Source organism: Spirulina subsalsa CS-330, from assembly GCF_028330765.1.
Taxonomy (GTDB): domain Bacteria; phylum Cyanobacteriota; class Cyanobacteriia; order Cyanobacteriales; family Spirulinaceae; genus Spirulina; species Spirulina subsalsa_A.
In genome coordinates this window covers 1-44,816 of record NZ_JAQMTY010000172.1, presented here as the reverse complement: position 1 = coordinate 44,816, position 44,816 = coordinate 1, and the positions used below count along the sequence as shown (strand labels likewise).

General features: G+C 53.3%; 35 protein-coding genes and 1 tRNA gene. 20 read left to right on the top strand and 16 right to left on the bottom strand.

Annotation, left to right across the window (positions count from 1 at the left end; all coding sequences use genetic code 11):
* The first annotated feature begins 107 nt into the window (after positions 1-107).
* Positions 108-308, top strand: coding sequence for a photosystem II assembly protein Psb35 (psb35, locus tag PN477_RS12025; RefSeq protein ID WP_417158799.1), 201 nt, complete (start codon positions 108-110; stop codon positions 306-308).
* An 8-nt stretch (positions 309-316) separates the two neighbouring features.
* On the opposite strand, the gene PN477_RS12020 is transcribed toward psb35, so the two are convergent.
* The 5 genes from PN477_RS12020 to PN477_RS12000 form a co-directional block, all read right to left on the bottom strand.
* Positions 317-805: a HugZ family pyridoxamine 5'-phosphate oxidase gene (locus tag PN477_RS12020; protein ID WP_272121294.1), complete on the bottom strand. Its 489-nt coding sequence runs from the start codon at positions 803-805 to the stop codon at positions 317-319.
* A gap of 221 nt (positions 806-1,026) precedes the next feature.
* Positions 1,027-1,620 carry a hypothetical protein gene (locus PN477_RS12015; protein ID WP_272121291.1) on the bottom strand — a complete coding sequence of 198 codons (594 nt, stop codon included), beginning with the start codon at positions 1,618-1,620 and terminating at the stop codon, positions 1,027-1,029.
* A 15-nt stretch (positions 1,621-1,635) separates the two neighbouring features.
* Positions 1,636-2,865: a type II secretion system F family protein gene (locus PN477_RS12010; protein WP_272121289.1), complete on the bottom strand. Its 1,230-nt coding sequence runs from the start codon at positions 2,863-2,865 to the stop codon at positions 1,636-1,638.
* Between the two features lie 67 nt (positions 2,866-2,932).
* A complete protein-coding gene (locus tag PN477_RS12005; protein ID WP_272121288.1) occupies positions 2,933-4,009 on the bottom strand; it encodes a type IV pilus twitching motility protein PilT in 1,077 nt (358 codons plus the stop codon).
* Positions 4,010-4,098: 89 nt separating this feature from the next.
* A complete protein-coding gene (locus PN477_RS12000; RefSeq protein WP_272121285.1) occupies positions 4,099-6,084 on the bottom strand; it encodes a GspE/PulE family protein in 1,986 nt (661 codons plus the stop codon).
* A 391-nt stretch (positions 6,085-6,475) separates the two neighbouring features.
* Between PN477_RS12000 and grpE the strand changes: the two genes are divergently transcribed.
* The 6 genes from grpE (at position 6,476) to recA (ending at position 13,164) form a co-directional block, all read left to right on the top strand.
* Positions 6,476-7,234 carry a nucleotide exchange factor GrpE gene (gene grpE, locus PN477_RS11995; RefSeq protein ID WP_272121283.1) on the top strand — a complete coding sequence of 253 codons (759 nt, stop codon included), beginning with the start codon at positions 6,476-6,478 and terminating at the stop codon, positions 7,232-7,234.
* A 173-nt stretch (positions 7,235-7,407) separates the two neighbouring features.
* Positions 7,408-9,420, top strand: a complete 2,013-nt coding sequence (gene dnaK, locus PN477_RS11990; RefSeq protein WP_272147306.1) for a molecular chaperone DnaK — start codon at positions 7,408-7,410, stop codon at positions 9,418-9,420.
* Between the two features lie 75 nt (positions 9,421-9,495).
* Positions 9,496-10,635, top strand: coding sequence for a molecular chaperone DnaJ (gene dnaJ, locus PN477_RS11985; RefSeq protein ID WP_272121101.1), 1,140 nt, complete (start codon positions 9,496-9,498; stop codon positions 10,633-10,635).
* A 12-nt stretch (positions 10,636-10,647) separates the two neighbouring features.
* Positions 10,648-10,911 carry a sulfurtransferase TusA family protein gene (locus PN477_RS11980; RefSeq protein WP_272121098.1) on the top strand — a complete coding sequence of 88 codons (264 nt, stop codon included), beginning with the start codon at positions 10,648-10,650 and terminating at the stop codon, positions 10,909-10,911.
* Entirely contained in the window at positions 10,901-11,968 is a 1,068-nt protein-coding gene (gene rsgA, locus PN477_RS11975; RefSeq protein ID WP_272121095.1) for a small ribosomal subunit biogenesis GTPase RsgA, read from the top strand. The genes PN477_RS11980 and rsgA overlap by 11 nt, the downstream gene beginning before the upstream one ends.
* A 98-nt stretch (positions 11,969-12,066) precedes the next feature.
* A complete protein-coding gene (gene recA / locus PN477_RS11970; RefSeq protein ID WP_272121093.1) occupies positions 12,067-13,164 on the top strand; it encodes a recombinase RecA in 1,098 nt (365 codons plus the stop codon).
* Positions 13,165-13,207: 43 nt separating this feature from the next.
* Here the strand turns inward: recA and PN477_RS11965 are convergent, their stop codons facing one another.
* The gene (locus PN477_RS11965; protein ID WP_272121090.1) at positions 13,208-14,029 is read right to left on the bottom strand and encodes an FHA domain-containing protein; all 822 of its coding nucleotides are present in this window, start codon (positions 14,027-14,029) and stop codon (positions 13,208-13,210) included.
* A 36-nt stretch (positions 14,030-14,065) separates the two neighbouring features.
* Positions 14,066-14,356 (bottom strand): DUF3493 domain-containing protein, encoded by a 291-nt coding sequence (locus PN477_RS11960; protein ID WP_272121088.1) that lies wholly within the window; start codon positions 14,354-14,356, stop codon positions 14,066-14,068.
* A 99-nt stretch (positions 14,357-14,455) separates the two neighbouring features.
* Here PN477_RS11960 and PN477_RS11955 point away from each other — a divergent pair.
* Positions 14,456-14,528 (top strand) — tRNA-Thr (locus PN477_RS11955).
* Between the two features lie 53 nt (positions 14,529-14,581).
* Here the strand turns inward: PN477_RS11955 and PN477_RS11950 are convergent.
* The gene (locus PN477_RS11950) at positions 14,582-18,010 is read right to left on the bottom strand and encodes an adenylate/guanylate cyclase domain-containing protein (protein ID WP_272147305.1); all 3,429 of its coding nucleotides are present in this window, start codon (positions 18,008-18,010) and stop codon (positions 14,582-14,584) included.
* Positions 18,011-18,270: 260 nt separating this feature from the next.
* On the opposite strand from PN477_RS11950, the gene clpS reads away from it, so the two are divergent.
* Together clpS and PN477_RS11940 are read left to right on the top strand one after the other, a co-directional pair.
* Entirely contained in the window at positions 18,271-18,591 is a 321-nt protein-coding gene (clpS, locus tag PN477_RS11945) for an ATP-dependent Clp protease adapter ClpS (protein ID WP_072621800.1), read from the top strand.
* Complete coding sequence (locus tag PN477_RS11940; protein WP_272121085.1) at positions 18,591-18,884, top strand: DUF2103 domain-containing protein; 294 nt, start codon at positions 18,591-18,593, stop codon at positions 18,882-18,884. The genes clpS and PN477_RS11940 overlap by 1 nt, the downstream gene beginning before the upstream one ends.
* A 15-nt stretch (positions 18,885-18,899) precedes the next feature.
* On the opposite strand, the gene PN477_RS11935 is transcribed toward PN477_RS11940, so the two are convergent.
* Positions 18,900-19,661 (bottom strand): TIGR04283 family arsenosugar biosynthesis glycosyltransferase, encoded by a 762-nt coding sequence (locus PN477_RS11935; protein ID WP_272121082.1) that lies wholly within the window; start codon positions 19,659-19,661, stop codon positions 18,900-18,902.
* 12 nt (positions 19,662-19,673) lie between these two features.
* Between PN477_RS11935 and PN477_RS11930 the strand changes: the two genes are divergently transcribed.
* On the top strand, positions 19,674-20,381 hold the full coding sequence (locus tag PN477_RS11930; protein WP_272121080.1) for a bifunctional 4-hydroxy-2-oxoglutarate aldolase/2-dehydro-3-deoxy-phosphogluconate aldolase: 708 nt from the start codon (positions 19,674-19,676) through the stop codon (positions 20,379-20,381).
* Between the two features lie 151 nt (positions 20,382-20,532).
* Complete coding sequence (locus PN477_RS11925) at positions 20,533-21,168, top strand: peroxiredoxin (protein ID WP_272121078.1); 636 nt, start codon at positions 20,533-20,535, stop codon at positions 21,166-21,168.
* A gap of 212 nt (positions 21,169-21,380) precedes the next feature.
* On the opposite strand, the gene PN477_RS11920 is transcribed toward PN477_RS11925, so the two are convergent.
* Complete coding sequence (locus PN477_RS11920; RefSeq protein ID WP_272121076.1) at positions 21,381-22,802, bottom strand: glycosyltransferase family 2 protein; 1,422 nt, start codon at positions 22,800-22,802, stop codon at positions 21,381-21,383.
* Between the two features lie 282 nt (positions 22,803-23,084).
* Between PN477_RS11920 and PN477_RS11915 the strand changes: the two genes are divergently transcribed.
* Positions 23,085-24,302, top strand: a complete 1,218-nt coding sequence (locus PN477_RS11915; protein ID WP_417158798.1) for a bifunctional sterol desaturase/short chain dehydrogenase — start codon at positions 23,085-23,087, stop codon at positions 24,300-24,302.
* A gap of 136 nt (positions 24,303-24,438) precedes the next feature.
* On the opposite strand, the gene PN477_RS11910 is transcribed toward PN477_RS11915, so the two are convergent.
* The gene (locus tag PN477_RS11910) at positions 24,439-25,788 is read right to left on the bottom strand and encodes a DUF4335 domain-containing protein (RefSeq protein ID WP_272121073.1); all 1,350 of its coding nucleotides are present in this window, start codon (positions 25,786-25,788) and stop codon (positions 24,439-24,441) included.
* Positions 25,789-25,811: 23 nt separating this feature from the next.
* Positions 25,812-26,393: a DUF3038 domain-containing protein gene (locus PN477_RS11905; RefSeq protein ID WP_272147304.1), complete on the bottom strand. Its 582-nt coding sequence runs from the start codon at positions 26,391-26,393 to the stop codon at positions 25,812-25,814.
* Positions 26,394-26,805: 412 nt separating this feature from the next.
* On the opposite strand from PN477_RS11905, the gene PN477_RS11900 reads away from it, so the two are divergent.
* The 3 genes from PN477_RS11900 (at position 26,806) to glgA (ending at position 30,590) form a co-directional block, all read left to right on the top strand.
* On the top strand, positions 26,806-28,464 hold the full coding sequence (locus PN477_RS11900; protein WP_272121069.1) for a SpoIIE family protein phosphatase: 1,659 nt from the start codon (positions 26,806-26,808) through the stop codon (positions 28,462-28,464).
* A gap of 3 nt (positions 28,465-28,467) precedes the next feature.
* A complete protein-coding gene (locus PN477_RS11895) occupies positions 28,468-28,884 on the top strand; it encodes an ATP-binding protein (protein WP_072621810.1) in 417 nt (138 codons plus the stop codon).
* A 242-nt stretch (positions 28,885-29,126) separates the two neighbouring features.
* Positions 29,127-30,590: a glycogen synthase GlgA gene (glgA, locus tag PN477_RS11890; RefSeq protein WP_272121067.1), complete on the top strand. Its 1,464-nt coding sequence runs from the start codon at positions 29,127-29,129 to the stop codon at positions 30,588-30,590.
* A gap of 106 nt (positions 30,591-30,696) precedes the next feature.
* On the opposite strand, the gene PN477_RS11885 is transcribed toward glgA, so the two are convergent.
* On the bottom strand, positions 30,697-32,109 hold the full coding sequence (locus tag PN477_RS11885) for a HAMP domain-containing methyl-accepting chemotaxis protein (protein ID WP_272121066.1): 1,413 nt from the start codon (positions 32,107-32,109) through the stop codon (positions 30,697-30,699).
* Positions 32,110-32,641: 532 nt separating this feature from the next.
* Between PN477_RS11885 and mfd the strand changes: the two genes are divergently transcribed.
* Complete coding sequence (mfd, locus tag PN477_RS11880) at positions 32,642-36,124, top strand: transcription-repair coupling factor (protein WP_272121065.1); 3,483 nt, start codon at positions 32,642-32,644, stop codon at positions 36,122-36,124.
* 132 nt (positions 36,125-36,256) lie between these two features.
* Here the strand turns inward: mfd and PN477_RS11875 are convergent, their stop codons facing one another.
* The 3 genes from PN477_RS11875 to PN477_RS11865 form a co-directional block, all read right to left on the bottom strand.
* On the bottom strand, positions 36,257-38,278 hold the full coding sequence (locus PN477_RS11875; protein WP_272147303.1) for a hypothetical protein: 2,022 nt from the start codon (positions 38,276-38,278) through the stop codon (positions 36,257-36,259).
* A gap of 243 nt (positions 38,279-38,521) precedes the next feature.
* Positions 38,522-40,384, bottom strand: coding sequence for an iron uptake porin (locus tag PN477_RS11870; RefSeq protein WP_272121061.1), 1,863 nt, complete (start codon positions 40,382-40,384; stop codon positions 38,522-38,524).
* A 230-nt stretch (positions 40,385-40,614) separates the two neighbouring features.
* Positions 40,615-41,490: an ABC transporter permease gene (locus PN477_RS11865; RefSeq protein ID WP_272121059.1), complete on the bottom strand. Its 876-nt coding sequence runs from the start codon at positions 41,488-41,490 to the stop codon at positions 40,615-40,617.
* Positions 41,491-41,678: 188 nt separating this feature from the next.
* On the opposite strand from PN477_RS11865, the gene PN477_RS11860 reads away from it, so the two are divergent.
* From PN477_RS11860 to mltA, 3 genes are all read left to right on the top strand, one after another.
* Positions 41,679-42,419 (top strand): hypothetical protein, encoded by a 741-nt coding sequence (locus PN477_RS11860; RefSeq protein ID WP_272121057.1) that lies wholly within the window; start codon positions 41,679-41,681, stop codon positions 42,417-42,419.
* A 68-nt stretch (positions 42,420-42,487) separates the two neighbouring features.
* The gene (locus tag PN477_RS11855) at positions 42,488-42,742 is read left to right on the top strand and encodes a hypothetical protein (protein ID WP_072621818.1); all 255 of its coding nucleotides are present in this window, start codon (positions 42,488-42,490) and stop codon (positions 42,740-42,742) included.
* A 477-nt stretch (positions 42,743-43,219) separates the two neighbouring features.
* Entirely contained in the window at positions 43,220-44,392 is a 1,173-nt protein-coding gene (gene mltA / locus PN477_RS11850; protein ID WP_272121055.1) for a murein transglycosylase A, read from the top strand.
* The last annotated feature ends 424 nt before the right edge of the window (positions 44,393-44,816 follow it).

Here is a 44,816-nt window from a genome sequence, read left to right as displayed (position 1 = left end):
GGGGCTTAAGCCCCTTGTTGCCATGAAGTGCGACGGGGAAACGATCGCAGGTTCGACAGGCTTTGTTAAGATACCCTTACGGTTTATCGTCGTTCACAAAGATTATGATGCAAGCAATGTTCGGGGTTACGGTGGTGTTGGGGGAATTGCCCCTCGCCTTTACCGCTGTCTATGTGGTGGGGTTTATCGCAGCGGTGGGGATTGGTTCGATCGCATGGTATAACTCGAAGCGTCCGGCGGGTTGGGAAGGGCGCGATCGCCCTGATTTTGTGCCGAAAGTGAACGAAGAGGACGAAACCGCAGATTAATCCTCCCCTCAACCCCGCAAAGGATAGAGATGTGCTAAATCCTCACCGTTGATCCGATAGGCGGCCCCAAATCCCATCACAAAACGACCGCCCTGGGGCGTGAGGCACACCAGTTGAAAATCCCCTAAACTGCGTAGGGTTTTGACCATTGCGCCAAACCGCGCCTCAAATTGATCAGCGATCGCCTCCCACTCCGCCGCCTCCCGTTCAATCACCGTCACCCTACAGTCATAGGTCAAGCGACGACGGGCAAAAATTTGTTGGCATTGGGCTTCATCTTCAAGCCACATCACACTTGCCCGTTGAGTCGTCAGCATGTTTTGAGTATGAATCGCCAGGCCACTAATCAACACATACACCTGACGAGCGGCATTGATCACAAACGGCGCATAACTGGCATGGGGAACCCCCGCCCCGCTCACCGTGCTGAGTACCAGGCTTTGGAACTGGTGGGGAAAATTAAGATACAGGGTTTGGGGGTCATCCGGGGAGGTCATCGCGACAACAACATTAGAGCAACAGCACAGATCAACGCATCACCCGGCACAGGGCCGGGGCTGGTTGACTGACAAAATTAGCCAGATCCCGGAAAGCCCTCACCCTAGCCCTCTCCCTAGGGGAGAGGGAACTGGAAAAATGGATCGGCTCCCCTCGCCCTCTGGGAGAGGGGTTGGGGGTGAGGGCTATCAACGTTTGTCAGTCAACCAGGGGCCGGGGGTTATTCCTCCAGTTCGAGTTCATTTTCCTGCCAGATCAACCCCGCATCCTCATCCCCCTCGGCATAATCGGGTGCGGTGTGGATGATGTAGGGTAGCGATGCGCCGGCTAACCCCCGCTGAATCCGTTCGGGCGTACCGGAAAAGACCACAAACAGGGGGTAAACCCGCTCTGCCCCTTCACTGATCACATCTTCATAGCGGTGGGGCATCACCCATTCATAGTCTTTATCGAGGTGTATTTGGGTGTTGCGCCACCGCATTAAGAGTTCAGAAAAGTCTTCCTGGGGACGATGGATGAAGACCAAAATTTCCACCCCCATTTTGATTTTCCATTCCGGATCACACATCAAAATGGCCAGGTCACAGTCCAGGATGCGGGCGGTGTTGGGGGTGGATTGGATTGATGATTGATTGGGTTTGGGGTGGCGAATCCGAGCAATGGGCAAGGGCAGGGGAATCACACTGTCGTAGGGTCGCCGCATGCTCGGAATCATTTCGAGGTACGGGCGATGCTGTTTGAGGAGTGCGATCGCTGCATCCCGATTACTATATTCCGCGAGCAGGGTTTCGTAATAATACGATTTCACAGGCATAAAAACTCCATTCAATTAGCCAAGTTCATCAAACACCGCAAACATCGGCAGATACATCGATAAAAGAATCACCCCCACCAAGCCCGCAACCCCCACCATCATGATCGGCTCAATCACACTGGTGAGGGCTTTGACGGACTGTTCGACTTCATCTTCATAAAAGTCAGCGACTTTCATCATCATGGAATCCAATTCCCCGGTTTCTTCACCAATACTGATCATCTGAATCGCCAAGGGGGGAAACACCGCCTCTTCTTCAAGGGCAACGCTAATCATCCCCCCCTGTTGAATTTCGGATTTGGCGCGTTCGATCGCATTGGCCACCACTTGATTCCCCGCCACATCCCGCACAATGTCCATACAGTTCAAAATGGGGACACCGGAACGGGTCAGCGTCCCGAAAATCCGGCAGAAGCGGGCAACGGCGGTTTTGGTGTTCAGGTCACCGACGAGGGGAGCTTTGAGGAAAAAGGCATCAATTTGTAAATGTCCGGCGGGGGTTTTGTAATAGACTTTGTAGGCGGTAGTGATGCCAAAAATAGAGCCGAGAAAGACGGGCCAAAACCACCAGTCGTTCGCGTCTGGGATAAATAAGTTACTCAAGATCAGCATGATCTGGGTGAGCAGCGGTAGGGTTGTGCCGAGGTCTTCAAAAATGCCTGCAAAAATGGGAATCAAAAAGATCGTCATGGCAAAGAAGACAATCACCGCCAATGAGCCCACCGCCATGGGATAGGTCATGGCAGATTTGATTTGGTTGGTGAGGCGCTGCATGTTTTCGAGCAGCACGGCGAGGCGATCGAGGACTTGATCCAGCACCCCCCCAGTCTCCCCGGCATCCACCATGGCGACATAGAGTTGATCAAAGCATTCGGGATATTTCCGCATTGCTTCGCTGATGCTGACCCCGGCTTGCACATCAGCACTGATGCCGGTGAGGGCTTTTTTGAGTTTGGGGTTGGGGCATTGGTCTTGCAGAATGCCTAGCGATCGCACCATTGCCACCCCAGCATTGATCATCACTGCGAATTGCCGTGAGAAGACCGCTTTGTCTTTGACGGTGACGGAGGTTAATTTTTCCGACAGTTCATTGAGGTCAAAGCCCATGCCCGATCGCTCAATTTTGCCAATACTGGAATATTGGTTTTGGAGCATCATCCGAGCTTGTTCGGCTGAGGTCGCTTTGACCTTTTCTTTCAGCTTGTTGCCTTTAGAATCTTGAACTTCAGCAGTGAACTGGGGCATGGCAGTTAATCCAACTCGCAAGAGTGACAAGGGTAAAATCAACGCAAAAGAAGCGATCGGGTGGGGGTTATTTCCCTAAGAGCCGCTGTAATTCATCGGGCTTGCTGCATTTTCCGGCCGCTTCTTCAAATGTAACCTGTTTATCTTTGACAAACTTGGCGAGGGCTTGCTCCATGGTTTGCATCCCCATTTTCATCCCGGTTTGAATCGAGGAATAGATCATTGAGGTTTTGCCGTCACGGATCAAGTTAGCGATCGCCGGTGTCACGATCATAATTTCCTGGGCCATACAGCGTCCATATTCCCCCGGCTTCGGATTCGCCTTTGCCACCAAACATTGACTAAACACCGCCAGCAACGATTGCGACATCTGGGCGCGAATTTGGGGCTGTTGTTCAGGAGGGAACACATCCAAAAGCCGGTCAATCGTCCCCGCCGCCGAGTTGGTGTGCAGCGTTCCCATCACCAAGTGACCCGTTTCTGCTGCTGATACGGCGAGTGCGATCGTCTCTAAATCCCGCATTTCCCCCACCAGGATAATATCGGGATCTTGGCGGAGTGCCCCTTTCAACGCATTGGAGAAACTTTTGGTATCTTCCCCTTTTTGGCGTTGATGAAAGAGGCTTTTGATATTGGGGAATACATATTCAATCGGGTCTTCCACCGTCAGAATATGCTCAGACCGGGTGCGGTTAATCAGGTCAAGCATCGCCGCCATCGTTGTGGTTTTGCCCGATCCCGTTTGGCCCGTGACCAACACCATGCCCCGCGGCCGCTCCGTCATTTCCCGGACAATATCCGGCAGCCCCAACATATCAAAGTTCGGGATCTTAGACGATAGCGCCCGCATACAGGCAGCCCAACAGCCGCGCTCTTTGTACACATTGAGGCGGAATCGAGCGAGTCCTTTCACCCCGTAGGATGAATCTAGCTCCCAGTTTTGTTCAAGCTCTTTGCGTTGCTTGTTGTTGAGCATGCTGAAGATTAACTTCTGGCATTCTTGGGGGGATAGAGGCTCATCTCCCAGGGCAGGTTGGAGATGCCCACTGATTCGGAAATAAAGGGGAGCACCGGCTTGAATATGGACATCAGAGCCGCCCATTTCAACCAGTTGTTCGAGGACATCTTCGATCATTAATTCCATAGTGAATGCTCCTTAGGCAGTCATTAGATTAAGAGTGTGGGGTACTCCTCAAAACGGAGTGTGCCCAGCTTGAAGGATTTTTGTATCCCTTAGTCCGAAAAACGCGGGGTCATGCAGTAGGGACAATCGACCCATTCGGGCTGTAGTTCAGCCGCGCAGGTAACACAGGTTAGACCACTCTTGCGCTTGGCCTTGAGTTCAGCCTCTAACCCGGCATCGGTGAAGGTGACGCGCTCGACTTCTTCGAGGGTGGTGTGACCTTCTCTGACCAGGTTGAGGCTGTAGGCTAGCAGGGTTTTCATCCCTTCTTCCACGGCGACTTCTTTGATGCGATCGGTGGAGGCTCCGGCGTTGATCAGGGATTGGAGGTTTTCGGTCATCTTGAGCACTTCATAGACCCCGACCCGGCCTTTGTAGCCAATGCCGCCACATTTTTCGCAACATTTGTTGGCTTTGCGGTCTTCGATCGCGATCGTATTGGCTTTGTAAATGGTGATTTCGCCATCGGCGGCGGCGGTCATCCCATAGCGGGCCAATTCTTCGCGGCTGGGTTCGTAGGGCACACGGCATTCGCTACAGACGCGCCGCATCAGCCGTTGGGCCAACACACCCAGGAGCGCCCCGGACACCATGAAGGGTTCAACGCCCATTTCATCGAGGCGAGCGATCGCCCCTGCCGCGTCGTTCGTGTGCAGCGTCGTTAACACCAAGTGACCCGTCAGCGCCGCCTCAATCGCCGTTTTCGCCGTTTCCTTATCCCGCGTTTCCCCCACCAGGATCACATCCGGATCTTGCCGCAGGAACGATCGCAAAATCGACGCAAAATCCATCCCCTTTTCACGAATCACCTGCACCTGCGTAATTCCCGGCAAGGAATACTCAATCGGGTCTTCCGCCGTACTGATATTAATCCCCGGATCATTCCGTTCGGCAAGCACCGAGTACAAACTCGTCGATTTTCCAGACCCCGTCGGCCCCGTCACCAAAATCAAGCCAAAGGGACGGCGGGCCATCTCCCGCACCAACTCTAGAGTCTCCTCATCACTAATTAACTTGTCTAACCCCAACTGCGTCGAAGCGTTATCCAAAATCCGCAGCACCACCTTTTCCCCGTAGCGACTGGGCAGCGTACTCACCCGGAAGTCAATTTTGCGACCTTGGTACACCTGACGAATTTTGCCATCCTGGGGCATCCGTTTTTCGGCAATATCCAACTCCGCCATGATTTTGAAACGAGCGGCCACAGCCCCCGCCACCTTTTTTGGAAAGGGCGGGAACGATTGTTGCAACACCCCATCTTTCCGGAACCGGACTCGCAGGGTTTCTTCTTGGGGTTCAACGTGAATATCAGAAACCCCATCTTGGAGGGCTTTAATCAAAATCTTCTTCACCAAGTTGACGATGGGAGCGCCATTGATATCATCTTGGCTGAGATCTTCCTCTAGCTCATCGGGGGCTTCTCCGAGGGCATCGAGGTCACCCACAATATCGGAGACATCCGCGGCCTTGGCCGCGTCCTTCGCTTTGGCGATTTTAACCTGCTCATCGAGGTACTGATCAATGAGGCGTTGGTAGTCCTGTTCGGTGATCACCATCCGCTGAAGGTTGACCCCCCGCAGTACCCGCTTGAGATCATCCTGGGCTTCTAGATCGTCGGGATTGACCATCGCCACAAGGACTGAGGGGGGATCATCTTCACTTTTGCGCAGCGGAACCAGTTTGTGGCGACGACAGATATCATCCGGCACCAGGTTCTCGATCAACTCGGCCATCTGGTTATTTTCGATCGCATTCACTTCCGGATCGATCGAATCTACGCCGTACAGAATCTTAAGCTCAAAGAGTTGCTGCTTCTTGTACTGGCGTTGTAACTCTGGGGTGAGTTGGCGACCGGTAATCGTTTCAAGTACATCTGTGAGGGGTCGCCCGGAACGACGGGTTTCCGTGAGCGCCTGTTTCATCTGTTCGCTTTCGATGTAGCCCGCTTGAATTAATTTATTTCCGAAGGGAGAAAAATCATTACGAACAGTGAGGGCCCGAGAGCGCCGGGAGATTCTCGATGAGGATTGAGTCATAGCCGAGTTCCGCTGCTGGATGAAGAATGTCGAGGGGCGAGGTGAGTAAGGTTTGGATGTTGACGCAAGGATAACTCACCTATCTTGTTTTCCATTAAACCGTAGATATTCCCTGATCGGTAAATTCTTTGCGTGTCAATTCAGCATTGATGTTGGGGTTTTGTCAATGCGAAATTGGCGTATTTTCCAGGCCAGGATGGTTCTGTGGCGCGGGGAAATTCCAAGAAAATCTTGAGGGTCGGTAGAATAGCACAGAGGCCAAACGGTATGATGGTTCAGTGAGATCTGCAAACCTTGCAGCGTTGTGGCTTTGCTACGGTTGTTCAAGGCTGTTGAAACGTGGCAGACTGCCTCTTGAAGTTGATTTTTGTTTAAGTTTACGAGACCTCCTATGACAAACGACCCCAACCAGCCTGATGTGACGCTAGACACCCCTGATGGTGCTGATCCGACGGTTGCAGCGGATCATGCCATAGACGAGTTATCCATGCCTCCGGAGGGGGCTGATGCTGTGGCTGATGAGTTAGAGTCGGCGGCGACAGAACCGAGCGATGATGCTGTGGCAACGGAGCCGGCGTTGTCGAGTGATCAGGTGCAGGCGGTGGAAGCGATGCAGTTTGAACTCGAATCGTTACGCCGTCAGCTTGCCCAACAGGCGCAGCAATTGGAATCCCATAAGACGCAGGCGTTGAGAATTGCGGCGGATTTTGATAATTTCCGGAAGCGCACCCAGAAGGAAAAAGAGGATCTGGAGTATATGGCGAAGCGGACGACCCTGGCGGAGTTGTTGCCGGTGGTGGATAATTTTGAGCGGGCGCGATCGCATATCAAAGCCGTCACCGAAGGGGAAGCCACGATCCATAAGAGCTACCAGAGTGTTTACAAAAATTTGGTGGATATCTTGAAGCGGCTCGGTGTGGCACCGATGCGGCCCGAAGGGCAAGAGTTTGACCCGAATTTCCACGAAGCGATGATGCGACAGCCGACGAATGAATATGCCGAAGGGGCGGTGATGGAGCAACTGGTGCGGGGCTATCTCCTCCATGACCGGGTCTTGCGCCATGCTATGGTCAAGGTTGCGGCTCCCCCGGAACCTGGAATGGTCGAGGCAGAGGCGATCGCCAACGACGGCGACGCAGAACCCGAATAAGTCACCGCCCATCAAGTGGTTCACACCACTCATTCCACCGTCTAGAATCCTCTCCGTGCAAAAAACACTTGCACAGAAGCGGATTCCCATTAAAATCAACATAAAGAATCAAGCCACTGTTGCGGAATGACTTCTTGATTTAGCATCTTGCACACTTCTACTGCCCAAGTGTCATGGGAAAAGTTATTGGTATTGACCTCGGCACAACGAATAGTTGTGTGGCGGTACTCGAAGGCGGTAAGCCCATCGTCATCCAGAGCACAGAGGGAGGGCGAACCACTCCTAGCATGGTCGGCTTTGACAAGTCCGGCGAACGCTTAGTGGGGCAGTTAGCCAAGCGGCAAGCTGTGACCAACGCCGAAAATACGATTTACAGTATTAAGCGGTTTATCGGTCGGCGTTGGGATGACACGTCGGAGGAGCGATCGCGCGTCCCCTACATCTGTGTCCAAGGCCGGGACAGCACCGTAGACGTGGAAATTCGGGGCAAAAGCTACACCCCCCAAGAAATTTCCGCCATGATTCTGCAAAAGCTCAAAGCCGATGCCGAACAATTCCTCGGTGAAACCGTCACCCAAGCCGTGATCACCGTCCCCGCCTACTTCACCGATGCTCAGCGCCAAGCCACCAAAGACTCCGGCACCATCGCCGGCCTTGACGTGATGCGGATCATCAACGAACCCACCGCCGCCGCCCTCGCCTACGGCCTCGACAAACAAGACCAAGACCAACATATCCTCGTCTTTGACCTCGGCGGCGGTACGTTTGATGTGTCCGTCCTCCAACTCGGCGACGGTGTCTTTGAAGTCAAAGCCACCTCCGGCAACAACCACCTCGGTGGTGACGACTTCGACAATGTCATCGTTCAATGGATGGCCAACGAATTTCAAGCCAGCGCAGGCATTAACCTCCGGGGCGACAAAATGGCCCTCCAACGCCTCCGGGAAGCTGCCGAAAAAGCCAAAATCGAGCTATCCACCGTCGGCAACACCTCCATTAACCTCCCCTTCATCACCGCCGATGAAACCGGCCCCAAACACCTCGAATGTGATCTCTCCCGCTCTAAATTTGAAGAACTGGCCAATGAACTGATCAAAGGCACGATCCTGCCCGTCAAGCAAGCCCTCAAAGACTGCGACCTCACCACCAACCACATCGATCGCATCCTCATGGTTGGCGGCTCCACCCGCATTCCCGCCGTCGGCAACGCCATCAAACAATACTTTGGCGGCAAAGAACCCGATCGCTCCGTCAACCCCGACGAAGCCGTCGCCCTCGGTGCAGCCATCCAAGGCGGTGTCCTCGGCGGCGAAGTCGAAGACCTCCTCCTCCTCGATGTCACCCCGCTTTCCTTGGGGATTGAAACCCTTGGCGAAGTCTTCACCAAAATCATCGAGCGCAACACCACCATCCCCACCAGCAAATCCCAAGTCTTCTCCACCGCCATCGATGGCCAAACCTCCGTCGAAATTCACGTTCTCCAAGGGGAACGAGCCATGGCACGGGATAACAAAAGTCTGGGTAAATTTTTGCTCACCGGGATTCTGCCCGCACCCCGTGGCGTGCCCCAAATCGAAGTCACCTTTGAAATCGATGTCAACGGCATCTTGCGCGTTTCCGCCCAAGATAAAGCCACCGGCAAAGAGCAAAGCGTGCGAATCACCAACACCGGCGGCCTCAGTTCTGCCGAAGTGGAACGCATGCGCAGCGAAGCCGAGCAATATGCCGAACAAGACCGACGGCGCATGGAACTCGTCGAACTCCAGAACCAGGCCGACAGCATCACCTACACCCACGAAACAACCCTCAAAGACAACAGCGACCTGATTCGCGAAGACCTCAAACAGCAAGCGGAAGCCAAGCGAGAAGCCCTAGCCCTAGCGTTTAAAGATCCAAAGTCCACCGTTGAAGTGGTGAAAACACGCCTTGAGGAGTTTAAACAAGCGGTGTTAGCTGTGGGGACGGATCTATATAACCGGGCTAATCAAGGCGTGAGTGCTGAATTTGAAACCGTTGATGATGTACCCGCCGAAGCCCCCACAACCGTGGACCCCGTCGAGCCTAGCGAACAACCCACGCAAATCATCGCAGAAGAAGAGGTTGAAGCCAGCGACGACGATGAATTTCGCTTCGAGTTTGATGATGATGATGCCACCTTAGCGGCAGATTATGAACCCGTGGATTAGGGGGCAGTGGGGCCGCTAATTTGTTAAAGTTTTATGTAGCGTTTTTTACTCATTCACCCGACGGATCCGTACCCTATGGCAGGCGATTACTATCAGACTCTTGGGATTTCCCGTGATGCAAATCAAGATGAGATCAAGCGAGCCTATCGTCGGCTAGCTCGAAAATATCATCCGGATGTGAATAAGGAACCCGGAGCCGAAGATAAGTTTAAAGAAGTCAACCGCGCCCATGAAGTGCTGTCCGATCCGGAAGTCCGGGCGCGCTACGATCGCTTCGGAGAAGCCGGGGTCTCATCCGGCGGGGCGGGGGGCTACTCCGATTTTGGCGATATGGGTGGGTTTGCCGATATCTTCGAGACGATTTTCAGTGGCTTCGGTGGGGGCGGCGGTGCAGCGGGGGGAACCCAAGCCCGCCGCCGTGGCCCGGTGCGGGGCGATGATCTGCGCTTAGATCTAAAACTGCAATTCCGAGAAGCAATTTTTGGGGGCGAGAAAGAGATTCGGATTCCCCACCAAGAAAGCTGTAAGACCTGTAATGGTTCTGGGGCCAAGGCGGGTACAGGGGTCAAAACCTGTGGAACCTGTAATGGGACGGGGCAGGTGCGCCGCGCCACTCGTACCCCCTTTGGCAGTTTTGCGCAGGTGTCGGTGTGCCCAAGCTGTAATGGTGAGGGCCATGTGATTGAGGAGAAGTGTGAAACCTGTGGCGGCGCGGGCCGGAAGCAAGAGACGAAGAAACTCAAAATCACGATTCCCCAAGGGGTCGATAATGGCACGCGCCTCCGGGTTGCCCGTGAAGGGGATGCCGGGGTGCGGGGCGGTACGCCGGGCGATCTCTACGTGTATTTGTTTGTCGAGGAGGATGCCGAATTTAAGCGGGATGGGATTAATATCCTGTCGGAGTTACAGGTGAGCTATTTACAGGCGATTCTCGGCTGTCGGATTCCGGTGCAAACGGTGGATGGCGATGTGGAATTAACGATTCCGGCGGGGACGCAGCCGAATACGGTGCTGAAGCTCGACGATCGCGGCGTGCCCCAGTTGGGCAATCCGGTGAGTCGCGGTGATCATTTGATTACGATCAAGATTGCGATTCCCACGAAGGTTTCTGTTGAAGAGCGGGAATTGTTGATGCAGTTGGCGAAGTTGCGCGGTGATGCGACGGAAAAGGAGGGGGGACTTGAAGGGTTCCTCGGCAAGATGTTCCGGGGTTAGGGGGGCGATCGCATGACTCCGAACCCTAACCAACCGTTGGCCGCGCCCTTAGATTTACGTGGTACGCCCTGCCCGCTGAATTTTGTGCGGACGAAACTCCGTCTCGAACAGATGGCCGCGGGTGAAGTCCTTGAAGTGTGGCTCGATCCGGGGGAACCGATTGAACAGGTTCCCGATAGTTTAGTGATGTCAGGCTATACCCTCGAAACCGTCGAAGAGCGTGATGGCTTCTTTGCGGTTCGGGTGTTGCGTGCGGTGGATGCCGATGACCACTGACCCGTCGCTGCGTTGGGCGGGGATGGTCGTGGCGAAGCAGGCCAATTTTTATCAGGTGCGGCTAGAGGGGGCGACCCCCGCCACCCTCCTCTGTACGCGCCGATCGCGCCTCAAAAAATTAGGACAGCGGGTGATGGTGGGCGATCGCGTCCAGATCGAAGACCCCGACTTCACCGATGCCCAGGGAGTGATTTGTGAGATTTTGCCCCGTCGCACTTGCCTCGATCGCCCTCCGATTGCCAATGCGGATCAGATTCTTTTGGTGTTTGCGATCGCCCAACCCGCCCTCGACCCCTGGCAACTGAGCCGCTTCCTGATCCAAGCCGAAGCCACCGGCATCGCAACCCAAATTTGTCTCAACAAATGCGATCTGGTTCCCAGCACCGAGCAGCAGCATTGGCAAGCTCGTCTGCAAGCCTGGGGCTATGATCCCCTCGTGATCAGTGTGGAGCACCAAACCGGGCTCGACCAACTGGCCACCCAACTAGCCGACCGGGTTACCCTCTTTGCGGGGCCGTCGGGGGTGGGAAAATCGAGCCTGATCCGGACTCTGATCCCCGATGTGGACGTGCGAGTGGCGGCGGTGTCGGGCAAACTGCAACGGGGTCGCCACACAACGCGCCATGTGGAACTGTTTGAACTCACCACCGGGGGCCTGTTGGCCGATAGTCCCGGTTTTAACAAACCCGATTTGGTCTGTGAGGCGCAGCAATTGGCGGGCTATTTTCCCGAAATCCGCGATCGCCTGGCCGCCAATCCCTGCCAATTTAACGACTGTATTCACCACAACGAACCGCACTGCGGTGTCCGAGGCGAGTGGGAACGGTACGAGCATTATTTAAAATTTTTAGCAGAAGCGATCGCCGCTGAAACCATTCGCCAACAACAGCCCGACAGCGAAGCCTACGTCAAAGTCAAAATCAAAACCGCCGGCCAACGCACCTATGAACCCCGTCTCGACAGCAAAAAATATCGCCGCACCTCCCGCCGTCACCACCACCAAACCTTAAAAGATTGGGAAACTGAACTGAATCGGGAGGATTTGCCACCCACCTAAGTCCGCTCGTCTGCCTGGTTTGCATACTTTTGTACTAAAGACTACACTAGAACTCAACCCCAACTATTCCTATTGTCAAGACATATCCTGAGGTATCGATGGCCGCCATTACTAAAAATTCCGATAAAGACAAAGCCTTAACCCTAGTCCTCAATCAAATCGAACGTAACTTCGGGAAAGGCGCAATTATGCGCTTGGGGGATGCGACACGGATGCGGGTCGAAACGATCCCCACCGGCGCTTTAACCCTTGATATTGCCCTCGGTGGCGGTTTACCCAAGGGTCGCATCATTGAAATTTACGGCCCCGAAAGCTCAGGGAAAACCACCCTCGCCCTCCACGCCCTCGCCGAAGTGCAAAAAAAAGGTGGCGTTGCTGCCTTTGTCGATGCAGAACATGCCCTTGACCCGGCCTATGCGTCCGCCCTGGGGGTGGATATTGAAAATCTCCTCGTTGCCCAGCCCGATAACGGCGAATCCGCCCTTGAAATTGTTGATCAGTTGGTGCGATCGGCGGCGGTGGATATTGTTGTGATTGATTCCGTGGCGGCCCTCGTGCCCCGCGCTGAGATTGAAGGGGAAATGGGCGATACCCAAGTGGGGCTTCAGGCGCGGTTGATGAGTAAAGCCCTGCGGAAGATTGCCGGGAATATTGGTAAATCGGAATCAACGGTGATTTTTCTCAACCAATTGCGGCAAAAAATCGGGATTAGCTACGGGTCGCCGGAGGTGACCACCGGGGGGAATGCTCTCAAGTTCTATGCGTCGGTGCGGTTGGATATTCGGCGGATTCAAACCCTGAAAAAAGGATCAGAGGGGGAATACGGGATTCGTGCCAAGGTGAAGGTGGCAAAAAATAAGGTCGCGCCGCCGTTTCGGATTGCTGAGTTTGACATTATTTTTGGTTCTGGGATTTCGCGCACGGGCTGTGTGATGGATTTGGCGGAACAGACCAATGTGGTTGTCCGGAAAGGGGCATGGTATAGCTACAAGGGCGAAAATATTGCCCAGGGTCGGGATAATGCGGTGAAGTATCTCGAAGAAAATGAAGCGATCGCCCAAGAGGTGGAATCTCAAGTGCGAGTAGCGCTGCAAACCGGGGTGGAAGTGGCCGTCAAATCCATGAAGGGCAATACCAGCAAGCGAGCGAAAGGCAGCGGCGACCACGCCAGTTTCGCCTCAGGGGAAGAAGAATAAACCCCGTAATCGGGGCGATCGCCGCCTCGGTTTATCGCTCCGATCACGGGTTGCGATCGCCCCCATCGCCCAGACTGTCCCCATCGAGATCCGCCGCTGGGACTCCATGATCGTGAACCCGTCCCACAGTTTGGGATTCAAAAAAGCGATCTAGAATTTTGGATCGCTGCTGGGGATTGAGCGTCTCCGAGGCAGAGAGACCCTGCACCGGTTGAGCCACATGGTTTAACGATTCCGCCAGTTGATGCAGAAAAAAATCAGTGGATTTGCTTTGGGATCGAGAATGTTCATCGGAGGGATGCGATCGCATCTTGTCTCGTTCCACCAGCGGCGGCGAATAGGACAGCGGCAAGGTTTTCGTCAGTGCCCCGGCCAACTCCGGCTGAATCGGTGCTGCTGTAATCGCCTGATCACAGAGAAAAAACGAAAAAACAGTCGTCCCAATCCGAATCAGATCCCCTTCTTTTAAACGGAGGGGAACCTGTACCCGCTCATGGTTCAGGTAAGTGCCGTTGGTGCTTTCCAGGTCATGCAAAAAGAACCCTTGGGTTGCAATATATTGAATCGCCGCATGGTGCCGCGAGAGATGATCATCCGGTACGCAAATGGCATTCGTCTCAGCCCGACCCAGAGTCCAAACCCACTGCGGCTGTTCCAGTTTTTGGGTCGTGGTGTTGAGCACATTAGTGAGCAGATAAACATCCTCAGTATCGATCAGACCCATCAAATAGGGGGTACGGGGAACAGTCCGCCCAGAGTTGAGGGGATAGCTTTCGAGGTGCAGTAATTCATTGAGAAGATCAGGATGATGATCATAGAGGTTTTGAAAAACGTGATACAGGTTGAGGCGATTTTCGAGTTCCATAACATCATTCGGGATGGAGTCTAGGCAGGGACAGCATTACGAACGGGGCGATTGAGACGAAGAGCGGGTTTGTTTTTGCTCGACTTTATTCTCGTAGCGCCAGAGCCACACCATCAGGGCAACAAGGCCACATTGCAGGGCTAGGTTCGGGATTGCCGCCGGTTTGGCTACCCCAGCGGCTAGTTGCGTCACAAAAATAAACGCCCCAATCAAACCAGAAGCACCAAACCCAACATAGATAAATCGCCGTAACCCTCGATAGGGTGCTTTGGCTTCGGCTTGTAAATGGGCATATTTTTCAGGACTGAGCGATCGCGGCTTCGGCATAGGTATTACTCGCACCAATAACAATAAATTTGAGACATCGTATTTAAAGTTTAATCGTTTTTCCAATGCCTCGATTCCTGCTATACTTAAAAACGCCTTGCCGATGTAGCTCAGTTGGTAGAGCACTCGATTCGTAATCGAAAGGCCGTCGGTTCAAATCCGTCCATCGGCTTCTTTTCGCCCGTCGTCACTGGAATCGATCCCAGGGGCGGCGGGTGTTTAGGGTCAGGTCATATTCATATCCCGCTGACCCACAAGCCAGTAGGTGGACATTTCCCCTTTCCCCTTGACTTGCAACGCGCCCCGAAAATCAAAGGTAAATTGATCGTGAAGGCGTTCATACACCGCCTGGGTCACTTGAATTTTACCTGGTTCGCCCAAAGACTCCATCCGTGAGGCCACATTCACCGCATCGCCCCACAGATCATAGATGAATTTCTTAATCCCAATCACCCCCGCCACGACAGAACCGCTGTTAATCCCGATCCGAATTTGGAACGGCTTTCCACTCGTGGCGGTGATTGTTTCGATCACCTTTTGCATGGCAAGGGCCATATTGGCGATCGCCTCAGCATGATCCGATCGGGGCTGGGGTAATCCTCCCACCACCATATAGGCATCCCCAATCGTCTTAATTTTTTCGAGGCCAAATTGCTCCGTTAGTTGGTCAAAGGTTGAAAAAATATGGTTTAGGAACTCCACCAACTCAATCGGTTTCATCTGGGCTGAAAGGGGCGTGAACCCGACAATATCCGCAAAGAGAATCGTCACATTTTCAAACTGTTCGGCGAGGGAACCTGGTTGCTGCTTCAGTTGTTCAGCGATCGCCACCGGCAAAATATTGAGCAGTAGTTTCTCTGCCCGCTCCCGCTCAATCCGGAGGCGTTGCTCGGCTCGCTTCCGTTCGGTGATATCTCGAAAGCCCCAGACCCGCCCCACAATTTCATCCCCCACTTTTTGGGGCCGACTAAACCGCTCCAAAACGCGGCCATCTCGAAACTCTAAAAGCTCAAACGACTCCTCCGCCGGACGATTGTGGAGGTCTTGGATACGCTTCAGAAACGCACCCGGATCAAGCACTTGCCGCGCCAGAGGCATTAAGCGATCGCTCTGATTCGGACTCATCAACACTTCCGAAGTAACATCCCACATCGCCAAGAAATTTTGATTATAAGCAATAATATTGTCAGAATAATCCACCGCAATCACTGCATCCGTAATCGATTCCAACACCGCCTTTTGCAACGCCAAGGACTTTTCTAATGCCTCCTTAGCCGCCTTCCGCTCCGTAATATCGCGAATGATCATCAGCACTTCATTCTCCCCACTCACCACCGTGCGAATTTCCTGCTGAAAGACCTGCTGATCAACGGTAAATGATACTTCATCAATTTGCATCGTTCCCGTTGTCAATGCCGCATTAATGGCCGTCAGAAATGCTTGAGCCGTTTCCGGCGGCAAGATATCAGTGACATGTTTGCCAAGACGATCCATATCCCCATGAATCTGGGGTGTAAAATCCGGAGCCGCCAAATAATCTAAATACACCCCATCCCCACTAAATCGAATCATCAGATCCGGAATGGCGGTTAAAATGGCTCGGTTTTTGTCCTCACTTTCCCGCAGGGCGATTTCTGCTTTTTCCCGTTCTCGGAGTGCTGCTTTTTGCTCCGTGATATTACGAATCATAAACAACACTTCATCATCCCCATAGGGAACAACTCGCACCTCTTCATCTTGTTGTTGCCCATCAATTAAAATCTGTTGTTCATAAACCTGAACGCGCCCGCTTTCTAACGCCTTTTTAATGTGGTATAAATGACGCTCAGCCACCTCCGGCAACAAAAATGTGGTGATATGTTCACCCACGGGATCAAAATCACTGGGCAGGAGATTTTTAACACCGTAACTTTGCATAAAACCGAGGTAAATTCCATTCCGATTAACACGAAACATCAAGTCAGGAATCGCCGTAATGATGGCGCGGTTTTGTAATTCACTTTGGCGGAGGGAGGCTTCGGATTTTTTGTAGTCTGTGATGTCACGCGCAACCCAAACCACGGTATCTAAAGAAATACGCGAAATATTACCTAAACACCAAATGGTTCCCTGGGGTAGATTGATTTGATATTCAAAACTGACCGGCCTTCCTGTTTCTAGAACTGTCCGAATTTGGGTGAGAAAATAATCAGCTTGATCGTCGGGGAAAATATCATGGAGAGTCCGGCCTAGGAGTTTGTCTTTGGTGTGGATGAGCAGGCGAAGATTACCGGACGGAATGCGTTTATAGCATCCGTTGTAGTCAAAAACGAGGACAAGCTCGGTCATGGCTTCAAAGAGGCCGCGCAGTTCGGCTTCTTTGGTGGCGAGGGTGGCGGTGCGTTCGGCGACTCGTTCTTCGAGGTCGCGGTTGCTGCGTTCCAGAACACTGAAGGAGCTTTGGAGTTGCTTGGCCATCATGTTGAAGGCGATCGCTAACTCCCCTAGCTCGTCATTGCGCTCAATCGGGGTGGGCTGCGTCCATTCCCCTTCGGCTAACTGCCGTGCCGATTGACTCAGGCGCAGAATGGGAGACGTGACCCAACGGGCGGTTAGAATTCCCACTCCTGTAGCGATCGCAAGGGCCACCAAACACAAAATCACCGTCGTCTGGTTACTCTGCTGAATTTGCGCCATAAAGTTCTGCTCTGGCACCACCATCACCACCAACCAATCCAAGCCATGCTCATCCCGCAGGGGCAACACATTCACAAAGTGGGGGGTATCGGCAATCTCAAAGCGCAGTTTTTGGGGGCGATCGATATTGCGCCAATTCCCAAACTCCGCCGTCAACGAAGTCGCCGCCCCACGAATCTGGGGAATTTCACTCGTCGTCGCAGGACGCTGCTCCTCTGTGTTGGGGATAAACGGTGATTCCTCTGTAGAGGAGGCGATCAGTTTACCCGCCCGATCCACAATGAACACTTCGCTTTCCTCGCTCATGTCCAAGCCCCGCAAAAACTGACTCAGTTGATCCAACGACAGATCAACCCCCAGCACCCCTGTTAACGTCCCCACCTCATCGTAAATCGGTTGGCTAGCGGTAATGCCAGGGGTTTGGGTGGACACAAAGAGATAAATATCGCTCCACGCTGCTCGGCGGGTCTCACTGGCTTTTAAAAACCAGGGACGCTGACTCGCATCGTAGGTTTTCGTTTCGAGTAATTCTTGACGATTGGCGCGGCTGTCGGTGCTGTAGCGATAATAGTTCCCCTTCTTAAAGTTTTCCGTGAGGCGCAAAAAGGGAAACCCCTGCTCACTGCGGCCGGCGAGGACAATTCCCCCCTCAGGATTGCCCACAAAAATGGCAGTGATATCGTCAAAGGTTTGCAGTTGTTGCCAAAATTGGTATTCCAGACCACGAGTTTCGTTGAGATCAAGCAATCCCAAGCGAATCGATTGGGCATTGGTTTGATTGATCTGATGGGGAACACCTAACGCGGTGATCACTTCTTGTTCAATGCGATTACCTAGCTCATCAATGACTTGATTGGCTAGGTCAGCCACAGCTTTCTGACCATTCCGAAACGAAAGATAACCGACAATTCCCACTGCCGCGAAAAGCTGTAGGACAAAGGGCAAAACCAGAACAACTCGCAGGGGAAGATGCTTCAAGGGATAGGAGCCAACTCGCAATAGCATCCGCAGCATTGACGTTAAAACCTGGTGACACTATCTCTATGTTTACAGGCCTTTGGGAACCTAGTCCGTAAATCTACAAGAATTCATGATCTCTTAGTATGCCGTTCTTGGCTTCCCAGGGCCCGACTTGCCATTCTGTCGTGATTTTAACCAATTCCCATTAGAATAGAGGCCATATATCAGAATCTGACAATTCTTACGCTAATTTTTGGTTGATTTTTCAGAGTAAGCCCATGAGTATCACCACGGCGAGTGCCACTATGACAACGGGGCCTCTACAAGCGCCAGTTCAAGATCGGCAAGTTGTTCGGAAGCCATACCCTAATTTTAAAGTGATTGTCCTCAATGATGATTTCAACACGTTTGAACATGTGGCGAGTTGTCTCTTGAAATATATTCCGGGGATGACCAGTGAGCAGGCGTGGCAGTTGACGGAGCAGGTTCATTTTGAGGGGCAGGCGATCGTGTGGGTTGGCCCCCAGGAACCGGCGGAACTGTACCATCAGCAATTGAGCCGGGCGGGGCTGACGATGGCTCCCCTTGAGGCGGCGTAATGGCGAAACCCGATAAAGGCCGCTTGGTGTGGAATCATTCGACCCATGTGCCGGGGCTGATTCCGGTGTTGGAGCGATTGATTACCCATGAGGGGATTCAAACGGTAACGCCGGGGGTGATTGGGCGGGTGCGGGGTCATTCGCCGCAGTTGAAGTTACGAATTTCGGTGCCGATTCGGGGGGGGTTTAAGGCGATCGCCCGCTACGGCAAAACCGTGCAAGAGGTGTTTATCCTCACGACGCTGGAACAACCGGCCCTCGAAGCGTCGATCCAAACCTGTTTACGGCGTTAGGGTGAGGGATTGAACTCAACGCCAGGAGCGATACCAACGGGCGAGGCGATGGGGATTGATGCCGCAGGTGTAGCCGAGGATCATCAGTTGGTTGATGCCGGTGGTTTTGAGCAGGCCGAGGCGTTGCCAGCGGCGGGCGGAGGTATGGACGGCGGCGGGGGCGATCGCAATTTTGCCCTGTTTACCCATCTGACGCACCCAGACAAAGTCTTCCATAATCGGTAAATCCGGAAATCCTCCCCATTGCTCAAAATCGGATTTCGCGATAAACAGGCCTTGATCACCGTAGGGGAGGGCGAGGTAATGCGATCGCCACTGCACCAACCGCTCCACCCACCGCAAGGCGGGGCGATCATCCGCAATCTGTAATTGAAACGCCCCGACGATTACCCCCGGTTTGGCTAAGGTCATCTCGACCCAATGGGGAAAGTCGGGCGGCAATTGGGTATCGGCATGGAGAAACAGGAAAATGTCCCCGCTGGCTTGGCTGGCTCCGTAGTTCATTTGGGGGGCGCGGCCGGGTTGGGGGGCGGTGAAGACCGTTGCACCGTAGGATTGAGCGAGGGCGACGGTGCGATCGCCACTGCCGCCATCCACGACAATCACCTCTAGATTGGGCATCGCCACTAGGGGCGGCAAGGTTAACGGTAGGGTCGTAGCTTCGTTAAAAACAGGAATAATAATAGAGATCATGGCCTGTTGCGGCTGATCGCAGGCGTTCACGCCGGATGCGTCCGAGGGGGGCGATCCCGCTGATCCACCTGCCGTACACTTCACGAATTTTAGACAATGGGTATTGATTTTGACTCGGTGGGGATTGAGCCGTCAGCGGCGGTGGTGCGGTGGCGCGATCGCCTCCGGGATGAGCGAGCGATCGCGGTGATTCGCGCCCCAGACTATCAAATCGGGATCGCCATGGCCGAAGCGGTGATCGCGGGAGGCGTGGGCATGGTGGAAATTACCTGGCAGAGCGATCGCGCCGCCGAGCTAATTACCCACCTCCGCCAGGCGTTTCCCCACTGTTGCATTGGCACGGGCACGATTCTCACCCCGGAACATCTCCACACCGCCCACTGTGCCGGGGCTGAATTCGTCTTCTGCCCCCACACCGATCCCCGTCTGATTCACCAAGCCCACAGCCTCGACCTGCCGATCATTCCCGGTGCGCTCACCCCGACGGAAATTCTCCAAGCCTGGCAATGGGGGGCGGCCTGCGTCAAGGTGTTTCCGGTGCAGGCGGTGGGCGGCGTGGACTATTTACGCGCCATTCGCACCCCGGTTTGTGAGCCGTTACTGATTCCCACCGGGGGCGTAACCTTGGCGAATCTGACGGATTTTCTCGCGGCTGGGGCGATCGCTGTCGGTCTCGCGGGGGATTTATTTCCCAAAGTGGCCCTCAATGCCCAGGATTGGCCCGCCATTACGAAGCGGGCCCAAAAGCTGCGATCGCTCCTCACACAATGGCAGCATCAAAACGCTGAAAACCTCAGTCCCTAAGCGATCGCGCCACCGTGCCATGGAATCATTCCGTTAAGCATTGTTGCCAATTGTGATAAATCACTAAAAACCGATCGGAATACTGGGGATTTATGGCAAGATAGCAAAATCACAGATTTGTGATTGAAGCTGTTCAGGAGATGATGCTCTAATGACCTTACAACTTGGTGATACCGTACCCGATTTTACTCAGGACTCCTCAGAAGGAGAAATTTCCTTTCATTCCTGGGCTGGCGACAGTTGGGTAGTTCTCTTCTCACACCCCGCCGACTACACCCCCGTTTGCACCACCGAACTCGGTGAAGTCTCGCGTCGCAAAGCAGACTTTGAAGCCCGCAACGTTAAAGTCATCGCCCTCAGCGTCGATGATGCCGAATCTCACAAAGGCTGGATCTGCGACATCAACGAAACGCAGAACACCACCGTTAACTATCCCATCTTGGCCGACGTGGACAAAACAGTGTCCACCCTCTACGGCATGATTCACCCCAATGCCAACGCCTCTTTAACCGTGCGCTCTGTCTTTGTGATTGATCCTCAGAAAAAACTCCGCCTGACGATCACCTATCCCCCGGCCACCGGACGCAATTTTGATGAAATCATCCGCGTTATCGATGCGCTCCAACTCACCGACAACTATCAAGTTGCCACGCCAGTGAACTGGACGGATGGCGATGATTGTGTGGTTGTGCCCACCATCCCCACCGAAGAAGCGAAGCAAAAATTCCCGAAAGGGGTAACAGAAGTGAAGCCCTACCTGCGGATGACCCCTCAGCCCAACAAATAATTCACGGCCTCACACCCTGAATTGATCCGAAAAAAGCAAGGGCTGAAAATCCCTTGCTTTTTTGGGTCTGGGACTGTCTTTGCAGGGTTGGCCTAAGTACAGAGTCAAGACTTAATATTCGGATTGTCTTGAATGTCCAACGCTCAACGTGACGGTGCGTTACGCTTCGCTAGCACCCTACAAACATCCTGATTCTTGGCATTGACGCTGCACTAGGACTGCACCGATAGACTGCTGCCACCGTGGACGGTTTTCACCCACTTCAAGCGTTTGCGACGCACAGCCATGCGGGCGGTGGTGGCGGGCATCACTACGAGCCAATGAAACATATAGGTATAGCCTCGGATTAATTGGGTGATTAATAAACCGAGATTAGCGATCGCCGGCCGCCCTTGAATCCGAGTTAACCCGGTTATCCAACCAATGCCGATAAAGGTAAAGACCAGAGCCGAAAGGGGACTCAACACCGGAGCTTGGTGACGCAAAATCACCATCAACAAGTCCGGAATCGCCGCCGTGGGGAGGAGATATTGCAAGACCACAAAACAGAGGAGATCCCAGGTTTTCAAAACTCCCATCCGGTTTTGAATAATCAACCGCCAATAGTCGAGATAGCGTTGGTAACCCCCTTCGGCCCAGCGACTGCGTTGATGCCAGAGGGCTTTGGCTTGGGTCACGCCTTCTTCGGCGATCGCGGGACTGAGACAAAACCCAATATTCCAGCGATCGAGGTGGAGGCGAATCGTCAGGTCGAGATCATCGGTGATCGTTTCTTCGTTCCAATTGCCACAGCGCACCAGAGCCGAGCGACGCACAAATTGACCATTACCCCGCAGTTCACCAATACCACCGATCGCAATTCGCTGCTGTTGAAAATAGCTATCGAGACACATTTCTAAGTCTTGGCCCTTCGTCCAGAAATTTTCTGGAGCATTGGCGATCGCTTTGCGCACCTGCACCGCCCCGATTTGCTCATCGGCAAACATCGGCATCACATGGCGCAACAAATCCCGCCCCACCAGCGCATCGGCATCAAATACCGCAATCACATCCCGATCAATTTGGGGGATGATTTGGTTTAACGCGCCGGACTTGCCGCCCCCAGCATTGGCAGGACGATGCACCACTTTGAGTTGAGGCAGTTCCTGGGCGAGGCGATCGAGAATTTCCGGGGTGCGATCGGTGCTGGCATCGTCGATGATCCAAACATCGTAGTGAGTGGCGGGATAGTCCATGGCGCACAGTTGACGCGCCAGACGTTCCACCACCGCTTCTTCATTTTTGGCCGCCACTACCAACGCCACCGACGACGCAGTGGCGAGTTGGTCATCGGTCAAGGGATGGGGCTGGGCTGGGGGTTTTGCCAAGGTGAGGCGGAGAATATTCACACCGATGATCCCCGTGAGTGCCACCACGAGCCAAATTCCCCAAGACACCAGATGAAGTGCGATCACACTGCCCCAGATCATCATCAGGGTGACGGCGGCTTTGGTGCGTCGGCCAGCATTACCCCGGAAAAAATCGCTGCGAAAGTCTTCTTCGTCGCCGTCGGGGTCTGACCAATCGGGCAAAATTGCCGCGAGGGGATCGGAATCGTCATTGGAATCAGGGGTTTGCCAAGGGTGTTCTGCCATTGTTTAACGCAATAAAAGGCATGATCCGGCAGGTTGATTGATTCAAACATCAAGGCGGGTAGCCGGTTTTAATGTCTTAATTGTAGCGAGAGTTGTTACAATTTCTAGCGAAATCTTACGAGTGGTGGCGTTTAGTCTCGATTACCCCAAGGCTAAATTGAGGGCAAGTTTGGCGCGTGGAGTCCTGAACAATCACCGACGGGAGAGAGGGCGATCGCACCCTCTCCATGATGAATTTTTAAATACAAAACTATTTTTGATGAGGATTTTAAGACAAATATGATGATCCAAACTTGGGTGTGGACGGGGTGTTTAGGAGTCGGATCAATCCTGTGGGTTGAAATCGTCCGCGATCTTTACCATTGGCTCGCCCACCAATGGCAACCCCTGTATAAACTCCACGGCTGGCATCATCGGGTGTTTCGTCCGGATCTCTCGGTGATCAGCCCTGAGATCTATCGCCAAGCCCATTGGTATAATGATCTGCCGGAATCCTTGGTGATGTTGCTGTTCAGCCTTGCGCCCTGGTGGCTGGCGTGGCAGTGGGCGTTGCCATACCCCTGGCTGGCGGGGGTGGGGTCGCTCTATACGGGGGTGTTTTTGCTGGGGGCGATCGCACGCGGCGCGGGCGTTGCCTATGCCGATGAACTCACCGATCTCACCCATCGCCCTGGCCCCTTTCCCACCCATCCCGCCCCTTGGTTCGTCAATCGCACCTACCATTGGCGGCATCACTTCGACGACCAAAATGCCTATTTTTGCGGCACACTCACCCTCATTGACAAACTCATGGGTACAGCACTCTCCCTCAAAGGCAAACGCATCGCCGTCACTGGCGCATCGGGAACCCTCGGCCGGGCGCTCTTGCTACACCTCAAAGCACGGGGCGCGAAAGTGATCGCCCTCAGTTCCGGCACCACGCCGATCACCCTACCCGGTGAGACGGAACCGTTGCCCCTGGTGACGTGGCAAGTGGGCCAAGAGGATGACCTGAAAGCGCATTTGGAGAAAGTGGATATTTTGCTGCTCAATCATGGGGTGAATGTTCACGGGGCGCGAGATCAAGGGGCGATCGCAACCTCCTACGAAGTGAATGCGTTTTCTAGTTGGCGACTGTTGGAACTCTTTTTAACCACGGTGACGACGAATAAAGCGATCGCCACCAAAGAAGTCTGGCTCAATACCTCTGAAGCGGAGGTCAATCCCGCTTTTAGCCCCCTCTATGAGTTGAGCAAGCGCACCTTGGGCGACCTGATCACCCTGCGGCGCTTGGATTCGCCCTGTGTGATTCGTAAGCTCATTTTGGGGCCGTTTAAAAGTGAGTTGAACCCGGTGGGGGTGATGTCGGCGGATTGGGTGGCGCGGCAAATTGTCGCCTTAGCAGTGCGGGATGTGCGCAATATTATTGTCACGATTAACCCCTTAACCTATCTGCTCTATCCCGTGAAGGAGATGGCGCGATCGCTCTACTTCCGGCTGTTCACACGGTCGTCTGGGTAGCCCGGTTTTGCCCTCATTCCCGGCCCTTCGCCCATGGTGCTACTGTCGCGGCACAGCTAAAATAGTGCTTCATCCTCATTCTTCCCATTGACTCTGTACTCGTGTCGTGGCACACGTTAATCGGTGGGTTACGCCACTAGTTGAGATTTTCAAGAAAGGTCTGCACATCGCCACTTTGATCCAAAATCAGCCGAATTTCTGCGGATTTTACCCCTTGGAGGGGTGACACAAACACTTCTCCGAGGCGGGGCATGGGCGTGCGGTTTAAATATTCAGCCGATGTGGGGCCTAAGGGAATTAAGCGTTGAATTGAGCCGTCCGGGTTGAGGCGCAGACGGTATTCAATGGCTTGGTTGAGGGTGTCGGGCGGTTGCCAGCGGGGTTGAAAATAGGCACGGACTTCGCCGACTTGGGGAATGTCGTTGAAGGGGAGGGAGGATGAGTCGGCATTGGGGGCGGGGTTGGCGCGACTGGTGGTGTTGCGATCGCTGGCGTTGCGATCGCCTTGGGCGGGTGCTGTGGCGATGGAAGGGGTGGGGGTTGCGCCGAGAGGGGGGAGATTAGCCGGCAGTCTTGGGGGCGTACTGGGAACTGGGGGAGGCGGAGACGATGGAGAGCGTTGGGGTTCTGGGGCTGAGGTTTCAGTGGATGATGGGCTGGTGTTGGCTTCAGGCTGTGGGGAAGCAGAGGGGGGGTTAGAATTGCCAGCGCGAGAGGGCGCGATCGCTGACGGTGGCAAGGGGCGAGGGGGGCGATCCACTCCCGTAGGGGGGAGAACGGTGGTGAGGGTGTCTAATTCGCCGGGGAGGGTGGGGGTGGCCAGGGGAGACGGAGCCGGATCGGGCGCGGGGGGCAAGACATCGCGGTCTGAATCTGACGATGCAACTTCGGGGGCGGTGGATTCGGAGGAAATGACCGTGTTTGGGGCTTGGGAGGTGAAGTAGAGGGCGGCGCTGGTGAGGGCGATCGCGCCCACGGCCACCGCTGCGGCAGTTTTTGTCCAGGCAGGCAACAGGGCATCATCCGACGGCAGGATCGGTAACTGTTGGAGTTCCCCTTGGAAGGTTTCCAACACCGTCACCAAGTCCGACAACTGGGTCACATTCAAATCCACCACCGGCTGTGAACTTTTCACCGTTTCGTGACCCACATAAAACTGATGCTGCAAAAGACTATGGGGGGTCAGGGTGAGATCTGCGCCGGGCATTGCGATCGCCTTGTTTTCCAGAGACAGGTGATGGGGCGCACTGGCGAGGAGCGTTTCCTGGACATAGGTTTGCACAACCGTGCAAATCTGTTCGAGTTGGGACGCATTCCCCCAGATTTTGATCGGCTCCGGTTCGGGATTGCGCGGATCATCGAGTTGGAGTTCAAACTGGAGATCCGTCACCACGGGGCGTTTTTGCCAGCGCGAGAGGGGCGATCGCAAGGCAGTGATCACCAACGTACAAGTGGGCAGCGGATAACGGCGAGTGAGCTTCAACATAGTAGTCTGGGCAAAACATCCCCTTAGGATGCGGCTTGGTCAAAGAGGGCGAGCCAAAGGCGGCGATGGCCATTAGCCGTACTGTAAAACAACAGATCAATCAGTAACTTAAACGCTAATTGCATCAGACTGTCCGGCGAGGGTAACACCGCTTCATCCATCCGCTCTTGATAGGTATTACTGAACTGGTCGATATAGTCCCCCAACAGTGCCGCCCGCGTCGGGTCTTTGTGCTGCTGGGTCATTTGTTCAAGCAGGGACACCCCGCGCCGGATGCGGCTATGGTGCAGCGTCGCTAAGTGACAGATGATCAGCACGAGCGATCGCGCCTCCTCCACATCCAGCTTCTTTCGCCCTCCGGAGCTTTTGCGCTGAGGATTGGCCTGGCGCAACCGCCATAGGGCAACGCGATCGCCCACCATCGCCGTCAACCCCAACTCCTCCGCCGCCCGCAGCGTATCCTCTGACCCTGCCCCCGTCAACGCCTCTAGGGCCAACAGCAACAGATCCAAATGGGTCTTCATGTTTTCCAACTCCCTACCCGCCAACTCGCGGCACAGGAGTAAATCAGACGCAGCCGTGGACACCTTAATTTCGGACTTCACAGGCACAAAACGCAGAGCAGAAATGAACGATGGGCAATCCTGAGAAGACCCATTAATTGAAGTCTAAGGGATTGGGGTATGGATTGTTCGCGTGGTATAGTTTCTATTGTCATACTAAGTGATGATCCAATACCGCCCAGATCCGCAAGCCAACACAGTTGTGCAGCTTGATCTGTCCCTACGGACTCCTGAGAGCGGGCAAAAGTTTCTACAGCATCTTCACGCAATACCATCACAAACACTGAGTTTCCATGAATTTGGTTGTTAAGCCCTGGGACTCTTGTCCATTCTTTAACGACAGCGATCAGCATCGAGGTTCCGCACAATTTTACGGTCAACCTAGTTTTGGATTGAATCGTTACCCCCAGCGCTTAGGGAGTGGATCTCCCTGTGATCCTACCGGAGAGAATTCATGAGTCAGGCACGCTCCAAAAAACTAAAGTTGATGGTAGTAGACGATGAACCCGATAATCTAGACCTGCTGTTTAGAACGTTTCGTCGTGACTTTAAAGTCTTTAAAGCGGATGGAGCCGTCAGCGCTTTAGAACTGCTAGATACCGAAGGCGAAATGGCGGTGATCATCTCCGATCAACGGATGCCCGTGATGAATGGCACCGAATTTTTGAGCAAAACCGTCGATCGCTTCCCCGAAACCATCCGCATCTTGCTCACCGGCTACACCGACGTAGAAGACCTCGTCGATGCGATCAACTCCGGCAAGGTGTTCAAATACATCACCAAGCCCTGGAATCCGGAGAACCTGAAGACCGTTGTGCAGCAGGCCTCGGAAACCTATCAAGTCCTCAAGCAGCGCACCAACGAACTTCGCCGTGCTCTCCGCCGCGAAGAAATTCTCAACGTCGTCACCAGCAGCATTCGCGAATCCCTCGATTACCAAAATATGTTGCGGGCGATCACCAAGACCATCGGCGAAAACTTTGTGGCCGCAACGACGATCCTCCGACCGGTTGAGGCTGGGGCTTTGCTCAATGAAACCTATGAATATCCAGAAGGTGCGATCGCCAGTGACCAAGCTCAAGACCTAATCGCCAAAGTCATCGACACCGGCCAGAGCCAAATCCTCGACAACAGCGAGCAAGAATCCGTCGAACTCGCCATCCCCCTCACCGTTCAACAACAAATCCTGGCAGTCATTTATCTTCACCATCGTGATGGCGATCATCTCCCCACCTCCAACGATGTCCAACTCCTTGAATCCGTCGCCGAACAAGCTGCGATCGCCATCTCCCAAGCCCGCCTCTACCAACGCACCCAACAACAAGCCGAAAAAATGCGCGCCGAACTCGAAGTGGCCCGCCAAATTCAGCACAACCTCCTGCGCCAGAGTTGGGGCGACACCGGCAGCGTCACCGTCCAAGCCAGTTGCTACCCCGCCCGCGAAGTCGGCGGCGACTTCTTTGAAGTCTACGTCCACCCCCAAGGCGATGTCTGGCTGGCCGTCGGAGATGTCTCCGGCAAAGGCGTACCCGCCGCCCTCTTCATGGCCAGCGCAATTTCCATCCTGCGTCGCGAACTCGCCCAAGAGATCTCCCCCGAACCCGAAACTGTCCTGCGGAACCTCAACACCACCATGAATGAAGACCTATTCAGCACCAACTGCTTCATCACCATGGTCATCGCCCGCTACCGACCCGGCGAACAATGCCTCGCCTATGCCAACGCTGGTCACATTTACCCCATGATTTGGCCCCATCACCAACTCAAAACTGACCAAAACTCCACTCTTGAGCCTAACTACCTCAAAGCGCGGGGCATCCCTGTTGGTATTCTTCCCCAGTGGAAGGGTACAGTAGGAGAAATCACCCTCAATCCTGGGGATGTTTTTCTGCTGACGAGTGACGGGATCACCGAAGCCACGGTATCCAAAAACCTGACTGATCAGTCCGATGCCACACATCAAGGTCAGATGTTGATGCAAGAAGGACTCTGGTCATTAATCAAACAAAGCTCAAGTGCCTTCAACCTTGATAATCTCTTGCAGTGCTTCCGTGAATACACTATCCAAGTCCAAGAAGACGACCAAACCATGCTCTCGTTGGAGGTTCTGTAACCCATGAAAACAGAACTACACATCCCCAGTGATTTAAAATTTTTGACCGTTGTGGAGCGCTGGCTCCTTGACTGTCTGGAACTCGAACTCGGCGACTCCGTCGAATGGCCCCGCCAGTCTAATCGTCTCCGCCTTGCCCTCGTGGAAGCCTACTCCAATGTCGTGCGCCACGCCCACCGTGAACAATCTCAAATCCCCGTGCTCCTGAGGCTTGAACTGAAAGAGCGCGATATTGCCTTAGAAATTTGGGATCATGGTACCGGGTATGACCTCGACACCTATCTCCCCCCCAGTCCTGAAGATCGTCAAGAAGGGGGATACGGTTGGCTGATTATGAACCGACTCATGGATAAAGTGGAATATCGCCTCCAAGTTAATGGCCAAAACTGCCTGAAGCTTGAAACGAGCTTATCTGCTTAGTTTCCTACCAAGATAAGGCGCATTCAATAGCGCGACCTCAACCCCTTGAATACGACCCCACCCAGAAGACTCCTCTGTCGTGAGCATGAGAGAGACTCCGCTTTAGCGTGGCTAACGCCCCAAGGTAGAGTTGAGCTTGTCGTTCAGCGTTGATCCCCGTTTTTGCCAGATCTTCAAAAAAAGCGTAGAGATGCGACACCGAGGCGTTAACATTTAGCAAACTGGTGTTAACAATTAGCAATATGAAAATCCTCTTCGTTGCTGCAGAAGTTGCTCCCTTAGCGAAGGTTGGGGGAATGGGTGATGTGGTTGGGACTTTACCGAAGATCCTTCGTCAATTAGGACATGATGTACGGATCTTTATGCCGTACTACGGGTTTTTGAATCAGATGCTCGACATCCCCGCTGAGCCTTTGTGGTGGGGTGATGCGATGCTGCAAAAATTCGCGGTCTATGAGACGAAAATGTTGGATGGTGATGTGCCGCTTTACCTGTTTGGGCATCCGGCGTTTGATCCCCATCGGATTTACTACGGGGATGATGAAGAGTGGCGCTTTACCTTCTTTGCCAATGGTGCGGCGGAGTTTGCTTGGAATTATTGGAAGCCTGATGTGGTGCATTGTAATGATTGGCATACCGGGATGATTCCGGTGTGGATGCATGAAACCCCGGATATTAAAACGGTGTTCACGATTCATAACATTGCCTATCAAGGGCCATGGCGCTGGAAGCTGGAGCAGTTTGCTTGGTGTCCGTGGTATATGCAAGGCCATAACACGATGGCGGCGGCGATTCAGTTTGCGGATGTGGTGACGACGGTATCCCCGACCTATGCTCAACAGATCCAAACGCCTGCCTATGGGGAGCAATTAAATGGTCTGATGTCGTTTGTGAGTGGTAAGTTACGGGGGATTCTCAACGGGATTGATTTGGAGAGCTATAATCCGGTCACCGATCGCTATATTGTGGAGAACTTTACCGCCGAGACGTTGGATCTGCGGGTGGAAAATAAAATCGCGCTGCAAGAGGAGCTAGGTCTGGAAATTAATCCGGATCTCTTTTTGGTGGGGATGGTGACGCGCTTGGTGGAGCAGAAGGGGATTGACCTGATTATGCAGGTGATGGATCGCTTTTTGGCCTATTCTGATGCACAGTTTGTGCTGTTGGGGACGGGCGATCGCTACTACGAAACCCAGATGTGGCATCTGGCCTCGCGCTATCCGGGTCGCACCTCGGTACAGATTTTGTATAACGATGGGCTGTCGCGTCGGATCTACGCGGGCAGTGATGTGTTCTTAATGCCGTCTCGCTTTGAACCCTGTGGGATTGCTCAAATGCTGGCGATGCGCTACGGAGCGATCCCGATTGTGCGGCGCACGGGGGGCTTAGTGGATACGGTGAGCCACCATGATCCGATGGGCGAGGCTGGTACTGGCTACTGTTTTGATCGCTACGAACCGCTTGATTTCTTCACCTCAATGGTGCGGGCGTGGGAAGGGTTCCGCTATAAAGAGCAGTGGCGGGCTTTGCAACAGCGAGCGATGCGGCAGGAGTTTAGCTGGGAAAGTTCAGCGCGAGAATACATCAAGATGTACAAAGAGATTTTAGGTCTTGATCCGATGCAACTGTTACCAGAAGAAAAGGTAGCGATGGGGATTATTGCACCCACGCCCACGCCTACGGCTTCTCCGCAATCTCTCGTCTAGTCGGCTGATTTAAAACGGTGCTGATCTCAGACAGGTAGGGGGCGATCGCTCCCTACTTTGCCCTTGGGGGATGAATGAACCTTAACCGATGTTTTGGGGTCAATGGCTAGCCTCCAGAGTGACTAATTTGGATGGAATGGGTCGCATCCTGAGCGGCAATTAAGGCGTTTAAGTCGAGGGCGGCTTGATTGAGTTGGCGCGTGCCAACGCGGGTTTGTCGAATCCCGGCGGCGGTTTCTTGCACCCCTTGATTGAGTTCACTCATAAAGGTTGCCACCTGTTGAGTGGCGATCGCTTGTTGTCCAATGTTGAGGGAAATTTGGCGATTATTAATCACAATTTGATTAATGGATTCCGACACCTTGGCAAAGGTGCTGGCCGTATTCTGCGTCACTTGAATACTCGTGGCTACGGTTTGCGTGCCTGCCTGGGTCGCAATCACGGTGGAGTTTGCCGCCGTCTGAATATCGGACACTAATGCCCGAATATCCTCGGCGGACTGCTTACTTTGATCCGCGAGCTTGCGAATTTCAGTCGCCACCACCGTAAATCCTTTGCCTTGTTCACCGGCGCGTACCGCTTCAACGGCTGCATTCAACGCCAGTAAATTGGTTTGATTGGCAATATCACTCACTAACCTTGAAATATTACTAATTTGATGGGCTTTGTCGTTGAGATTCGTGATCTGAGTGGCGATCGCCACCACTTGATTCTGTAATTCATGCATTTCTTGGAGAATATTCTCCGCTGAATGATTCCCCTGTTCGGCCAAGGTCTGCACTTCTTCTGCGATCGCCGTCGCTTGATCCGCTTGCTGGCGGGACTGCTGAGATGATGTACTCAATTCATCCATCGTGGTGGTGGTCTCATTCACCGAGGCGGCTTGCTGATTGGCCGTCCGTTCTTGCTGTTCAATGGTTGTGGCAATTTCACTCGAAGACGAAACAATCGTTTGAGTGGATTGCAAAATCACATCACTCACTTGATTAATAATCCACCAAGCGAGAGCCAGGGCAATTCCCCCTAATAAAAAAGCACTCAGGATTAGCCCCAGCACCAACTGATTCATGGCTTGTTCCGCCTCCGCTTGATAGTTCTCCGTCATCTGACGAATACTTTGCGCTAGCTCTAGATCGAGTTGGGTTAATTCGTCCGTCAGTTGACGGCTAGATTCGACACGGATCAAGTCAAGGACTTCATTTTGTTGTCCCGCCTGAGTCAGGCGAATCATTTGGTCTGCCATTTGGATATAGTCCGTGGTCAGACGCTCAATCGTCTGAAGACGGCTTAACTGATCTGAATTAAAATATTGACTTTTTTGCAAATTTGTAATGGACTGATTGAATAGATTTTTTGCATCAGAGTATTGATTTAAAAATCGAGGTTCTTGAATCAATAAATACCCCCGTATTGTCTGAATGACTTGAGAGGTTGAGAGCTTTAATTGATCTGATTCTTTTAAGAGTTGATCGGTATCATGGATGATCTCAAAAACATGAAAAACACGCTGCGCACTCATCCACCCAAATCCAGCAGCACCAAATAAAGCAAATACAGGTAGAGCATAGCCCACTAAGATCTTTTGTCGAAAGTTCAAAGATTTCAACATACTAATGATTGTACTCCGTGCATAGATAGCAAAGTTTTGTTAAGAAATACAGGTTTTGTAATTGACACAATCATGCCATTAAAATCAAAAAAATGTTTTGATTACAGTGATCAGGATTCAGGCGATAATCTGATGGCTAAAACCGTGATGTGTTGAAGGAGATCACGTTATGGTTGACTGAAAAATAGGGTGCTCAATGCTGTGTGAGAAAAGAGACATCCAAAGGTTGGGATTCTCCAGACTTGTGAGCGTTAATGTCTCATGAATCAGAATCGTAGACCTTAGATCTGGATCACTGAAATTTTGAATCACTGAAAGTTTTGCATCATCGGTAGACTACAGTCTTCATTTTCCAAATGAATGAATCCGGATTTGTTGAGCACGCTCTCCTTACAGGATTCAGCGTATGATGGGGAAACTGGCTCTATTTTCTCCTCATCCCATGGCGCTTTCTTCTGTTGTGCGGGCGATCGCTCGCTCTCCACTGACACAGGATTTTGTACAAAAATTGCAAAATCAGCAGACCCCCTTGCATCTCAATGGAGCGTCTCGTTTACCTAAAGGGTTGGTCAGTAGCGCGATCGCGCAAACGACGCAACGTAACTTACTCATTGTCTGTCCCACCCTCGAAGAAGCCGGACGCTGGGCGGCACAGTTGGAGGTGATGGGGTGGAAAGCGATTCGGTTTTATCCCACCTCTGAGGCTTCGCCCTATGAGTCCATTGATCCAGAATCGGAGATGGTCTGGGGGCAGCTTGTGGTGCTCAGTGAGCAGGTGTATCCAGAGGATGGGGCGGAATCCTGGGTGATCGTCACCACAGAACGAGCCTTGCAGCCCCATCTTCCCCCGCCGGAGTTATTAAAGTCCCATCTCTGTACTGTGCAGACGGGCATGACCATGACCGCGAAGGCGTTGGATCATCAGTTGGCGCAATTGGGATATCAGCGGGTGGCTCTGGTGGAGAGTGAAGGGCAGTGGAGTCGGCGCGGGGATTTGGTGGATGTGTTCCCGGTTTCGACGGAATTGCCGGTGCGCTTGGAATGGTATGGGGATGAGTTGGAGCGGATTCGGGAGTTTGATCCGGCGACGCAGCGATCGCTCGATAGCATTCCCCGCCTCACCCTCACGCCAACGAGTTTTACGCCCCTGTTGGCGGAAACCCTCCAGGGCAATCCCAATCTGCCGGTGGAGGAGCAAGAAGCGATCGCGAATGGCGACTATCCCCCCGGTTTGCGCCGCTACCTCGGCCTCGCCTATCCCGAACCCGCCAATCTCCTCGACTATTTACCCCCGGAAACCCTGGTGGTGGTGGATGAACCCGACACCTGCGCGGCCCACTGTGCCCGCTGGGTGGAGTATGTGACGGTGCAATGGAATGCCCACCCGCCCCAAGTGCCGCCGCTCCATCGAGATTTCGCCCGGATTAGCACGGCGCTCCAAGCCCGGTTTGCGGCGATCTATTTATCTGAGTTAGTGGTTGATGGGGTGGGGGTGAATCTGGCCAGCCGTGCTTTACCCACGACACCGCACCAGTTTGCGAGCTTGGCGGAATTGCTCCGGGGTCAGCGGGATGCGCCTGGGGGATTAAGTCTGAAGCAATATAATCAATGGCTGGTGTCGGCGCAACCGTCGCGGGCGGTGTCCTTGCTGCAAGAGCATGATTGTGTGGCGCAGTTTATTCCCAATCCCCACGACTATCCGGCGATTGAGCGTTTGCAGACGCAACGGAGTGCGATCGCGCTCAAATATTCCGGACTCGCTGAACTGGAAGGGTTTATTCTCCCCACCTACCGCATTGTGGTGGTCACCGACCGGGAATTCTTCGGCCAACACAGTCTCGCCAGTCCTACCTACATCCGCAAACGGCGGCGGGCGGTCTCGAAGCAAGTAGACCTCAATAAGCTCTCGCCGGGGGATTATGTCGTTCACCGTAGCCATGGGATTGGGAAATTCTTACAACTGGAAACCATCGAAGGGCGCGACTATTTAGCCCTCAAATATGATGATGGGACGTTGCGCGTCCCGGCGGATTCGGTGGATAGCTTGTCGCGGTTTCAGCATTCGGGGAAACGTCCTCCGGAACTGAACAAGATGGCCGGGAAAACCTGGGAACGCACCAAGGCCCGCGTCCGCAAGGCGATTAAAAAAGTGGCGGTGGACTTGCTCGAACTCTACGCCAAGCGGGCCAAGCAAACGGGTTTTGCCTATCCTCCCGATGAACCATGGCAAGGGGAACTTGAGGATTCGTTTCCCTATCAACCGACCCCGGATCAACTGAAGGCGACTCAGGATGTGAAGCGAGATTTAGAGAGCGATCGCCCCATGGATCGCCTCGTTTGTGGCGATGTGGGTTTTGGTAAAACAGAAGTGGCGGTGCGGGCGATTTTTAAAGCGATCGTCTCCGGTCATAAACAAGTGGCATTCCTTGCCCCCACAACGATTCTTACCCAGCAGCATTACCACACCCTCAAAGAACGGTTTGCCCCCTACCCGATTCAAATCGGCCTGCTCAATCGGTTCCGCACCGCTTCCGAAAAACGGGAACTGCTCCAGCGGTTAAACAGTGGTGAATTAGATGTGTTGATCGGAACGCAGCAAATTTTAGGATCAAGCGTCCAATTTCACGATCTGGGCCTATTGGTGATTGACGAAGAACAACGCTTTGGGGTGAATCAAAAGGAAAAAATCAAGTCTTTGAAAACCCAGGTGGATGTTTTAACGCTCACCGCAACACCGATTCCGCGCACCCTCTATATGTCATTGTCGGGGATTCGGGAAATGAGTTTGATCACCACGCCGCCGCCGTCGCGTCGTCCGATTCAAACCCATCTTTCACCCTACAATCCTGATGTGGTGCGCACAGCGATTCGCAATGAATTGGATCGCGGGGGTCAGACCTTTTATGTGGTGCCGAGGGTGGAGGGGATTGAAAGCTTGGCGGCGCAGTTGGTGGAAATGTTGCCCAGTGCGCGAGTGGCGATCGCCCACGGTCAGATGAACGAAAGTGACCTCGAATCCACCATGCTGGCGTTTAACAATGGTGAAGCGGATATCCTCGTTTGCACCACGATTGTCGAATCAGGGCTGGATATTCCCCGCGTCAACACAATCATTATTGAAGATGCCCAACGCTTTGGCCTGTCGCAACTCTATCAACTGCGCGGTCGGGTGGGGCGATCGGGCATTCAAGCCCACGCCTGGTTACTCTACGCAGCGGATCAAGCCCTCTCCGACACTGCCCGTAAACGGTTACGCGCCATTCAAGAATTTACCCAACTCGGTTCCGGCTATCAACTCGCGACGCGGGATATGGAAATTCGGGGCGTGGGGAATATTTTAGGGGCAGAGCAGTCGGGACAAATGGCGGCGCTCGGTTTTGACCTCTATATGTCGATGCTGCAAGAGGCATTGCAAGAAATTCGCGGTCAAGAGATTCCCAAGGTGGAAGATACCCAAATTGATCTAAAACTCACCGCCTTTATTCCCGCCGACTACATTCCCGACCTGGAGCAAAAAATGGCGGCCTATCGAGCGGTATCCTCCGCGAATTCACAGCGGGAACTGGCCCAGATTGAAGAAGCCTGGTATGATCGCTACGGCCCGATCCCGAAACCCGCCCTCCAACTGATCCAAGTGGTGCGCCTCAAGCAGGTCGCCAAATCCCTCGGCTTCTCCCGCATTAAGCCCGATGGCCCACAACATATCGTCCTGGAAACCCCCATGGAAGAACCGGCATGGCGGTTGTTAGATGAGCATTTACCGAAGCATTTGCGATCGCGCTTCGTCTACAGCCCGAAAAAAGTCACCGTCCGCGGCCTAGGCCTTCTCAAACCCGATCAACAACTCAGCAACCTCATTGAATGGCTCAGTAAAATTCAAGGCGGCTTACCCAGCCCCGATGCGATCGGGAGTGGTCGTTCCTGAACGGGGGAGTGCGATCGATCATAACAAAACAAGCATCACCCAGCAAAAAAGGGAACTCCTCAAGAGTTCCCTTTCCTTTAAGTGTTGAACCGCGAGAGAACTGAAGCCAGTTCCCTCACGTTGAATCAGACCTTATTCGGCAACCGGCGCATCATCCACCAAGCTTGCCCCGGTATCATCAGCAGCAGGCTCATCAGCAACCGGCTCTTCAGCGGCAGGCTCATCAGCAGCAGGCTCAGTTGCAGCAGGCTCAGTTGCAGCAGGCTCTTCAGTAGAAGGATTCAGTGAGTCAATTTGCTCATTGATTGCGTTCACTTCTTCATCAGAGAGGCTTTCTAACCCTGTGATTGCGGAAGGCAGTTCACCCTGATCAGCATCAGCCGATTCGTCATCGTCTTCGTCGTCATCATCAGAATCATCGACATCATCAGAATCGTCGTCATCATCGACATCATCGGCATCATCAGAATCAGCATCATCATCGACATCATCGGCATCACTGATTTCAAGCGTGTCGATCAACTCGTATACCGCTTCAGCATCTTCCTCCGACAATTGACGGGTTCCAAACAATCCGGGGAACATCCGGCTGCCGGGCCCCACTTGTTCAAACGCACCCACACCCACATCACCGCGCAGGGCAACAAAAATGCGACGACCACCCCGCTGAACGAACTTCACTTTGACGCGGCCGCTGCGGTTGGAGCGCACCTTCAGATTAAAACTCCGAGCCGCAACCAACTCGAAATTGCTTTCCGACGCACCAGAGAAGATGCTGATGACATTGCTGCTAGAGTTCACAAATTGAACATCATTTAACAGCGCTGCAATCAAAGCTTGCGCCGCACTAGCAGAAACAGAACTGCTGGTGACAAAGCTCTCACTACCATTCTCATCCGTGAAGCGTCCTGTGGTCAGGTTAAAGACTAGCGTCAGATTGCCAAATTTAAACTTATTGACAAACGATGCTTCGCTCACATTTTGAACAGCCGAGAATTGACTGCTACGAGTCGCGGCTCGGTAGCTATCAATTTGGTAATTCGTAAAGCCGGTGCTAATTGCCGTTCCATTACCCACACCTGAAGCAGCCGCTAGAAGCGTTACATCACCACCACCTTCTGTGTTCGCCTTAAAGCCATTTGCACCTTGCTGGAATTCCATCGTAGTATTCCGACCCGACCCTTGCACTGCCACTTGACCCGGTGCAAAGAGCGCAAAGATACCTTCCGTTTGGCCTTCGATTTTGTAGTTTGTGGGAGCAGTATCTGTTAATGTTCCCGTCCCACTGGTCGAGTTCACTTGAACATTACCCAGAGCGATGTCGATGAAGCCAGAATCAGATTCGAGTTTGAACGATGTGTTATTACCATCACCAAACGTAGCAATTTCAAAGGCTTGGTTAGCTTCACCAATGAATTGAATTTCGTTATCCGTCGGATCTAAATCTGAACCCAATTCCGGTGTAACATTGCTCCCTTCAAACTTGAACTTGAGGTTGCGGGGCAAGCTGTAGGGGGTTTGAACGACCGGAGAGGAGGATGAACGGAATTGCACATCGGACGGGAGATTAATCAAACCCGCCGTGAGATTTGCATTCAACGAACCGATGGACATCCCACGACCGTTGCCCACCCCTGGTGTGATCGTCACTTCACTCGAAGATGAAGTAATCGTTTTAGCCGTAGGAATGAAAAGCTGCGGCAAGTTATTCGCAGAAATTAGAGACCCCACAATCGGGTTGCCGATTTGAGTGAAGTTCCCCACGTTATATGCCAGGGCGGTGTCTACTTGGGAGAACGGAATCAACGAACCACCAGCACTAAAGGCAATCCCGGACAGTTTCCCGGTAATCAAACCTGTATCCCCAGCCGTTACCGAATTACTGGTGTCTGCGTCAACGAATCCCCCTGTAGCGGTGGGGATAAACAGCGGATTGGTCAGAACCCCGTTCGGGCTGACAATCTGCATGTTTTGAATCGCCAAGTCGAAGAGGCTGATGTTTCCTGAATCGGGGATGAAGAAGCCAGCTGCACCGGAGACATTACCACCTGTGACACGAACTTGAGCCTCTGCCGCAGGAGCGACAGCAACGGCGGCAAGGCTGCCGAGAAGACCTAAGGACAGAGCGGTTTTGTGGGCAAATTTAGACATCATAATGAAACAAACTCCACGAATGAGTGACGGAAAGAATAGCAAGGAATCAGAGAAATTCGGTGAATTGCCTGAGCTTGAGAGAGAATGCGTAATCTTACGGATAAGGGTGAAATGTCCAAGATGATAACGAAACAGTGTTATTCCAGAAGTACGCGGACATTTTTGCGTTGTTATGACCTCTGACCAGAAAGGGAACCCAAAGGTTCCCCTCATCCAAAGCTTTTTTTGAGATTTCCGGAAAGGCTAGAAGCTAAACGTTGTGCGAACTGCGCCGATCAAAATATCATCATTAGCCCCGTTATGGAATGGGCTAATGAGCCAAATCACACCCGGCGTAATGCTGATATTGTTATTGAGCCGCCAACGATAAAAGGCTTCAAGATGGTACGTTGCTCCTTGCTGACCGCCAGCCGGGCCTAGTAAATTGCCTTCATTGATGAAGCTGGGGATATTACGTCCCGTCTCTAGGTTGCTGTAGGAGATGCGGGGGGGCTGTCCGAAGTAAAGACCGAGTAAATTGCCGTCACCACCGAGATCCGGAAAGTTGAGGAAGGTCATCCAGTTAAAGGTTTCGACCGTGCCTTCAGCCGGTAGGTAGTCGGATACGGTGTAGCCTGTCCAGCCGCCGAAGGTGATGCGATCCGAGGCCCGCCATTCTAGGGTCAACCCATAGGCATCGGTGCTGATCGGAGCCCGTTGATTGTTGAAGTTGGGAATCACTAAGAGATCATCACCAATGCCTGCGCCTAGACGACCAAAGGGGTTGTAGGAGTTGATATATTGGAGCGATATGTCAATATCACGGGTTGGGGCAGCGACCACTTGTAAGCCGAAGGTTGTGATGTTGGTGTCACCGCCAAATAATGTACCCTCGGTGAGGGGATCATTGGATGAATAGGTTCCTTGTAAACTGACACTGGGGTTAATTTGCCAGTCAATGCCTGCACCTGCACCACTGCCACCGGTGGCGATGATCGGGTTCCGTTGGGCAAAGCGAGAGAGGGAGCCGCTGCCTTCGTTTTCGATTCGGTTGGTGCCTCGGAAGACGTTAACGGGGCCGATGCCTTTGGGGCCAACCATCACGGCTAGGTTATTGGTGACTAAATGGCGATAGTTGAGATCAGAGATTTCCACCCGATTGTCGATGTCTCCTTCGTAGGCGAGACCAACATAGCTCGCTAAGCTATCGGTGAAGCGATCGGTGGTGCGTCCGTTTCCTGAGTTGAGGGTGGTGAGGAGGAGGCTGCGGGGGTTGAATTGGGTGAAGAGACTCAGGTAGGTGGTGTGGATGACGTTGATGTTGTTTTCGGTGTCTTCAAAGGTGTTTCCCCCTAGGTTGAAGCTGCCTCGGCTGCGGCCTTGGAGGCCGATGGTGGTTTGGCCAAAGAGTTTGGTGGTGGTGGAGAATTGGCTGTCTTCGAGGAATTGGACGCGCTCTTCGAGGTCGTCTACTTGGGTGCTGAGGGTGGCAAGTTCGGTTTCAAATTCTTGGGTGAGACGGCGGAGGGATTCGAGGTCTTCTTGGGTGGCGAAGCGATCGCCAATTTCCGCGAGGGTTTGTTCAATTACCTGCATACAGGCGTTGAGGGCGGCGGCGAACTCATACCGGGAGAGGGCGCGATCGCCTCGGAAAGTGCTGTCGGGATAACCCTTGATGCAGTCGTAGCGATTGACTAAGTCGCGTAAAGCAGCGTAGGCCCAATCATTGGGTGACACATCCCGCAGTTCAAAGACGTTGTTGACCTGAGCCATGGGATCAGTGTCTACATCGGCGGCAATCAGACTGGGAGATGCGGCGAGTTGAGGGGAGGAACCCAGGGTCAAAACGGATGGTGTGGAGAGATCCGTTTGTGCAACTTCGGGGCTTTGGGCATCGAATGCTAAGGCATCCGCGTTGGGATTCTGAGCCAAGACGGCGGCGGTGAGTGCGTCAACTGCGGGTTGGGTGGCGGCGGTATCTGGTGTTAACTGACTGGTGGGGGCTAGTTCTTTGTGAGCAGATTTAACGGTTGATTCTGCCAAGGCCATCGGTGCAGCACCTGAGCTTAACGCTGTCAGTAACAGCGTGAGCGAGACGGTTTGGTCTAGTGATTGTTTGGGTTTCACAGATGAATAACTCCTCAAGACACCTTAGTTATTAGTTGATAGTAAACAGGTCGATCAATCTTTACACAGTTTAACGACATACCAATGATGATTATGACAGACCGCGAGAGATAGTATTACCCTGTTCATCCATCTAACTCGCTAGTCTACTGTATTCAATAATGATCCGGATAGGGTGCAATTAATGGGGATACATTTCAGCCATTGTGCGGATTCCGTAATTAGAATGTTTAGGACGTTGCGGATCGATCGCCGTATTTAATCAGGAGTGCGATCGCAACACTCACTGCAAAAATTAACACAACACTGAGGGCGGAACCAAATCCCCAATTACGTGCTGCACCGAGAAATTGATTATAAATCAGCCGTGAGAGGGTCATACTTGATGCACCGCCGAGGAGTTCGGGATCAACAAAATCGCCGAGGCCGGTGATGAAGACGAGGAGGGAACCGGCGGCGATGCCGGGGGCGGTTTGGGGGATGGTGACTTTCCAGAAGGTTTCGAGGGGGTTTGCGCCCAGATCGGCGGAGGCTTCGAGGAGTTGGCGATCGAGTTTTTCTAAGGAGGCGTAAAGGATGAGCACCATGTAGGGCAGGTAACTATAGGCCATGCCGACGAAAACAGCGGGGGTGCGGTTGAGAATCTCCAGGCCGGGCAAGCCGATCGCACCGAGTACCGTATTCATCACACCCGTGGGCCGGAGGATGGTAATCCAGGCGTAGGTTCGCAGCAGGGAGGACGTCCACAGCGGGAGGATGAAGCCAAGGAGGAGAAGGTTACGCCATTTGGGGGGGGCAATTTGGGCCAGCCAGTAGGCGACGGGAAAGCCCATCAGGAGACAAAGGAGGGTGGTTCCGGTGGCGAAGAGGAGCGATCGCAGGATCACTTGGAGATTCACCCCATCGAAGACCCGTCCATAGTTGGCCAAACCGCTGGGATTGACCACGTCCCCCGGTCGAATCCCCGGCACGAGACTCAGTTCAACAATCACCAGGGTGGGCAGGACGAGCAGAAGAACGAGCCAAAGTCCGGCGGGGCCAAGCAGGACGGAGAGACCCAGCCAAGGCGTGGGAGGGGGAGATGGGGGAGGAGATGATTCAGGCATGGATCTAGGCTGTCGAAAAACGGACAGGGTTCTGATCTCAAACCATAGCGCACGGTCTGGGGCTTGGCGGGAGGCGGGCCACATTACCAGAGCCAAGGAGTGGAAATTTAGCCAAAAATTATCGGGGCGATCGCAATCTGGATGCTAGGATAGTAGCCCGTTCTAGTACAAGTGTTGCAGGGGGCTGGATGGCAATTATCGCGTTAAAGGCTTGGTATCTCGATGGGTACGAACCCATTTCGGAGATCGTCCAACGGCCCCATGATCTACGGTTGAGCCGGAATAGTTTGTTGAAGTCTGGGCTGCGGGCGGATTTTTTGGATGATATTGAACAGGTGCAGCAGGCGGACTGGTTTCAACGCTATCTAGAAGGGGCGGAGGTGGAGTTTTATATTGAGGGCAGTGGTGGCTATGCGATCGCCAATATTGACCTGCTTTCCCAGGAAATTTATTTCACCAAGCAGGCGATTAATGCCGTCCTTGACCCCGTTATTTTGCTGATTCTCGATCCCGACCAAGACGGCCCCCATTGGTTAGACGATGCCGTGCAAGCCTATGTAGATCGCCAACAAGCACGGCTGCGCGTGCCGCTGCGGGTCGAAGTGCTGCCCCGACCGGCCCACGGCCAACCCTTGACCCTCACCCCAGCCCACCTGCGCCAAATTCGCAATAGCCTCCTGTTGTTGGTGGACGTGACCCCCTTACCGGGTCAAGCCTTGCATGGGGCAGTAGCCTTGGAGTTGGGCTATGCGATCGCCACCAAACGCCCCAGCCAACTCCTCACCCTCTACCTTTCCCCCCAGAGCGCAAAATTACCGTTTGAATTACCCAAGCCACAGCAAATGCAAGTGCGCGATCGCGCCGAACTCGATCAAACCCTCCCCCCCTGGCTCGATCAAAGCCTCCAACGCCTCAACCTTTTAACCTAGACGCAACGAGAGGGGAACTTTCCCCCTAAAATAGTTCCGAAACACCGATTGCAGGAAAGTGAAGGATTATGCCTCGTACACCCGATGAGTTTGCCGTTCACATCATGCTCACGTCTGGACACCGCGAAGAAGTGCGCTTCGCCTCCATTCAAGATTTTCAAAAGTGGTACAGCACCGAACTCTTACCCAAAGCGAACGATACCGGGTTGATTAGTGTTCCGATTAAGAACTTGCAGGGCGAGTATATGGTGTTGCGCCCCAGTTGCGTCGCGGCGATCCGGGTGGAGCCGGTCTTTGGGGGCAGTGTTGATCGCGACTTTTAGGCGGTGCTGTCTCTGTTGATGATGCCCGATCCCCGTAGGGCAATCCTTGAGAACAATCAACTCTTCAGCCTTTAGCAGTTGAGGGTGGTTTGTTTTTTGGCCGTGGGTAAGGTAACATTTTGTAAATTTTTGTCGATGAGCCAATGGTATTCATCGCTGTGCGGTTTTTGGTCTGTCACATTACGGTTTGAATTCTGTCACGTTTGACCGTCACAATCACTAACGACGCAAAAATAACCCCGCTTCAATCCAGAATGGTCTGTTTATGTGGTGTGAGTTTCAGTATTGAACGGGGTCAGCCAAGACTGCGATCGCAGTTCATTCAACATGTATAGCAATCCTATTTGAGTTTGAAACCCTCAGCCTTGAGCAACAAGGGGCTTAAGCCCCTTGCCTGTCCCAATAATTTTAATTTAGGACTGCTGTCTGACGGTTGATTGCTAAGCACTGTACTCAAATTCCTCCAAAAAAGTTTGTATGAAAAAGTTAATTGCTGGGTTTGTTCTGGGTTTAAGCCTCGTGCTCCTCATCCCTCACCTCGCGGTACAAGCCCGTCAATCGCCGCCCCTGGAATGGGTTAACCCCGATCGCCAAGTGGCCGATTTGGGGTTTGATGAGCAATTGTGGCGTAGCTACTATGGTGCGGGCGACAAAGCCGCGTTGATCACATCGATTAACCACAGCTTGCGCTACCTTGATACCCCCGCCGCTACTGAAGCCTACCGCAACTACCCGATCCGCTGGATTACGCGCGATCGCACCCGCCGCTCTCTCCTCCGTTTCCGTGAACTCCTGCAAACGGCCCAAAGCCCCGAAGCCCTGCAAGCCGCCGTGAAGCGAGAATTCACATTTTACAAGTCCGTCGGTTCCGATAACCAAGGCACCGTCTACTTTACCGGCTATTACGAGCCGGTCTATCAAGCCAGCCGCGTCCGTACCGATGAATATTGCTATCCCCTCTATCGTCGTCCGGCGGATTTGGAAGCTTGGACGATGCCCCATCCACAACGCCGCCTGATCGAAGGGGTTGACGGCATGGGAACCGATAGCATTTTGCGCGGCAATGAATTAGTCTGGTTCCGCGATCGCCTCGAAGCCTATCTCGTCCAAATTCAAGGCTCAGCCAAACTCAAATTTCCCGATGGCAGCACCATGAGCGTCGGCTACCACGGCAGCACGGACTACCCCTACGTCAGCATCGGGAAACTAATGATCGCCGATGGCCTCCATCCCCGCGATGGGTTTACCCTGCCGAAAATGATCGACATTTTCCGCGCCCAGCCCGACTTACTCTCCCGCTATCTTCCGCAGAATGACCGCTTCATCTTTTTCCGAGATACCAACGGTTCCCCAGCCACCGGCAGCTTAGGCGTACCCGTGACCGCCGATCGCTCCATCGCCACCGACAAAACCCTGATGCCCCCCGGCGCACTCGCATTAATCCGTACCCAAATCCCCTACCCCGATGGGCGGGGCGGCACTCAACCCCAGTTAGTCAATCGGTTTGTCCTTGACCAAGATAAGGGCAGCGCGATTTTAACCCCTGGGCGCGTTGATGTGTACATGGGTTCCGGTGATGTGGCGGGCCAACGTGCCGGAGTCATGGGCTATCGCGGCGCACTGTATTATTTGATGTTGAAAGGGGGATAAGTTTCATCCGACGCTGAAGCCTAACCGCAAACAAAGCGATCAATCGCCGCTCTTCGTAGTCGTGCCATTGATCGCTTTTCCCGTTTTAATCAATCTGGAATTAGTCTGAACTGCACTGTGGATCGGGTGCTCGTTTGCCGATTAAGGTTTGAACCTCAAAGGGTTGATCCGGATGATCCGGGCGCACTAAAATTTCCGTGGCATCGGGGGGCGTTTGATAGTCTCCCCAGGCATTGAGTCGCCAGAGTTTAGGGGCGCGATCGCCGCCAAACTCAGCATCAAGACATTGACACTCCCACCGTTAAATCAAAGATTATAACGAGGGATTCTTGCTTCATTGGGTTTGTCTAGTCTCAAGTCATCTCTGTCTTGAAACCCCGTCCAGATTCCCCTCCACAAGCATCTGTTTAACGTCCACTGAATG

What these genes read in the sequence shown, in the direction of transcription:
- PN477_RS11855 (WP_072621818.1), top strand. Translation starts at nt 42,488, where the DNA reads ATGCCTCGTACACCCGATGAGTTTGCCGTTCACATCATGCTCACGTCT.
- PN477_RS11940 (WP_272121085.1), top strand. Translation starts at nt 18,591, where the DNA reads ATGGCGAAACCCGATAAAGGCCGCTTGGTGTGGAATCATTCGACCCAT.
- rsgA (WP_272121095.1), top strand. Translation starts at nt 10,901, where the DNA reads ATGACCACTGACCCGTCGCTGCGTTGGGCGGGGATGGTCGTGGCGAAG.
- PN477_RS11965 (WP_272121090.1), bottom strand. Translation starts at nt 14,029, where the DNA reads ATGGAACTCGAAAATCGCCTCAACCTGTATCACGTTTTTCAAAACCTC.
- PN477_RS11910 (WP_272121073.1), bottom strand. Translation starts at nt 25,788, where the DNA reads ATGTTGAAGCTCACTCGCCGTTATCCGCTGCCCACTTGTACGTTGGTG.
- mltA (WP_272121055.1), top strand. Translation starts at nt 43,220, where the DNA reads ATGAAAAAGTTAATTGCTGGGTTTGTTCTGGGTTTAAGCCTCGTGCTC.
- PN477_RS11960 (WP_272121088.1), bottom strand. Translation starts at nt 14,356, where the DNA reads ATGCCGAAGCCGCGATCGCTCAGTCCTGAAAAATATGCCCATTTACAA.
- PN477_RS12010 (WP_272121289.1), bottom strand. Translation starts at nt 2,865, where the DNA reads ATGCCCCAGTTCACTGCTGAAGTTCAAGATTCTAAAGGCAACAAGCTG.
- PN477_RS11915 (WP_417158798.1), top strand. Translation starts at nt 23,085, where the DNA reads ATGATCCAAACTTGGGTGTGGACGGGGTGTTTAGGAGTCGGATCAATC.
- PN477_RS11930 (WP_272121080.1), top strand. Translation starts at nt 19,674, where the DNA reads ATGGGTATTGATTTTGACTCGGTGGGGATTGAGCCGTCAGCGGCGGTG.
- PN477_RS11925 (WP_272121078.1), top strand. Translation starts at nt 20,533, where the DNA reads ATGACCTTACAACTTGGTGATACCGTACCCGATTTTACTCAGGACTCC.
- PN477_RS11875 (WP_272147303.1), bottom strand. Translation starts at nt 38,278, where the DNA reads ATGATGTCTAAATTTGCCCACAAAACCGCTCTGTCCTTAGGTCTTCTC.
- grpE (WP_272121283.1), top strand. Translation starts at nt 6,476, where the DNA reads ATGACAAACGACCCCAACCAGCCTGATGTGACGCTAGACACCCCTGAT.
- dnaK (WP_272147306.1), top strand. Translation starts at nt 7,408, where the DNA reads ATGGGAAAAGTTATTGGTATTGACCTCGGCACAACGAATAGTTGTGTG.
- psb35 (WP_417158799.1), top strand. Translation starts at nt 108, where the DNA reads ATGCAAGCAATGTTCGGGGTTACGGTGGTGTTGGGGGAATTGCCCCTC.
- mfd (WP_272121065.1), top strand. Translation starts at nt 32,642, where the DNA reads ATGGCGCTTTCTTCTGTTGTGCGGGCGATCGCTCGCTCTCCACTGACA.
- PN477_RS11860 (WP_272121057.1), top strand. Translation starts at nt 41,679, where the DNA reads ATGGCAATTATCGCGTTAAAGGCTTGGTATCTCGATGGGTACGAACCC.
- PN477_RS11895 (WP_072621810.1), top strand. Translation starts at nt 28,468, where the DNA reads ATGAAAACAGAACTACACATCCCCAGTGATTTAAAATTTTTGACCGTT.
- PN477_RS12000 (WP_272121285.1), bottom strand. Translation starts at nt 6,084, where the DNA reads ATGACTCAATCCTCATCGAGAATCTCCCGGCGCTCTCGGGCCCTCACT.
- PN477_RS11920 (WP_272121076.1), bottom strand. Translation starts at nt 22,802, where the DNA reads ATGGCAGAACACCCTTGGCAAACCCCTGATTCCAATGACGATTCCGAT.
- PN477_RS11900 (WP_272121069.1), top strand. Translation starts at nt 26,806, where the DNA reads ATGAGTCAGGCACGCTCCAAAAAACTAAAGTTGATGGTAGTAGACGAT.
- PN477_RS11885 (WP_272121066.1), bottom strand. Translation starts at nt 32,109, where the DNA reads ATGAGTGCGCAGCGTGTTTTTCATGTTTTTGAGATCATCCATGATACC.
- PN477_RS11980 (WP_272121098.1), top strand. Translation starts at nt 10,648, where the DNA reads ATGACTCCGAACCCTAACCAACCGTTGGCCGCGCCCTTAGATTTACGT.
- PN477_RS12020 (WP_272121294.1), bottom strand. Translation starts at nt 805, where the DNA reads ATGACCTCCCCGGATGACCCCCAAACCCTGTATCTTAATTTTCCCCAC.
- PN477_RS11865 (WP_272121059.1), bottom strand. Translation starts at nt 41,490, where the DNA reads ATGCCTGAATCATCTCCTCCCCCATCTCCCCCTCCCACGCCTTGGCTG.
- glgA (WP_272121067.1), top strand. Translation starts at nt 29,127, where the DNA reads ATGAAAATCCTCTTCGTTGCTGCAGAAGTTGCTCCCTTAGCGAAGGTT.
- recA (WP_272121093.1), top strand. Translation starts at nt 12,067, where the DNA reads ATGGCCGCCATTACTAAAAATTCCGATAAAGACAAAGCCTTAACCCTA.
- dnaJ (WP_272121101.1), top strand. Translation starts at nt 9,496, where the DNA reads ATGGCAGGCGATTACTATCAGACTCTTGGGATTTCCCGTGATGCAAAT.
- clpS (WP_072621800.1), top strand. Translation starts at nt 18,271, where the DNA reads ATGAGTATCACCACGGCGAGTGCCACTATGACAACGGGGCCTCTACAA.
- PN477_RS12015 (WP_272121291.1), bottom strand. Translation starts at nt 1,620, where the DNA reads ATGCCTGTGAAATCGTATTATTACGAAACCCTGCTCGCGGAATATAGT.
- PN477_RS12005 (WP_272121288.1), bottom strand. Translation starts at nt 4,009, where the DNA reads ATGGAATTAATGATCGAAGATGTCCTCGAACAACTGGTTGAAATGGGC.